The 57,671-nt window shown below is 62.8% G+C and carries 46 protein-coding genes (1 of these 46 running past the window's edge); 25 read left to right on the top strand and 21 right to left on the bottom strand.

Annotated elements, in window-relative coordinates; translation table 11 throughout:
* Positions 1-77 precede the first annotated feature (77 nt).
* From AB7G19_RS34125 to AB7G19_RS34115, 3 genes are all read left to right on the top strand, one after another.
* Positions 78-1,502 (top strand): undecaprenyl-phosphate glucose phosphotransferase, encoded by a 1,425-nt coding sequence (locus AB7G19_RS34125; RefSeq protein ID WP_085402144.1) that lies wholly within the window; start codon positions 78-80, stop codon positions 1,500-1,502.
* A gap of 144 nt (positions 1,503-1,646) precedes the next feature.
* Positions 1,647-2,741 carry a hypothetical protein gene (locus AB7G19_RS34120; RefSeq protein ID WP_085402143.1) on the top strand — a complete coding sequence of 365 codons (1,095 nt, stop codon included), beginning with the start codon at positions 1,647-1,649 and terminating at the stop codon, positions 2,739-2,741.
* Between the two features lie 33 nt (positions 2,742-2,774).
* Complete coding sequence (locus AB7G19_RS34115; protein ID WP_085402142.1) at positions 2,775-3,935, top strand: acyltransferase family protein; 1,161 nt, start codon at positions 2,775-2,777, stop codon at positions 3,933-3,935.
* 1 nt (position 3,936) lies between these two features.
* On the opposite strand, the gene AB7G19_RS34110 is transcribed toward AB7G19_RS34115, so the two are convergent.
* The 6 genes from AB7G19_RS34110 to AB7G19_RS34085 all read right to left on the bottom strand — a co-directional run bounded on the left by AB7G19_RS34110 (position 3,937) and on the right by AB7G19_RS34085 (position 10,757).
* Positions 3,937-4,737 (bottom strand): hypothetical protein, encoded by an 801-nt coding sequence (locus tag AB7G19_RS34110; RefSeq protein WP_085402141.1) that lies wholly within the window; start codon positions 4,735-4,737, stop codon positions 3,937-3,939.
* Positions 4,721-6,931 (bottom strand): GNVR domain-containing protein, encoded by a 2,211-nt coding sequence (locus AB7G19_RS34105; RefSeq protein WP_085402140.1) that lies wholly within the window; start codon positions 6,929-6,931, stop codon positions 4,721-4,723. The genes AB7G19_RS34110 and AB7G19_RS34105 overlap by 17 nt, the downstream gene beginning before the upstream one ends.
* A gap of 20 nt (positions 6,932-6,951) precedes the next feature.
* On the bottom strand, positions 6,952-7,479 hold the full coding sequence (locus AB7G19_RS34100; protein ID WP_245328480.1) for a hypothetical protein: 528 nt from the start codon (positions 7,477-7,479) through the stop codon (positions 6,952-6,954).
* Between the two features lie 401 nt (positions 7,480-7,880).
* A complete protein-coding gene (locus AB7G19_RS34095; protein WP_085402139.1) occupies positions 7,881-8,522 on the bottom strand; it encodes a transglutaminase-like cysteine peptidase in 642 nt (213 codons plus the stop codon).
* Between the two features lie 144 nt (positions 8,523-8,666).
* Entirely contained in the window at positions 8,667-9,317 is a 651-nt protein-coding gene (locus AB7G19_RS34090; protein WP_071916260.1) for a hypothetical protein, read from the bottom strand.
* Positions 9,318-9,356: 39 nt separating this feature from the next.
* Positions 9,357-10,757, bottom strand: coding sequence for an O-antigen ligase family protein (locus AB7G19_RS34085; protein WP_245344126.1), 1,401 nt, complete (start codon positions 10,755-10,757; stop codon positions 9,357-9,359).
* A gap of 347 nt (positions 10,758-11,104) precedes the next feature.
* On the opposite strand from AB7G19_RS34085, the gene AB7G19_RS34080 reads away from it, so the two are divergent.
* The 6 genes from AB7G19_RS34080 (at position 11,105) to AB7G19_RS34055 (ending at position 17,747) form a co-directional block, all read left to right on the top strand.
* Positions 11,105-12,295 carry an acyltransferase family protein gene (locus AB7G19_RS34080; protein ID WP_085402137.1) on the top strand — a complete coding sequence of 397 codons (1,191 nt, stop codon included), beginning with the start codon at positions 11,105-11,107 and terminating at the stop codon, positions 12,293-12,295.
* A 5-nt stretch (positions 12,296-12,300) separates the two neighbouring features.
* Positions 12,301-13,653, top strand: coding sequence for a hypothetical protein (locus AB7G19_RS34075; protein ID WP_085402196.1), 1,353 nt, complete (start codon positions 12,301-12,303; stop codon positions 13,651-13,653).
* Positions 13,654-13,741: 88 nt separating this feature from the next.
* A complete protein-coding gene (locus AB7G19_RS34070) occupies positions 13,742-14,794 on the top strand; it encodes an acyltransferase family protein (RefSeq protein WP_085402136.1) in 1,053 nt (350 codons plus the stop codon).
* Between the two features lie 48 nt (positions 14,795-14,842).
* On the top strand, positions 14,843-16,297 hold the full coding sequence (locus AB7G19_RS34065; protein WP_166084206.1) for a lipopolysaccharide biosynthesis protein: 1,455 nt from the start codon (positions 14,843-14,845) through the stop codon (positions 16,295-16,297).
* 76 nt (positions 16,298-16,373) lie between these two features.
* Positions 16,374-16,880 (top strand): serine O-acetyltransferase, encoded by a 507-nt coding sequence (locus tag AB7G19_RS34060; RefSeq protein ID WP_245344125.1) that lies wholly within the window; start codon positions 16,374-16,376, stop codon positions 16,878-16,880.
* Positions 16,881-17,009: 129 nt separating this feature from the next.
* On the top strand, positions 17,010-17,747 hold the full coding sequence (locus tag AB7G19_RS34055; RefSeq protein WP_071916254.1) for a class I SAM-dependent methyltransferase: 738 nt from the start codon (positions 17,010-17,012) through the stop codon (positions 17,745-17,747).
* 59 nt (positions 17,748-17,806) lie between these two features.
* Here AB7G19_RS34055 and AB7G19_RS34050 read toward each other — a convergent pair whose 3' ends face one another.
* Entirely contained in the window at positions 17,807-22,168 is a 4,362-nt protein-coding gene (locus AB7G19_RS34050) for a hypothetical protein (RefSeq protein ID WP_085402195.1), read from the bottom strand.
* Positions 22,169-23,133: 965 nt separating this feature from the next.
* Between AB7G19_RS34050 and AB7G19_RS34045 the strand changes: the two genes are divergently transcribed.
* Positions 23,134-24,357, top strand: coding sequence for a glycosyltransferase family 4 protein (locus tag AB7G19_RS34045; RefSeq protein WP_085402133.1), 1,224 nt, complete (start codon positions 23,134-23,136; stop codon positions 24,355-24,357).
* A 2-nt stretch (positions 24,358-24,359) separates the two neighbouring features.
* On the opposite strand, the gene AB7G19_RS34040 is transcribed toward AB7G19_RS34045, so the two are convergent.
* The 5 genes from AB7G19_RS34040 to AB7G19_RS34020 form a co-directional block, all read right to left on the bottom strand.
* Positions 24,360-25,751: a hypothetical protein gene (locus tag AB7G19_RS34040; protein WP_085402132.1), complete on the bottom strand. Its 1,392-nt coding sequence runs from the start codon at positions 25,749-25,751 to the stop codon at positions 24,360-24,362.
* A 71-nt stretch (positions 25,752-25,822) separates the two neighbouring features.
* Positions 25,823-27,034 carry a glycosyltransferase family 4 protein gene (locus AB7G19_RS34035; RefSeq protein WP_085402131.1) on the bottom strand — a complete coding sequence of 404 codons (1,212 nt, stop codon included), beginning with the start codon at positions 27,032-27,034 and terminating at the stop codon, positions 25,823-25,825.
* 57 nt (positions 27,035-27,091) lie between these two features.
* Positions 27,092-28,438 carry a glycosyltransferase family 4 protein gene (locus tag AB7G19_RS34030; RefSeq protein ID WP_245344128.1) on the bottom strand — a complete coding sequence of 449 codons (1,347 nt, stop codon included), beginning with the start codon at positions 28,436-28,438 and terminating at the stop codon, positions 27,092-27,094.
* Positions 28,321-29,613, bottom strand: a complete 1,293-nt coding sequence (locus tag AB7G19_RS34025; RefSeq protein ID WP_085402194.1) for a hypothetical protein — start codon at positions 29,611-29,613, stop codon at positions 28,321-28,323. Before AB7G19_RS34025 ends, AB7G19_RS34030 begins: the two co-directional genes overlap by 118 nt.
* A gap of 160 nt (positions 29,614-29,773) precedes the next feature.
* Positions 29,774-30,997, bottom strand: coding sequence for a polysaccharide biosynthesis/export family protein (locus AB7G19_RS34020; RefSeq protein ID WP_245344124.1), 1,224 nt, complete (start codon positions 30,995-30,997; stop codon positions 29,774-29,776).
* Positions 30,998-31,540: 543 nt separating this feature from the next.
* Between AB7G19_RS34020 and AB7G19_RS34015 the strand changes: the two genes are divergently transcribed.
* Positions 31,541-31,684, top strand: a complete 144-nt coding sequence (locus tag AB7G19_RS34015) for a hypothetical protein (RefSeq protein ID WP_166084269.1) — start codon at positions 31,541-31,543, stop codon at positions 31,682-31,684.
* Positions 31,685-31,695: 11 nt separating this feature from the next.
* Here AB7G19_RS34015 and AB7G19_RS34010 read toward each other — a convergent pair whose 3' ends face one another.
* Together AB7G19_RS34010 and AB7G19_RS34005 are read right to left on the bottom strand one after the other, a co-directional pair.
* Positions 31,696-32,856 (bottom strand): glycosyltransferase, encoded by a 1,161-nt coding sequence (locus AB7G19_RS34010; protein ID WP_081369340.1) that lies wholly within the window; start codon positions 32,854-32,856, stop codon positions 31,696-31,698.
* Positions 32,857-32,954: 98 nt separating this feature from the next.
* A complete protein-coding gene (locus tag AB7G19_RS34005; protein ID WP_085402129.1) occupies positions 32,955-34,070 on the bottom strand; it encodes a glycosyltransferase family 4 protein in 1,116 nt (371 codons plus the stop codon).
* 269 nt (positions 34,071-34,339) lie between these two features.
* Here AB7G19_RS34005 and AB7G19_RS34000 point away from each other — a divergent pair, with 269 nt between their 5' ends.
* The 5 genes from AB7G19_RS34000 to AB7G19_RS33980 all read left to right on the top strand — a co-directional run bounded on the left by AB7G19_RS34000 (position 34,340) and on the right by AB7G19_RS33980 (position 40,015).
* Positions 34,340-35,359: an NAD-dependent epimerase gene (locus AB7G19_RS34000; protein ID WP_038960118.1), complete on the top strand. Its 1,020-nt coding sequence runs from the start codon at positions 34,340-34,342 to the stop codon at positions 35,357-35,359.
* Positions 35,360-35,523: 164 nt separating this feature from the next.
* Complete coding sequence (gmd, locus tag AB7G19_RS33995) at positions 35,524-36,594, top strand: GDP-mannose 4,6-dehydratase (protein ID WP_354113356.1); 1,071 nt, start codon at positions 35,524-35,526, stop codon at positions 36,592-36,594.
* Positions 36,575-37,516, top strand: coding sequence for a GDP-L-fucose synthase (gene fcl, locus AB7G19_RS33990; protein ID WP_439034216.1), 942 nt, complete (start codon positions 36,575-36,577; stop codon positions 37,514-37,516). Before gmd ends, fcl begins: the two co-directional genes overlap by 20 nt.
* 176 nt (positions 37,517-37,692) lie before the next feature.
* Positions 37,693-39,006, top strand: a complete 1,314-nt coding sequence (locus tag AB7G19_RS33985; RefSeq protein WP_166084326.1) for a UDP-glucose dehydrogenase family protein — start codon at positions 37,693-37,695, stop codon at positions 39,004-39,006.
* Positions 39,007-39,130: 124 nt separating this feature from the next.
* A complete protein-coding gene (locus AB7G19_RS33980) occupies positions 39,131-40,015 on the top strand; it encodes an aldose 1-epimerase family protein (protein ID WP_085399131.1) in 885 nt (294 codons plus the stop codon).
* A 25-nt stretch (positions 40,016-40,040) separates the two neighbouring features.
* Here the strand turns inward: AB7G19_RS33980 and AB7G19_RS33975 are convergent, their stop codons facing one another.
* Together AB7G19_RS33975 and AB7G19_RS33970 are read right to left on the bottom strand one after the other, a co-directional pair.
* The gene (locus AB7G19_RS33975) at positions 40,041-40,889 is read right to left on the bottom strand and encodes an MBL fold metallo-hydrolase (protein ID WP_085399125.1); all 849 of its coding nucleotides are present in this window, start codon (positions 40,887-40,889) and stop codon (positions 40,041-40,043) included.
* 111 nt (positions 40,890-41,000) lie between these two features.
* The gene (locus AB7G19_RS33970; protein ID WP_085399124.1) at positions 41,001-42,158 is read right to left on the bottom strand and encodes an acyltransferase family protein; all 1,158 of its coding nucleotides are present in this window, start codon (positions 42,156-42,158) and stop codon (positions 41,001-41,003) included.
* A 297-nt stretch (positions 42,159-42,455) separates the two neighbouring features.
* Between AB7G19_RS33970 and AB7G19_RS33965 the strand changes: the two genes are divergently transcribed.
* Positions 42,456-43,271, top strand: a complete 816-nt coding sequence (locus tag AB7G19_RS33965) for a response regulator transcription factor (RefSeq protein WP_063979731.1) — start codon at positions 42,456-42,458, stop codon at positions 43,269-43,271.
* A gap of 34 nt (positions 43,272-43,305) precedes the next feature.
* Here the strand turns inward: AB7G19_RS33965 and AB7G19_RS33960 are convergent, their stop codons facing one another.
* The gene (locus AB7G19_RS33960) at positions 43,306-44,448 is read right to left on the bottom strand and encodes an alpha/beta hydrolase family protein (RefSeq protein ID WP_085399123.1); all 1,143 of its coding nucleotides are present in this window, start codon (positions 44,446-44,448) and stop codon (positions 43,306-43,308) included.
* 146 nt (positions 44,449-44,594) lie between these two features.
* Here AB7G19_RS33960 and pgm point away from each other — a divergent pair, with 146 nt between their 5' ends.
* From pgm to AB7G19_RS33935, 5 genes are all read left to right on the top strand, one after another.
* Positions 44,595-46,241 carry a phosphoglucomutase (alpha-D-glucose-1,6-bisphosphate-dependent) gene (pgm, locus tag AB7G19_RS33955; protein WP_354078978.1) on the top strand — a complete coding sequence of 549 codons (1,647 nt, stop codon included), beginning with the start codon at positions 44,595-44,597 and terminating at the stop codon, positions 46,239-46,241.
* Between the two features lie 289 nt (positions 46,242-46,530).
* Entirely contained in the window at positions 46,531-47,580 is a 1,050-nt protein-coding gene (locus AB7G19_RS33950) for an aromatic ring-hydroxylating dioxygenase subunit alpha (protein WP_187387662.1), read from the top strand.
* A gap of 5 nt (positions 47,581-47,585) precedes the next feature.
* A complete protein-coding gene (locus tag AB7G19_RS33945) occupies positions 47,586-48,347 on the top strand; it encodes a GntR family transcriptional regulator (protein WP_028148569.1) in 762 nt (253 codons plus the stop codon).
* A 10-nt stretch (positions 48,348-48,357) separates the two neighbouring features.
* A complete protein-coding gene (locus AB7G19_RS33940) occupies positions 48,358-49,338 on the top strand; it encodes a PDR/VanB family oxidoreductase (protein ID WP_085399121.1) in 981 nt (326 codons plus the stop codon).
* A gap of 241 nt (positions 49,339-49,579) precedes the next feature.
* A complete protein-coding gene (locus AB7G19_RS33935) occupies positions 49,580-50,023 on the top strand; it encodes a DoxX family protein (protein ID WP_071917677.1) in 444 nt (147 codons plus the stop codon).
* A gap of 6 nt (positions 50,024-50,029) precedes the next feature.
* On the opposite strand, the gene AB7G19_RS33930 is transcribed toward AB7G19_RS33935, so the two are convergent.
* From AB7G19_RS33930 to AB7G19_RS33920, 3 genes are all read right to left on the bottom strand, one after another.
* On the bottom strand, positions 50,030-50,179 hold the full coding sequence (locus tag AB7G19_RS33930) for a hypothetical protein (protein ID WP_166084486.1): 150 nt from the start codon (positions 50,177-50,179) through the stop codon (positions 50,030-50,032).
* A gap of 293 nt (positions 50,180-50,472) precedes the next feature.
* On the bottom strand, positions 50,473-52,434 hold the full coding sequence (locus tag AB7G19_RS33925) for a putative bifunctional diguanylate cyclase/phosphodiesterase (protein WP_085399130.1): 1,962 nt from the start codon (positions 52,432-52,434) through the stop codon (positions 50,473-50,475).
* Positions 52,435-52,804: 370 nt separating this feature from the next.
* Entirely contained in the window at positions 52,805-53,170 is a 366-nt protein-coding gene (locus AB7G19_RS33920) for a nuclear transport factor 2 family protein (protein WP_085399120.1), read from the bottom strand.
* Between the two features lie 100 nt (positions 53,171-53,270).
* Between AB7G19_RS33920 and AB7G19_RS33915 the strand changes: the two genes are divergently transcribed.
* The 3 genes from AB7G19_RS33915 to hemC are packed head-to-tail and all read left to right on the top strand — an operon-like array spanning position 53,271 to position 56,546.
* Entirely contained in the window at positions 53,271-53,861 is a 591-nt protein-coding gene (locus AB7G19_RS33915) for a TetR/AcrR family transcriptional regulator (protein WP_085399119.1), read from the top strand.
* A 53-nt stretch (positions 53,862-53,914) separates the two neighbouring features.
* Positions 53,915-55,540, top strand: a complete 1,626-nt coding sequence (locus tag AB7G19_RS33910; RefSeq protein WP_085399118.1) for a GMC family oxidoreductase — start codon at positions 53,915-53,917, stop codon at positions 55,538-55,540.
* Between the two features lie 25 nt (positions 55,541-55,565).
* Positions 55,566-56,546 (top strand): hydroxymethylbilane synthase, encoded by a 981-nt coding sequence (gene hemC, locus AB7G19_RS33905; RefSeq protein ID WP_085399117.1) that lies wholly within the window; start codon positions 55,566-55,568, stop codon positions 56,544-56,546.
* A gap of 118 nt (positions 56,547-56,664) precedes the next feature.
* On the opposite strand, the gene hemE is transcribed toward hemC, so the two are convergent.
* On the bottom strand, positions 56,665-57,671 hold the 3' portion of the coding sequence (gene hemE, locus AB7G19_RS33900; protein ID WP_085399116.1) for a uroporphyrinogen decarboxylase. 28 nt of this gene lie beyond the right edge of the window; the window shows 1,007 of its 1,035 coding nt (coding positions 29-1,035); its start codon lies off the right edge, out of view; its stop codon occupies positions 56,665-56,667.

Genomic DNA, 57,671 nt, shown 5'->3' with positions numbered 1-57,671 from the left:
TTCGGCGCACATCGAAAAAATTAGATCGATTTGCTCGCAATTCTGATTGCGAGTGGTGACGAGGCAGCGAGGTTCGGATGGCTGTAGCAACTTACGGTTCGGAAAACTATTATTCGGTTATCTCGAACCGACGCGGTGCCCTCCAAAGACCCCTGCAAGTGGCTTTGATCGCCGGAGACTTCGTCGCCGTACTGCTCAGCTATTTCGTGGCGAGCGGCCTGTATCGCGTGCTCGTGATCGAGCAGGACTCATCCGTCGGAGCAGGCCTGGTCGTCGGCGCGGTGTTCGTGACCATCGCTTACTTCCAGGGCGTCTACGATCACCATCGTCTGCTGAACACGGTCTGGCAGCTGCGCAAGGCCCTGGCGGTCTGGCTGATCTCGCTCACTATTCTCGCCGTCGAGGCGTTCCTGCTCAAATCGTCCGCGGACCTGTCGCGCGGAACCACGCTGCTGTTCGCCGCGACCGGCGGCGTCGCCTTGGGCGGTCTGCGCGTGCTGTGGCGCCTGGCGCTGACCTCGAGCTACGCCAAGGGCCGTCTGGTGGACCGCAAGGTCGTGCTGCTCAGCCTCAAGCCTCTCGATTTCACCTCGACCCGGTTCAAGGATCTGCGCAAGCACGGCTTCAACGTCGTGCGACATTTCGTGCTCGATCCGTCTGAAGAGGGCGCGGGCTGGGATCACGAGATTCGCGACATCACCCGTCAAGCGCGCACGGCGGATGTGGAAGAATATCTCCTGGTCATCGACTGGGACGAGATGCCGCTTCTCCAGAAGCTGAGCCAGCATCTGCGCGTTGTCCCCCAGCCGATCCGTCTTCTGCCGGATTTCCCGATCGCCGATCTGGTCTCGCGTCCGTTCCAGCCCGTCAGCGGCACGGTCGCGATCGAGATCCAGCGCGCGCCGCTCAGCGTGTTCGAGCAGGCGCAGAAGCGCTGCCTCGACATCGGCCTTGCCTCGTTCGCGCTTCTGCTGCTGGCGCCGCTGCTGATCACGGCTGCGATCATGATCAAGCTCGATTCCAAGGGCAAAGTGATCTTCAAGCAGGCCCGGCGCGGCTTCAACGGCAAGCAATTCGATATCTGGAAGTTCCGCTCGATGACGGTGGCGGAGAACGGTCATGTGGTCACGCAGGCGACGAAGAGCGACGCGCGGGTGACCCGTGTCGGCCGTGCGCTGCGGCGGACCAGCATCGACGAACTGCCGCAGCTCTGGAACGTTCTGCGCGGCGAGATGTCGCTGGTCGGGCCGCGCCCGCATGCGCTCGCGCACGACAATTACTACGATCCGATCATCAGCAACTACGTGTACCGGCATCACATGAAGCCGGGCCTGACCGGTTGGGCCCAGGTCAACGGCTTCCGCGGCGAGACGCCGACCATCGATCTGATGGAAAAGCGGGTCGAATACGACATCTGGTACGTCAGCAATTGGAGCATCTGGCTCGACTTCAGGATCATCCTGAAGACCGCGCTGGCGCTGATTCATCAGGAAGCCTACTGAGCCAGGCCGACGTCGGGCGCGCGTTGCCGCGCCCGACCCGCACGCCGCCCGTGCAGAGGGGAAACGGCCTGCATTTTGCAGCATGTGATTCGTTGCTGCCCCTTTGACGATTTGCCCCCCCCAAAAAACGCCGAGCCTTGCAGATTGAGCCATCGCCTCGCCAAGTTCGTCGCCTTGCCGTTGCTCGTCACCTGGGCGATCGCTGCCGCCTGTTCTCATGCGAACGCGTTGGAGTGGGGGGTCGGCGGACCGCCGCAAAAGCGCAGGGATCTCGCGCCGATCTTTCAGCTCATGAGGGAGCGCGGGCTCACGCAATACAGGACCGGTCTCAATCTGACGCAAGATGCCGAGCCGGGCGAAGCCGCGATGTTCCGGCAAACCATTGCGCTTGCCAGAAAATACTCGATCACGCTTCACCCTTTGGTCAACTTCCCTTTCCGCTACGGTGACCGCACCGACAAGGGGCGGTACCCCAAAGGAGACCGGGACGCGCTCTACAGGCAGGGCTACGACCGCACCTACGCGTTCGTCCGGCAATTCAAGGACGATGTGTCCGACTGGGAGCTTGAGAACGAGATCAACCTGTTCGCGGTCGATTCCGACGGGAAGAAGCTGTTCGGGCGCGGCATGACCGCGGCAGACTTCGAAATGCCGGTGATGGAAGACTGGGCCCAGGTGTTGCACGGCGCGTCCGATGCCATCGACCAGATCAACCGCGAGACCGGAAGTCGTCTGCGCAAGGTGCTGAACACGACGTCGACGATGCTGGGCTTCCTCGACTTCATGGAGTCCCGGGGCGTGAAATACGACGTGATCTCCTACCACTATTACGAGGTGGCGGGGCAGAATCCGCATCGGCACTGGAATGGACGCAATCCGCCCTTCGACCTCTTCAAGAAGCTGGCGTCCTATCACCGCCCGGTGACGTTCAACGAGGTCAATTGCGCCGAGATCTACAAGCCGGCCTATGGAAATCGGCCTGGCGATCCCCTGACGGAGCAATGCCTCCGGTCACTGCGGGACACCTTCCAATATCTGAAGAACCAGAAAGACGTCGAGATCGAGAGCGTGATGGTCTACGAGCTGTTCGACGAGCCGCAGAAGAAGCCGCCGGAGAACAGGTTTGGGTTGATGTACGAGATCGACAGGCCCAAGGTTGCGCTCTTCCTTCTTTCGGAATTTGCCGGCGGCCGCCTGTCGGCTGAAGAATCGACTGAGTTGAGAACCAGGGGACTGTAGCTTTCGGTCTCCGTGCGAAGAAAAGAACCTGCAATGCCTTTACCTGGATCTGAGCGCGTCAACACCGAGAAGTCGGGCAGCATCTTGGGATTCAACGGGCTGCGCGGTCTCTCGGTCGTCCTGGTCTATCTCAATCACAAGTGCGGACTGCAGTTCTACTCGGGCAGCGTCGGCGTCTGGATATTCTTCATCCTGAGCGGCTTCCTGATCATCGGCGAGCTCAACAGGCAGCGAGGCAAGGTCGGGACGGCCGCATCCCGGCCCGCGGCGGAAATCGTCACCTTCTGGGTCAAGCGGGCGACGCGCATCTTTCCCGCATATTATGCGCTTCTCGCCATCCTGTTCCTGACCCGGTCCTATTTTCAGCACGCGGGGCCCGATCTCGGCTTCCGCTATCACGTCGTGTACCTGTCCAACTACTGGATCGGCAGCGTCATCGGCGGGACCGCTGGTCCCTTCGGCGTGCTCTGGACGCTCTCGGTCGAGCAGCAGTTCTACGTGATCGCGCCCTTCCTGTTCATCCTGCTTCCTCTGGAGCGCCATTTCGTCACCTGCATGAGCGTCGTCGTTCTCGGTGTGATCAGCCATTTCCTGATGTATTCGTCGGGCTTCAATCACACGGCCATCCATACCCTGTCGCCGTGGAATTTCAGCCTCATCGCGTTTGGCGGCGCGCTGACGATCTTGCATCTCCAGAGACGGGAATGGGCTCCGAACGGCAACGGCACGTTCGTCTGCCTTCTCATCGTCGGGTTCATGCTGTGCTCGAACGGCGTGATTTACGACGCCCCTTCGTATCTTTCCCCCGCGATCGACATTGCGATCGGGCTGTGCCTGGTCGCGCTGATCTGGTGGGTTCGCGCCAACCAGGACAGTATCTTTGTTCAAGCGCTGGAGTGGAAGCCGCTCGAGCATCTCGGGAAGATCAGCTACGGCTTCTATCTCGTTCACAACTTCATCCCGAACCCGCTCGGCAAGGCGCTCACGCTCTATGGCGGGATGTCGGTGCCCGACAGCGTGAAGATTACCGCGGGCGCAGCCATCGGCTTCGTCATCTCGTACGCTGTCGCGCATGTGTCCTGGAAGTACTTCGAATCGCCGATCCTGCGCAGCCGTCGCGGCCTGACCAAATTCTTCCTGCAATACCTGCCCGAAAATCCCTCGCAGGGCGTGCCGCGAACCGAGCTGAAATAGCCTAGCGGCTCATCCGAAAGCCATCGCCATCGACTGGATAACAGCGATGGCGAATTCGCAGGCCCTTCTCCGCGACGAAATGCGAGAACAATTCCCGATCGGCTTCGGGCGCGGTGCAGGTACGTTCGAGCAGAGCGACGCGCGCCTCGGCGCCGGCCGCCTGATAGAACGTAGCTGCGCTTGGGAACAGGCGGGCCTGGAAGATATCGGCGAAGTCCTGGGTGGCGTAATCCCTGAGCTCGGGCGAGGCCGCATTGAAGGCGCGAAGCGCCAGTGGCGCGCGGATGAGTTGGAGCCAGGCCTCGTGTGGCGCGAAGCGATAGGAAAGACTCAGCAGTTCCGCTGTTCGCGGCCCAAAGCCGGCCTGGCGAATTTCGGCCCAGTAGCTGCCGAACCAGCCCAGTGCTTCAGTCGGCGCGCATGCCAGCAAGGCACGGCTCGTCGACGCGACGGCGTCTGCATCGAGATCGATCTGCTTCAGGTCGCCTGCGCGTGTCGATTCGTCGGCGATTGCGAGCTGGAGCAGCAGGAGCTCGCGCAGCGTCTTGGCGCTGCATAGGCGACGGGCGGATGGCAAATTGTCCGATACGATCCGTCTCAGGCGATCGACTTCATATCGCTCGCCGCGCGCGACGCGTCCTGCAATCTGCGGAACCGCGGGATTGGTCACATCCGGGGCGATAGCCGCGATCCACGCCAGCGCGGCTGCGGCAAGCGCGATGGTCGAGCCGCGCAGAAGCCAGCGATAGGCGATCCCCGTTGCCTGTGCCGCCGGCTCGGTGGCGCTAGGCTCCCTCGACATAGTAGCTGTTGTAGTGCGAGCCCTTATACGCCTCGATCCTCTTGAGCATCTTCGGATTGGCGCGATTGAGCACGGCGCCCAGAAGCTTCTTCTGAATGCCTTCGGAGCTCGCCATCGACTCCTGGAGCGCGTTGCGGGTCGTACGGCCCCACTCGATGACGTAAACCATCGCATCGACGAGATGGCTGACAGCCTTGGCGTCGGTGACCGGCATCACCGGCGCCAGATCGATGACGATGTATTCGTATTCCTCTCGCACCACTGCAAGCAGGTCAGCCATCGCCTTGGAGGCGATGACATCTGCCGAGTTCACCATGCGCGATGCGACGACGGAGGGCAGGAAGTCGAGCCCGCTCTCCTTGCTGCGCTGGATATGATAGCCGAACGAGCGCGGATCCTTGAGGGCTTCGACCAGGCCGGTCTTGGAATGGGGGGCCAGCGCCCTGGTCAGCGAGCGGGTATGGAGGTCGCCGTCGATCAGTAGCGTGCGATGTCCGGTCAACGCGGTCAGATGACCGAAATTGGCGGCAACCGTCGTTTTTCCCTCTTTCGGCAAGGACGACAGGATTCCAATGATCTTGACCTCGCGCGACAGGCGCGCGACGTCGATTGACACCTTGATGTTCCGCAGCGTCTCCGCGAACCGCGAGAACGGGTGCTCGACGACGTAGCTGGATATGTTTCCTTCCGGATGATCTGCCGAAGCCCTCGCCGCGCGGATGTCGGGAAGAACGCCGAGGCATTTCACCCCGAGCTGATCCTCGACGTCGCTCGGAGATCGCAGCACGTCGCTCATCAGTTCCTTCGTGAAGGCCGCCCCGAAGCCGAAACAGAGACCGCCGAGCAGGCCGCCGACCAGCGCCAGCAGCGTCTTGGGCGAGCTCTTCTTGTCGGGTTTGACCGCCGTGCCGATGATGCGCGCTTCGCTGATCGGGAAGCTCTGGTTCTGCGTTGCGTTCTGCAGCTTCTCGAGGAAGTTGTTGTAGAGGTTACGATAAGTATCCGCCGCGCTTTCGAGGTCGCGCAGCTTGACCTGCGCCTGACTCGTGCTGCCGGCCTGGGATACGAGATTCTTGAGATTCTCCTCAAGCGCCGTCTCGCGGCTCTTGGCGATCTCGTACTCGCTGCGATATGCGTCCGCGATACGACGGACCTCGTCCGCGATCGCCTTGCGCAGCTCTTCCATTCGGTTGGCGAGGTTGACGGCCGCCTGGTGGGTCTTGCCGTAACGGCTCGACCAGTCGGCATATTGCGCCGCCAGGTCGAGATATTGGGCGCGCAGGCGCGTGATCACCGTGTTGTTGAGTGCGTCCGTCACGGTCGGCTGCACGAGATCCTTGTCGAGCAGCGCCTCGATCCGGTCGAGGCGGGCCTTGGCCTCGGCGGTCGCGGCATGAGCGGCAATAAGCTGAGAGTTGACGTCCGCAAGCTGTTGCTCGCTCATCAGACCCCGGCTGGTGCCCACGATGTTGTTTTGCGCCTTGAACGTCTGCACGGCGCGGTCGCTCGCCGTCGCCTGTTCACGCAGCTCGGCGCTGCGTTGCTGGAGCCACTCGCCGGCGCGCTTGGTCGACTGATATTTCGCCTCCAGCGCGCCTACGATGTAGGCGTCCGCAATCGCGTTGGCGATCTGCGCAGCCTTGTTCGGATCGATCGAACGGTAGTTCATCGAGAGGACATAGGTCGTCAGCACGCGCTCGACCTTAAGGTTCTTCTGGAGAAGCTCGACCGCGCCGCGCTCGACCCGCTCTTTGCTCGGAGGACCGTCCGACCCGAACATCGAGATGACCTTGCCGATGACCAGCGGAATCAACCCGGGATCCGAGCCGTTGAACTCCGGATCCTCGGTGAGCTTCAGGCGACGGACGATCGACAGGAGGAGGTCGTCAGACTGGAGAATCTCGACCTGGCTGTCGACGAAGCCCGGGTCGATCAGCGCGTTGGCGGTTCCGCTGTCCTTGTCCAGTACCTGGGTTTGGCGTGTGTCCATCAGGATGCGCGCATTTGCCGTGTACATCGGCGTTGCCACGATCAGGTAGACGAGAACGATCGCGAGCGTACCGGCCACGATGGCGACGATCAGCGGCCATTGGCGGCGTACGATGTCCAGAGCGCGCTCGGCGCTGAGCGTCGTGCCACCGACCTCGATGGCATATCTCGGGCGTTGCGGAAACTGATCTCGTGGCTGAAACATCTCTGGGAATCTTGAGGTTGTCACTCGGGAAGGGGAACGGGTTTGAACGGGTCGGCGAGTTCGGTCTTCCACTCACCCGACATCAGACCGGCGCTTGCACCCGGACCCGCCGGTGCATTGCTGGCCGTGGCGGGAGCCGGGCTTCCCGGAACGGGCGCAGCCGCTGCGTCCTGATCCGTGAGATATCCTTTGAGGACGGACCCGTCGTGCAGCTTGGCAACGAATTCGCTGATCCGGCGCGCGACGTCGGGCTTGGTCGCGATGCAGCGCTCTTCGGCACGGTGAAGCCCGGCGCCGATTGCGACACGGTCGGCCTGGCTCGCCTGGCGCAGCATGTCCCGAACCGGATCGAGCGCGGCTATGTCGGTCACCAGCAATCCGGTGAGCCGGCCCGAAAGCTTGTCCCTGTCGTTCTTCGACTGTCGCAACAAAACCGAGGGGTCCGAGACGAATGCGCTGACCGCGGACGACGGCGCTCGTTCGGCGCGATCGACGCATTGAGCCTGTGCCGGCGCCGACAGCGTCGCAGACACGGCAACGGCGATCACTGCCGCGATCCGTAAAACCGGCAGGGAGCCACGCAACAAGCTATCGAGTTTGATTAGGATCGCGCTCATATCTCGTTGCAAACTAGCGATGACGTATGGATTTAGGCCCTAGGTCCTTGATGACCCAAAACTATGTCAAATTCTTGTGCGGCGCAAAATATAAACCAGTACGGACCAAATTGCCATCCTTGCCCGCTCTGCATCCCCGTTTCGCATGAACGAAATTCTTGCTGCGATCAGGCGCGGATTCGGCGAATGGTTGCGCGCGCTCGTATGCGATAAGCATGAATTTTAGGCAAGCACCATGCCAAGGCAAAGGCGCGAGGGACGGTCTGGCAGACCATCGCCTCGCGCCTGTCGCAACCTGCGATTGAGGGCGGTAGAGCGAAACTTCGCGCGGTCTATTCGGAGGTCCGCAACATCGCGAGACGCGTGGCGCGCAGGCGCTCGCCATTCTCGTTGATCGCGACCCAGAAGCGCGGATTTCCGCCGGACTGCATCGAGATCCACTCGTAATCCGCGGCGTTCCAGGGGCGCACCGAAGCGGAAAGATTGTCCAGGACGAAGTCGCCGTCGGCAAGTCGCGCCACCAGCACGAGATGGCCCTGGCCGCCATTTGTCAGGACCACTGCGAGGCGCAGTGCCGACTTGGGCCAGCCCATCTCGATCAGTTGATGACGCTTGGTGACCGCGTAGTCGTTGCAATCGCCGGCGGACGGCGAAAGGCTCCAGCGCGCCACCATCGGATTGGTCGATTTCTGCATCGGTGTGATCGACGCGTTGACCGAGCTGTTCACCTCGCGCAGCATGCTCATCGCCCGGTCGCCCGAAGGCAGTGTCCGGTCGGCGGCGTCGCTCGCGCATTCGCCGTCGTTGTTCATGCAGAACTTGACGAATTGCAGCGGCGCGAGCGCATTGTCGTACTCGCGGATGAACGCGCTCTTCGCCTGATTGAGCGAACTGTCGTTCAACATCTCGGCCTTGGCGGCGGTGCCGGTCGACGCGATCCCGATCGCGACCAGCGATTTGATAATCCAGCTCATGACATCCCCGTCTCGCGTTTTCTTTTTTGACGCTACGGGTTTCTCACAAACGATTTGAGCTTTGGTTCCGCGGAAATTTACAATTGTAGCTAAATAGGCCGGTCACGGGACCGGCCTGGGAGGGGTGGTTAACGGTTCCAGCCGTCAGCGCGACGGGCTTACCGAGGTCAGAACGGCGGTCGACGTCGCCGCAAACAGCGTCTGCGTCTGTGACGCCGCACCGGGCCCGCTCTGGTTCACGACCGTGGGTGCGGTCGAGCTTGCTCCGCCACCGCGTGCCTCCGCCGCGGTCGAACCAGGTCCGCCGCCGGCTGTGGTCTCGCCCGTCGGATCGGCGCCGTTGGTCGCTTCGGTCGGGATATCGCCGGTGATGCTGGTGAACGATTGGATCAGGTCGGGATTCTCGGTCTTGAGAACCGCCTCCTGGATCAGCTGGGCAACGCCGGGCTGCGACAGGACGCAAACCGAAGCGGCGGTGCCGAGACCAGCGCCGATGGCGCGGCTTTGATCGGTGCTGCTGGCCTTCGCCAGCGAGACAATGCCATCGACTGTCTCGGGACGCGCGGTCAGGAGGTCGCGCACAGCCGAGGCGAGGCCGCCTTGTCCGTCCTTGAACTGGTCGAGCAGCCCGCCGGGATTGGCCAGAAAGTCGGTGGCGCGCTCGGCTGAAACAACGCCCGTGTTGGCAACGCAGCCCGAGCTGACGCCCGTTGCGCCGAATGCTGCCGGCATTCCGGCGAAAATTGCCAGCGCTCCGACGATCACGGTGAAGCGCCTACCAGAATTCCAGCTCATTGCCCTGCCCACTTCAATCAATTTGGCTTTAAACTTCAATTAATTTGACTTTAGCTCGACTTGCACGGATTTGCCACGTTCTTTTCGCACCTGTGATGGTAGCGATTGCGCGAGGCCGCACCCGACGATGGCTGCGAAAAACACGCCGTAACCGGGTATCTGCAACGAGAAATCGATGCAGCTATGTGCAACTCCCAATACAGCGACGCTGGCGCCGATCACGGGTATGTAGCGGTCGCGTTTTCGGCGCAAGCTTCCGGTAAACAGATGGTAAAGATACCAGAGGCAGGCCAGCGCGATGACGGCGAAGGCGGGGATGCCTAATTCGACGGCAATTTCCAGCGGCGTGCTGTGAGCGCGGTCCCAGATGCCGAGACTGCCGAGCGTTGCGGGTCTGATGGCGGGAAAAACAGCTTCGAAATTGCCCAGCCCGACACCGAGCAGCCGATGATCAGCGATGATCCCCAATGATGCCTGGTACGCAGCAAGCCGCTGCGGATCGATCAGCCCGTGTTCGACGATTCGCCCCGCCACGAGGCCGCCTACGAGCTGCAAGAGCACGAGCCCTGCTGCCGCTGAGCCGCCGAGGACCAGCCACTTCCGCGATCTGCCGAGCTCGAGCGGCACGAGATAAAGGATGATGGCCAGCACGAACGTGCCAACCGACAGCAGCAGACCCGCCCGCGATCCGGTCATGGCAAGCGCGATCGTGCAGATCGCGAATCCCGCACCGAGCGCCACCGGCGCGGAGAGGATTTGCTCGAGCTGCGATCGCCAATCCGGTTGTTCCGGCGGCCCGCCTTCCTGGCGGTGCATGGTGCGCAGAAGCGGCACCAGAAACAGCAGGGCGCAGCTGCCCCAGAACGTCGCCGCCGTGTTTCGATTGACGAAGGTCCCTGTGGCAAAGCCCAGGTAGGCTTCTTTCTGCCTGAACAGCACCATGTCCGGTGCGATCAGCTCCGCCAGAATTCCGTACAATGCATACAGGCATCCCGCCCATGCCAGTATGCGTAGCAGCGAGCGTGCGGCTCCCGCATCGCTTGCAAGAATCACGGCGCGCGTGAAGGCGAGCGACAGCAGCAAGACCGATCCGAACGCCAGCCACGTTCCGCGTGCGGTGACCGAGAGACGGTCAGGCAGTACGAGGCCGAAAAAACGCCGCGGCAGTTCCCAGACCGCTGCTGATTCACTGGACGGATCGCTCCACGTTTGCAACGCCACGATGACAACCACCGCCGCGATCGCCACTGCCAATGGAATGAGCAACATGGCATTGCGACGGCTCACGGCCGAAAGATCGGCGGTCAGCAGGCTGCAGACGAGCAGAAAATTCCAGAAGCAAATCCACGCGAGGTCGAGGGATCCGAGCGGAAGTGGCGCCAGCACAAACACGGCTGTGGCGAAAAATCGCGATATCGCGCCCAAAGGCCCCTCTGTCATTCAACTCAGCCGCGATGGAGCTATCAGAACTTCGCGCGAGATCAAGTTAATGCGAGGCTAGGTCGTTGATGGCCATTCGCAACATTGCAAACAAGGCCGCAGCTCGCGCGTGCAGCCCTGATCTGTTCCAAACGCAATGCCCGTTGCCTCACGAAAGCTGAATTGAAGTCTATGAGCATGTCGTCGGAGCAAAGATGCCGACCGGCGTCTTGCTGCCGCATCTGTCGTGCACTGTCCTGGTCGAGATCGGCGCTTCGCGGCTCTTTTCAGTTGAATAAACCACCCGGTGGAGGCATTATATTGCACCGCAGCATTTCGCTTTGGTCGAATCGTAGAGCCTCTATCAAGTGCTAGCTCATCAAACAAAGGCGCACTACGTTCCGCTGGACAGCGTTCGTGGCCTCGCCGCCCTCTGCGTGGTCGTCCATCACTTCGTCGGATCGGATCCGCTCGCCGCTGCGCTGCCTCATCGCGCCTGGATCGACGTCGCGTTTTTTCACAATTCCTGGCTCTTCGTCGATTTGTTCTTCGTGTTGAGCGGCATCGTGATCTCGATGAGCTATGTTCAGTCCGAATTCAGCGGGTTCGACTTCCGAACGTTCACCTTGCGTCGTATCGCACGCATCTATCCGCTGCACATCGTCATGCTGTTCGCCTTTCTGGCGTTTCGGCTGATGCGGCTCACGCTCACCGAACTGGACCTGCTGCACTTCTCGACCAACGAGACGGCGGATCTCCAGGTTAACAATGTGTACTCGTTTGTCGCGAATGTGTTCTTGCTCCATGCTATGGGCGTGCTCGATTATCTGAGCTGGAACGGCCCGAGTTGGAGCATCAGCGCGGAGTTCTACACCTATCTCGTGTTTGGCGCCGTCGTCGTCCTGTCGCAGCGCCTTGGCTACATCAGGCTCGTCTATGTTTTCAGCGCCGTGCTGGCGGTGATGGGCGCGGCTCTCATTATCTTCGTGCTCAAGAATGAAACGCTCGATTTCCAGACCAACGCCTTCACCCGATGCTTCCTGGGCTTCTTCGTCGGCGTGCTCACGCTTCGTTTCGTCTCGGGAAAAGGTCGTTCAGTGAGCCCCTTCGTTCAGTCGGCCTGCCAGATCGGTGCGGCCGTCGTCGCCATCGTGCTGGTTTCCGTCGTCGGCTTCGACGAACGGCTCAGCTTCGTGGCGCCGATCGTTTTCGGCGCCCTGCTGGGCTCGCTGATGGCGTTTCCGGAGCGGCTCCTGCCGAAGCTGCTGTCCGTCCGTCCGCTGGTCTGGCTGGGCAAGCGCTCCTATTCGATCTACATGACGCATGCGCTGATACTTGTCCTCATCCAGTACTTCGCGCGTGGCGTGGGCACCGGGCGCCTGCAAATCGTGGACAACATTCTTCCCGGACTAGCAGCCTCACTGCTGCTCGCCGTCTTCGTGGCCGCCGTGCTCGTGCTCTCCAACCTCACCTACCTCTGGGTCGAGATGCCGGGGTCGCGGTTCGTGCTTCGGCTTTTCAATCGCCGCGCCGTTCCCGCTGTGGTCGCGGCGGAGTGACGGGCATGTCCAGCAGCTCTTCGGCTCTACCGAGGTCGGACTGGCGCATGGTCGATCCGGCGGCCTTGCCCCGGCATCACCAGCAGGAGGGCAGTGCATTCTTCAGTCTCGAGGCTATCGCGCTCTTGCTTTATTTCTACCGCGATGCGCTCGCAGGCGCGCTGCGCTATTATCTGGCCGTTCTCAAGATCAGCCCGCTGTGGTTCCTGCCTGACATTTTCGCGCTGGTCTGCATTTTTGCCTTCGTGCAGCGCTACGTCCTGATGGGGCGTAACCTCGTCGCGATCCTCACGCTGTTCTACATCTGCTTTGCGCTTTACCTCGGATACGTGTTCCTGGGCTATTTCAGCGGCATGATGTCGTCGTTCAAGATGATCGCGCCGGTGTTCGTCGGCTTCTGCTTCTGCGGGCGCAATTTCGGCGACTACGATCGACTGCTGCGGTGGCTTCACCCGATCTTCTACCTGACGATCGTCGGGATCATATTGTCGTCCCGCATGCAGTTGCCCTGGGTGGGATATGCCTACGAGACTTTCGGCACGACGCGGCAGGCGACGCGGCTGTGGTGGTCGGCGTCCGAGACGCGCCTCGCCGGACTTGCCGCCGACAGCACGATGGCCGCATTCTTCGTGTTCATTTCGTTCACGATCAGCTCGGTGCGCCGGAGCCTGCTGTGGTGCCTGTTCTGGGCCCCGATCGGTCTCTACGCCATCAAATTGACCACGAACAAGACCTCGCTCGGCGTGATGGTGATCTACGTCGCTTGCCTGATCATCGTTCGCCTCGTTCCCGAGCGTGAGAAGTTTCCCATGCTGCGGCGCATGGCGCTGCTGTCGTTCCTGTCGATCCTCGTGCCCGCGGTGCTGATCGCCCTGTTCTCCGGCAACGGGCTTGTCAGCATGTCGCGCGGCCTGTTCAGCCTGCAGGACCGCGTCAACAACAGCTGGCAGTTGCCGTTCGTCTACATGGCTGAGCTTATGCCGGTCGGTTTCTTCACCGGCTGCGGCCTCGGTTGCTTCAACTATCCGCAGCTGCTGTTCTCGAACAAGCTCAGCTATTACGTTCCGGTGGATAATTTCTACCTCGGCACCTACCTGATGTTCGGGCCGATCTTCGTGTTGTTCATGGTCATGGTCATCCTCGCGGTCGCAAGGACCAGGGACATCTACAAGCTGTCTTTCGCGGTCGCCATGAACCTCTTCACCATCACCGTGCTGGCCTATGGTCCGGCAAGCGGCTTGATCATGCTCGGCGTCGCCTTCAGCGAAGTCTTCGCCCGAGAGAGACGTGACGAGACCGTCGCGGACGCGGTGCCACTCGCGCCTGACGTCGACGATCTGGTCTCTCGGCCGGCATGATCGCGATGTTGCCGCATGCAATGAGCTGCAGTGCGCAGCACGGGCGCTGGTCCGGAACTTTCCTTCATCTTGATATCGGATCGCGGCGGTGAGCGCAGACAGCAAGAATTTCGTGGAGGCGATCCAGGGGCTGCGCGGCGTCGCCGCGCTCACCGTGCTGATCGTCCATCTTCAGGACATGCCGCTTCTGGCAGGCTTCCTGCCTCCGATCTGGCCGTGGCTGGAAGCGACTGTCAACATGGGCGGGCACGGGGTCGAGCTGTTCTTCATGATCAGCGGCTTCCTGATTCCGGCGAGCCTGATGCGTCACCGCAGCGTCGGGAAGTTCTTTCTCGATCGCGCCCTGCGAATCCTACCCGTGTTCGTGATCCTGCACCTGATCCTGTTCACGGCAGGCCCCCTGGTTGGCTACAAGTTCTTCAAGGGGATCGATCTGCCGACCTATCTCAAGCTGTTCTTCGTCAATCTGGCGTTCCTGCCGGACGCGCTGGGATTGCCGATCGGCCAGCAGAACGCGTGGACACTGAGCTACGAATGGGCGTTCTACATTCTGTTCGCGGTGATCTTCGTGATGTTGGTGCGGCGGAGGAACTGGCTGCTGGCGGCGCCGTTCATCCTGCTCGGTCTCGCGGGCATCGCCTTTCGGCCGATCGCCGCGTTCTTTCTGGTCGGGCTGTTGTTCAGCCTGATCGATTTGCGGATCCGCGTCGTCGGCTGGCCCGGATTGCTGGCGGGCATCCTTTGCGGGATCGCGATGTACGTGTCGATCGAATATGCGCATCCGCTGGTCGGGCTGTTGCCGGGCGCGCTGCTGTTTGGAATGGTCCTTGCTCCGGACTCCGGTATTGCCGTCGCTTTGAGCGGCAAATTCCTGCAGTTCCTCGGAAAGATCAGCTATAGCCTCTATTTGGTCCACCCTTTTGCGCTATTTCCGTTGCAGGTCATCGGAGTGAAGCTGGCCGCGCATGGCGTCAATCTCTGGCTCCTCTGGGCCGGGTTCGCGGGCCTCGGCCTGATTGCCGCACTGATAGCGGGAACTGTCAGTTACGAGCTGATCGAAGTGAGACTCCGCCGCTTGCTCGATCCGGCGCTGCGGGGCCTGTTGTTTGGAGTGCGCCGTGAAGCTCGCTATGTCGCCTGAGCGCGTCCTTTCGCAATCGTTTCAGCCGGATCACATACGAGAGACGTCATGATCATCAAGAACCTGCTCTCGATGTCGAGCGTGAACGTCGTGAAGTCGGCCGTTCAGTTCCTCATCACGCTGCTGATCACCTATTTCGTGACGCCCACGGAATTCGGGCTCGTGGCGTTTTCGCTGCCCTTCATCGCCTTCATCTCCATGCTGACCGACCTTGGGCTGTCGAGCGCGATGATCCAGCGGACGTCGCTCACCAGGGAGGAAGCCGGCGCGGCGACGACTCTGATGGTCGCGATCGGGATTGGTTGTGCCCTGGTGCTGGCCGCCGCCTCGAAGCCGCTGGGGGCTGCCGTCGACATGCAGGGGCTGCCGTCCGTGCTCGCCGCTCTCTCCGGTTCGGTCGTCTTGTCCATTTCCGCGATGGGGCCGCGCGCGGTCCTGGAGCGCTCCCTGCAATATCAGACCATCGCCTTGATCGAAGCCGGCGCGGCTCTGGCTTCCGCGACGGTGGGCGTGGCCGGAGCCCTGCTCGGATGGGGGATCTGGGCGCTGATCGCATACTATGTCCTGATGCAGGCGGTGCGCGCCGTCGCCTTCTATGTGAACACCAGGCGCCATATCCATCTGTCCTTCAAATGGCGCGGCGTCGCGCTGATGCTGTCGTTCGGCGGTTGGGTGCTGGCCTCGAACGTCCTCAACTTCACTGCGAGAAACGTCGGCAATCTCATGATCGGCGCCAAGCTGGGCGCAGCGGCGGTCGGTCTGTTCGGTCTCGCCTTCCAGTTCATGACGCTTCCGCTGATGATCCTGTCGTGGCCTGGCGGCGGCGTTCTGATGGCCACCCTGAGCCGGATGAACGGCGAGCGGGAACAGGAACGGCGCAGGGCGGCGATCTGCGCGGTGCTCGGCATGACCGCGATGATCACATTCCCGGCAATGATCTACCTGACGTTCGGGCTGAAATATCCCGTTGCGACGTTCCTCTCGCCGCATTGGCAGGAAGTCCTGCCGCTGATTGCCATCCTTGCGCCGGCAGGCGCGGCGCAGTCGATTGCGGCCTATGCCGGACCGATTCTGCTCGCTCACAACAAGGCCCGGCTCCAGTTCTGGGTGAGCACCGCCAACAGTGCCAGCATGATCCTCGCCTTTGTCGTGGCGTTGCCGTTCGGGCTCACGGCCGTGGCGGTCGTGTACCTGATCGTATCGATCCTCGTTTGCGTCCTGATGCTGATGATTGGAGCCCGCAACTGCGCGATCTCCTATGCCTCTTTGTTGGGCGCCCTGATGCCGGCCACCGTCGCCACCGCACTCGGCGCATTGTGTGCACTCGTCGCCACGAAGGCAGACGTCGCAAGCCTGTCACATTGGCTGTTGGCGACGGCCGTCTATGCGCTGATCGTGCTTGGCAGCTACGTGATATTCAGGCGTCGCATCTGGAACAGCATGCAATCGCTGCTCGGCGGCTCGGTTCCGTCGATCCAGGCGAATGTTTCCTCGGCAGGTTAGTAGAGATCGTTTGATGTCATCAGTTGAGGGAATGAGCGGCAAGTCCCAAGCGGGAATTCCGTGGCGCGAGGACCTGATGGCAAACACCGGCAGGTCCGGTGTGGCTGCCGCTTTCGTCGCCATGCTGACGAGCCCGGGCTTTGCCGTGATCACGACCTGGCGCATCGCCAGGATGCTGCGATTCCAGACCCGCTGGGGACATCAGATCACCTGGCTGCTCGTGCGGGCGCTGATGCGGCGCGGCTGCTACATCTCGGTTCTCGCGGAGATCGGTCCAGGGCTGATCTTGCCGCATCCGACCGGCGTCGTGATCGGCGAGGGGGCGCGGATCGGTCGCTCCGTGATGCTTTATCACAACGTCACGCTCGGCCGGCGTGCCTGGGATGAACCGGGTTGCCCGACCATCGGCGACGGTGCCGTCATCTACACCGGTGCCGTGATCGTTGGCCCGACTTCGATTGGTGCGGGAGCAAACGTTGCCGCCAACGCGGTCGTGACGCGTGACGTCCCGCCGCATTCCGTCGCCGCGGGAGCACCTGCGCGGATCGTGCGCTCGGAAGCACCAGGTCGCCTGCGCGCCTGACGGCCCGCGAACCGACGGCGAGGTTCCCGGCGATCCGCGTTTGGTCCGCCGGTTCAACCCGGTCACAATTCTGATTGCTTGCCATGTATAGTTGTGTCCGGAAACGTCTCGGACACAGGAAGCAAGCCCATGTCGTCGATCATTACCGATTTTTCGCAGGTCTATCCCTATCTCGACGGCTCGAAGTTCAAAGACACCATCGTCGTGCAATATCGGGGCGATGGCGACGTCAAATACAGATGCGACGTCCTCGTGGACATCTGTCGGGGCAAGCGCGTCCTGCATGTCGGATGCTGTGATCATCTGCCGCTCATCAAACGAAAGATCGACAACCGGGACTGGCTGCACGGCCTGATCACCGAGTGTTCCGAATACACCGTCGGCGTCGACATCGATGCGGATGCGGTGCGGGAGGCGTCGCGGATTTCCGGGCTCGACAACATGGTCGCGGGCGACGTGACGTCCGGCCAGAAGATCGATGCAATATCCGGCCGGAAGTTCGACATCGCCGTGTTTGGCGAAGTCGTCGAGCACATTCCGAATCCGGTCTCGTTCCTGTCGCGCTTCAGGGAGAATTACGGCGACGTCGTCGATCAGATCGTGATCACCGTTCCGAACGCCTTCAGGGGTGGCAACATCAAGGGCATCTTGAAGAACGTCGAGACGATCAACAGCGATCACCGGTTCTTCTTCACGCCCTATACCATCGCCAAGGTCGCAATCGACGCCGGCTATGCGCCGGTCGAGGTGAAGATGGCCACCTTCATGCGCGCCGGAAAGCTGAAGTCGATGCTGCTGCGGCGGCTTCCGCTGCTGGCCGAGGATATCATCTTCATCGGTGCGGCCACACCCGCGCGGCCGCACTGACCTTGCTTCCCCCGTCGTCCCCGTTCAGCTGGCAGGGGGACCTGCCAGCTGGTTCGGCGTCAGACGAACAGGAAGTTGCCGTGATCCAGGTTGGCCGAATTCACATTCTTCAACAGGATGGAATCGGCCGAGGTGAGCTGGATCAGCGTGTCGGAACCTGATTGCGAAATCTGCAGGTGGCTGTAGTCGGCCACCAGTGATTTCAGGATTTCGATCGTGTCGTGGTTCGCCGCGGCTCCGGCGTGGAAGCTCTTGATCTGGTCGTTGCCGCCGTCGAACATGACGGTGGTCGTGCCCGGCGCCGCGGAGAAGACGTCGTTGCCGCTGCCGCCGGCCAGTGTCAGTCCCGCAGTCACCGCCGTGACGGCGTGGGTCCCATCGGTGTTGAGGACGTCGATCGAGAGCAGCGAGCCGCTGGTATTGTAGCTGTCGTGCTCGACGGCGCCCGGCAGGCCGGCGACCTTGAACTTGAAGACGTCGGACGTTCCATCGGCGTTGTTGATGGTTTCGGTCGTCTTGACCCCGGTGCTGTCGTAGACATCGGAGACCTTGCTGCCGTCCGCCTTGACCACCTGCGTGTAATCGAGCGTACCGTCCGCGTGCGACCGGGTGATCGAGGTCATCTTGCCCGCGGCGTCGATGTGCTGCTGCTCCGTGACGTAGCTCTTGCCGGTGATGTTGTAGATCGTGTTGTCGTGCGAGCCGTCGGCGTTGTTGGCGTAGACCGCGGTCTTGACGCCCGACGTGAACACGGTGGTCGAGTTTGAGCCGTCCTTGTTCAGCACGTAGTCGCTGGTGAGACTGCCGCTGCCGTCGAACAGCTTCGTTTCCTTGGTGCCGTCGGCGTTGACGACGTAGATCGACGAGTTCAATCCGTTCGCGTAGTTCGTCGTCGTCACGTCGCCGCCCGCCGTCTTGTGAACGTCCTGGACCAGAGCTCCCGACGAGTTGTACGTGTCCGTCGTGGTCGATCCATCGGCGGCATTCAGGATCTCGCTCATCTTGTGGCCGGTGCTGTCGTAAAGGTCGGTGACCTTGCTGCCGTCGCTGTTGATCACCTGCTTGTAGGCAAGCGTATCATCGGCGTGAAGGCGGGTCAGGGCCGTAAGTGCGCCGGCGGCGGTGAGGTGTTGGATCTCGGTCGTATAGCTCTGGCCCGTGATGTTGTAGAAGGTGTTGTCATGGCTGCCGTCGGCATGGGTGACATAGAGCTTCGTCTTGACGCCGGCGGAGTAGACCGTGTTCGAGGACGAACCGTCCTTGTTCTGGATGAGGTCGCTGGCGATGATCCCGCTGGAATCGTACAGCTTGGTGTCCTTTGACCCGTCGGCGTTGACCACGTAGACCGACGCCAGCTTGGCGCCGTTGTAGTTCGTCGTCGTGGTGTCGCCGGAGCTCGTCTTGGAGACCTCCTGCTTCAATGCGCCGGTCGATGCATCGTAGATGTCGGTCGTCGTGCCCGACGACGTGACGGTGATGACCGAGATCTTGTGGCCTGTGGAATCGTACTGGGTCGTGACCTTGCTGCCGTCGCTGTTGACCACCTGGCTATAGGCCATCGAGCCGTCGGCATGGGTACGGCTGACCAGAAGCAGCTTTCCGCTCGGATCGATGTGGTCGTGCTCGTTGGTATAGGACTGGCCGGTGATGTTGTAATAGTAGTTGTCGTGGCTGCCGTCGGCATTGGTGCCATAGACCTTGGTCTTGACGCCGGCCGTGTAGAGCGTGTTCGAGGACGAGCCGTCCTTGTTCTGGATCAGGTCGCTCGCGATGATGCCGTTGGAATCGTACAGCTTCGAATCCTTCGATCCGTCGGCGTTGACCACGTAGACCGACGCCAGCAGCGAGCCGTTGTAGTTGGTCGTGGTCACGTTGCCGGAGGTCGTCTGCACGACCTGCTGCTTGAGCGCGCCCGCGATGGTATAGAAATTGGTCGTGGTGGCCGTCGACGTTATGGTGACGGCCGAGGTCTTGTGGCCGGTCGAGTCGTACTGGGTCGTGACCTTGCTGCCGTCGCTGTTGAACACCTGGCTGTAGGCCATGGTGCCGTCCGCATGGGTGCGGCTGACCGACAGCAGCTTGCCGCTCGCGTCGAGGTGATCGTGCTCGCCGGTATAGGACTGGCCGGTGATGTTGAAATAATAGTTATCGCGGCTGCCGTCCGCGTTGGTGACGTAGGCCTTGGTCTTGACGCCTGCGGTATAGAGCGTGGTCGACGACGAGCCGTCCGCGTTCTGGACCACGTCGCTCGCGATGACGCCCTTGGCGTCGTACAGCTTGGAGTCCTTCGAGCCGTCGGCGTTGACGACGTAGACGGACACCAGCAGCGAACCATTGTAGTTCGTGGTGGTCACGTTGCCGGAGGTCGTCTGCACGACGGTCTGCTTGAGAACGCCGGCTGTGGTGTAGAAATCGGTGCTGGTCGCCGTCGATGTCACGGTGACGACAGAGGTCTTGTGGCCCGTGGCGTCGTACTGGGTCGTGACCTTGCTGCCGTCGCTGTTGTAGACTTGGCTGTAGGCCATCGAGCCGTCGGCATGCATCCGGACGACTGATAGAAGCCTCCCGCCCGCGTCGAGCTGGTCGTGCTCGCTGGTATAGGACTGGCCGGTGATGTTGTAATAGTAGTTGTCGTGGGTGCGGTCGGCATTGGTGACGTAGACCTTGGTCTTGACGCCGTTCGAATAGAGCGTGTTCGAGGACGAGCCGTCCTTGTTCTGAACGAGGTCCGCGGTGAGATTGCCGCTCGTATCGTAGGTCTTGGTGTCCTTGTCGCCGATCGCCGAGACGGTGACGTCACGCACCATCTTGCCGCCGGTATAGGCGATGTTCTCCGACGAGCCGTCGGTATTGAGCGTTACCTTGCTGGTGATGACGCCGTCGGTGAAGTTGGACGTGCTGGTCGACAGAAGCTTTGCGGAGGAGTCGTAGACCCTGGTGACGCTCCAGGTGTCGGTCGAGTTGGTGACGGAGAACTGGTAGCCGCCCTGGATGGCCGCGAGCGCCTTCCCGTAATGCGAGATCATGTACGCCATGGTGGCATCGGAGGCGACCGGAAGCACGTGGGTGTCGGTGAGCGTGATGGTCTCAAGCGAATCCGAGGCGTTCAGGTCGGACATCTGCGACACGATGTCGGCGGCGGTTCCGCTGACGTCGGTCACGGCGGGCGGTGCAGAGCCGCCTCCTGCGGGAGCGTCGATCTCGATGATGAGCGGGTGGTCCGTGATCGGAACCACGATCTGGCTGACATCGGTGTAGGTCGCGATCGGCGAGCTGCCCTTTAGCGGGTCATAGACGTTGATCAGGTGGTGGACGCTGCCCAGGTTGACGGTAACCGATATCGTCGGATTCGCGATCTCGGTGTCGGTGGCGTCGTTCCAGACCTTGGGTTCCGCCCAGACCACGAGCTCATAGGCGCCGTTGCTCTTGCCGAGAACCATGCTGTTCCCGCTCGCCGGCATGTTGTCGAGCGTATAGTTCAGCGAGGCAGTCGGCGTGTGGCCGCCCTTGCCGTCGTCGGCCAGGATCGTCGTCAGATTGTGGACCGCGGTCGCCGCGAGCTTCGGGGTTCCGTCGGCGTTGAACAGGCCCCAGTGCGATTCGGGATCCGTAGGGTCGTTGCTCGCCGAGGCGTCGAGCAATTGATAGAGATAGGTGGTGCTGACGCCGTCCTTGTAGGCATCGACCAGCGTGTTCAGGATCGATTTCGCCTGTACGTTCTCGCTGGCGCCGACATACGGGGTATCGCTCTTGGTCGTATATCCGGTCTCGGTGATCACGACCGGTTTGCCGCCGGTGACCGACGTGGCGTTACCGAGCAATTGCTCGAGGGCGGTTTCGGGTGTCAGGCCGGTGCTGACATAGGCGTGAGAGTTGGCGTAGTCGGTCGACCCCGACATGTTTCCGAGATTGGCGTAGTCGGCCGAGTCATTATAGCCGATCGACAAATTGTAGACGGGGATATCCTTGAGCGCGGCGTCCGCCTTGATGGCGCTGTAATAGACAGCCTGGAACTGCGCTGCGGCCGAGACGCTCGAGCTCCCATTATAGCTGAAGCCCTGGATGTTGACCTCGTTGAGGCCTTCCAGCGCGATGACGCTGCCGGGATGGCTGGCCGCGAACTCCTTGACGGATTCCAGATAAGACTGGAGCGCAGCCGCGCCGCCGGCCGGAACGCCCGACGGAACCACGAGGTCGAATTTGTAACCGTCCTTCGCAAGTCCCTCGACGATCGGTTGCGCTTCCGGGCTCGTGGCGAGTCCGCCCCGCAGTTTCGTCACCCCGAGATAATTGAGATTGTCCTCGACGAGGGCGAGGTTGTCGTAGGCGCCCCAGGAATATCCAACGTGAACATTGACGCCGATGGAACTGACAAAGGTGCTCGCCGACAGGATCGTCTGATCTGGTGATGCGGTAGTCATCGGTATTTCGGAGCCTTTTCTGAAACGCGAGAGTTCGGTGCCGCCTGCGTCTGTCGTATCGGCCAATCTCTGTTTTTCGAGTTGGTGAGATCGGTAAAAATGGAAGCACCCGGAGATTTTCTCACCGACGCTTCCGGCGCGACGCCCACAGCGCACGAATCTGCGTGGACTGAGATTGATCGATGAAGACCACGGCAATGTGCTTGCAGCGTGACGTTCGAATGGCGATGCAACGACGATGTTCGATCGATGTTGTGCCGGTGCCTAATCGAAACGCATTTGCTTGTCGCGCGAGCAGCCTTGCTTCGAATCTATTGTGTTAAGCGCCGTTAAGCCTGTGGCGTGGGCGGATCGAGTTGCCTGCGAGTCACGACCGCAAAAAATATCGATCGAACTTCGAATGTGACAGTTGTTCGGGCGTTGAAGGCTTGCAGCGCGCTTCCGAATTTTCCCGCGTGCAGTCGGGAAGCGAGAAAGTAAATCTATGGAACTCGCCACCGGAGTTTTGTTTTCTCTCCTGGTCGCTGCGACATCGTGTCGACGTCAATGCAGAAGGATATCGAGTCTGTCTTTGGCCGATGAAGAAACCCCTCGTTGATGTGCAGGGCCAGTCGAACGAACGACGCCGACCAGATGAGAGGTCCAATCTGTGTGCACGAGGTGCGGCGATCGGTGCGTTGACGGCGGGACAATCGGTCGCGGACCCGGCGGGCAAGGGGCCGGGGGACGTTTCAACCGGGCGTTGCTTGCGGAATTTGAAGGGAACGCCGACTTCCGGCGGAAGGCGCGAACCCGAGAAGCGGACTTCGGACGTCGTCTGCAGTGCCGGGGCGGAGTGTCGCAGATCCGCAACGTCAATATGTTAGGCGCGCAACGCTGTTGCGGGCAAACCGCTGGCACGGCATGGAATTTGCCGCTAAGCACTGACCGAAATGTCGTCGATTGAACGGAGTAAGGCCATTCCCATGCAAGATCCCGCCCCGAATGTCATGTTTCTGGTTGAGGTCGTGAATTGCAATGACGGGATTGCATCCTATTGCGAGACCCTGGCCACGGGATTGCATGGCCGGGGCGTGCAGATCCACCTGGTCTCCGGTGCCGTGCGCTCGGACGAGAAGTCCGAATACAAGCGTCAGAAGCTGGCGGCGGCCGTCAAGGAATGGCACGTCATTCCGGGACTTCGGAAGTTGCCTTCGCTGTCGATCTTCATGCGGTTGTTGAAGCTGATCCGGAAGAACAACATCACCGTGATCAACGTCCACGGGCTGGGCATGCTGATGTGGGGCCGGCTGCTCGCGCTGCTCACCGGCGCGCGCTGCGTTGCGACCTATCATCCCTCGGTGCTCGGGAACATCGAGAAGGTGCAGAATGCGCCGCAATCGACCTTCAGCCCGGTCCAGGTCCTGTTCTTCAACCTCTTCTTTCCCCACACCCTCATTCTGATGTCGGAGGAATCGCTCCGGCATCTGCGCCGCTACGTGCTGTTCGGCAAGAACCGGATCGCCAAGGTCTATGGCGGCGTCGACACGGTTCATTTCCGGCCGCCCTCGGATGCCGAGCGCCGCGATGCGCGCGCGAAATTCGGCGTTGCCGACGGTGAGTTCATGTGCCTGCTGGCAGCCCGTCTCGCCTGGGTGAAGGGCCACGACCTCCTCATCAAGGCGGCGCGCAAGATCCGCGACGGCGCCAGTTCTCCGCCGATCGACATCAAATGCTACTTTGTCGGCAGCGGCGGAGCCGAGCGCGAGAAGGAAATCAAGTCGTTCGCTTATGCTGGCGAGAAGGACAAGGACACCTTCAAGTTCCTCGGGTTCATGGGCGACGTCCGCGAAATCCTCTGGGCCGCCGACGTGTTCGCGCTGCCGAGCCGGTTCGAGGGATTCCCGCTCGGCGTTGCCGAAGCCATGGCGACGGGCCTCATTCCGGTCCGGACTCCGGCGGGCGGCGCGACTGATCAGATCATCCAGGGCCAGACCGGCTTCATCGTCCCGTTCGAGGACGTCGACGCGCTCGTCGGTGCGCTCGAGAAGGTGGCCGACCCCGCGATGCGCGCCGCGCTGTCGCGCAATGCTCTTGCGCGCGCCCAACAATATTTCGGTGTCGGGCCGATGGTCGACGAGACTCTCAGGATCTACGGTTTGACCGGCGATACCAGCGGCAACGCGCTGGCTCACGCGGTGAAGGCCTGATCCTAACTGCGTGCCGAGGCCAGCAGATCGCCTCGCCACGTCACCAGAACGACGGCGAGGCCGGCAAAGACGATCTTTCCCGCGAGCCAGGTCAGGGAGTCCGACGGAGCCGCCGCTAGCATCGCGATCGCGGCGGCCGCAACGGTCGCTTCCAGGATCAGCAGCGCCCTTGGCGCCGCCCTGAACCGGATCAGCGGACCGCTGGCGAAGAGGATGATGAGCGCGGTGGCCAAGGCCGCGCTCGCGATCTGTCCCGCCACCGATATGTGCAGTAACGCGCCGATCGAGGATGCCGCCGACACCAGCAGCAGCTGGCACGCCGCGACGACGACCAGTCTCGTCGCCGATTTGGTTAGATGCGGCACGATCGCGAGCGTGGCCTGAAGGTGGGTGTGGAGGAAGTAGAAGATCGCCGCGACCGGCGCCGCGTTGAGGAAATCGACCAGCAGATCGGCGGGCACGAACAGATGCGCCGCGTCGGGCAGGAGGCCGATCAGCCCGCCCAGCATCACGATCGTCGCGCAGAGGATGAATTCGAGCATGCGGGCGCTGGCCCTGCGCGCTTCGCCGTCGACGCCGCGCTCGAACTGGACCACGACATTGGGATAGCAGACGGTGTGAATGGCGGCCACCAGGACCGAGAACGGGCGTTGCAGGAGGTCGATCGCCATCGAGAAGCCGGCCGCTCCGGTCGACGCGCGGCCGAGCGTGGCGATCACGATCAGGCGCAAGGTGACGGGTACGGAGAGATGAATGACGGAGGCGGCCGCAGCCATGATGCCATAGCGGCAGAAATTGCCCCAGTCGGTCAGCATGGCGCGTCGCGACGCGCGCCGTAGCGAGGTGCGATGCACGACCAGGCTCAGGAGAAGCACCGCGCCGTAGCTCGCGGCCATGCCGCACAGCGTCGCTGCAGCCGTGCCGTGGAGCAGCGCGCCCGCGATGGCGCCGGCCAGAAGCACGCTGGCACGCAGGATCAGGAGGACGGACGCGGTCCCCAGCCGGTCGGACACGCGGACGATCATGAAATAGAGGTCGGTGGCGCCTTGCAGCACGGCCATCGCCAGCGCGAGGGCGACGACGCTCGTCTCGAGCGTGCCCAGCAGTCCCGCCACGCCGCCGACGAGCAGCAGCACCAGCGCGCTGAGCAGCCCGGCGCTGAACAGCGAGAACCGCAGGCGCGCGGCTTCTTCTCCGGAAGCTGCGGCGAGGAAACGAACGCCGGCCAGTTGCAGCCATTCGAACACGAAGACGCAGAACAACTGGCTCGTCGCCAGCGCCAGCGAGAACGAGGTGTACTGGGCCGGCGAGAGGATATGGCTGACGGCGAAGATCAGAATGATCGCGGACGCACTCTGGTAGATATAGCTGCCGAATGCGAGCAGGCTGATCATGTCTGGCAATGCGTGAGAAAGAACATGGCGGGATGGTTGAGGGCCATTGGCGGCATCTGCGTCAGCTTCGGCTATGTGCGAGGCGTGCCGCGGCCGCGCGTGAGCTCGTCGTAGACGTTGCGATAGCCGGCGACGACGTCGTCAAAAACCCATTTGTCGATGCCGGACTTCAATCGCTCGCTCATCTCCACGATCTGCTGCGGCGCTTCGATGATCGCCGAAATGCTCTTGGCGATCGAGGCGGGATCGGGCGACGTCAGCCAGCCGGTCACGCCAGGCTTGATCGCCTCCTGAATGCCGCCGAACGGCGTGCCGAGCAGGGGTTTGCAGGCGGCCTGCGCGTCGGCGACGACGAGCGGGCAGGGATCTTCCCAGACCGAGGGGACGACCACCACGTTCACCTGTTCGTAAAACTGCTTCGGCTGTACGAAGCCGAGAAATTCGATCCGTGCATTCGGAGCGAGCGCCTTGAGCTGCTTCTGCTGGCTCTCGGTTGTGTGGCCTGCGATGACGAGCCGAAACCGGTCAGGCGGAATCGTCGCGATGGCGCGCACGAGATTGTAGATGCCCTTCTCTTCGGTCAGGCGTCCGATGAAGCCGAACGTGACGGTGCCGTCGACCATCGCGGTGTCTGCGTTGCCGACGTTGGCGGTCGAGGCGTTTCGAATGACGATCTTCAGCGGTGTCTGCGTGAACAGGCCGAGCTGGGTATGGATGTCGAGAATGCGCTGGCTGACGCCGACGACGGCATCCAGATGTCGCGTCGCCCCGCGACGGCGAAGGGTCAGGATCTGACAGCTCATGCAGCTCGATTCGCAGGCATGTCCGTCCGAGAAGCGCGAGCAGCGCGGGCAGGTGAGATAATAGTCGTGAAGCGTGTGCAGGACCGGAATGCCGAGCTCGGCGGCGGTCCGCCACACCGCGGTCGTCAGGCCGGAGAGATTATTCGAGTGCAGGATGTCAGGCTTGAAGGCCTTGATGCGCGCCGCAACGAGCTCCGACATTGTCTGCCAGTCCTCGATCGCGTGCCAGATGCCGCGCACCGGCGAACTGTGCTGCTTGGCGAAAGGGAAATAGATGTTATGTACGGGCGCCGAATACACGTCGATGCCGTTGCAGGTCTCCATCTGCTGGTTCGATGCGGACGCGGCACGTATCACTTCCACGCCGTCGTTCTGCCCGACCAGGGTCTCGGCGAGGCGGCGGACGAACGTTTCCGCGCCCCCGACCACCTTCGGTGCCAATGGCGTTGGATAGAGGGATGACGTGATAAGGATCTTCATCGAAAAGGTCTGTCCAGCTATCCTGCCAAATGGCTTTGCTGAAATCTCCGTTTCGGCTTATTGCCGGTTGGTTCGATTGTTGTTCAAATAGACGTCCAAATATTGTCCTGTCACTGAATCCGCCGAAAACCTCTCGGCAAATCCTGGCTGCGGAGGCCGGGAGACTTTCCAGTGTGACCTTTCGTTGACGGCCTTCAGCATCAATTCTCCCAGTCGCTTATGATCGCTGGGCTCGTAGGACCCAACCATATTGGAAAACCCCGCGATCTCGGGAATCCCGCCGGCCGTCGAGCAAATCGTCGCCCGGCCGGCGTTGATGCTTTCGATCAACGTGCGCGGCAGCGGCTCCGGCCAGACCGAACTCACCAGGCAGACGTCGATGCTGGCATAGAATTGAGCTGCCTTGGCAAAGCCAAGCCATTCGACCTTCTTTCCGCTGCGGCTTTTTAGCCCCCGCACGTAATCCTCAAGCCCTTTTCCGGCAATTTTCAGTTGCCAGCCCTCGTCGGGAAGCTGCTCGGCCGCCTTGAGGACTACCTCAATACCTTTTTCAGCCTCGAGCCGCCCGATGAACCCGAATATCAGATCATCCGAGCTCGAAGCTGGTGACGGCACCACGGAGCTCGGATCGGCGATGTTGAAGATGACGCGGCCATCGGTGCCGGGGAAATATTTCAGCCTGGTGTGCTGGTCGAGCACGAATTGGCTGTTCGAGACCACCGCATCGACCATACGCGAGGCCAGCAGATAAGGCGACGTCATGGCGGCGCAGACGGTGCAGCGCTGCGCGCATGTCGCATCGCCCCGAAACAGCGTCGAGCGTTTGCAGAGCAGGGAATAGTCGCGCAGGGTGTGCACGATCCTGATGTTGCGCCGCCTGGCTTCCGACCACAGCGAGACCGAGAAGCCCGTGAGGTTGTTGGTGTGGACGACGTCGGGCTTCTCGATGTCGAGAATTTCGGCGAACCGCACCGCGGATTTGCGATTCCATGTGTCCTTGAGATGCCACTTCAGGCGCTGGACCGAGGAGGGCTTCCTGTCGTTGCCGAACGGCCAGTAATCGTTGTCCATCGGCACGCGGTATACGCGCACGCCCTTGAGTTCGTCGATCGTGCGCTCCTGCTTGTTCTGAAGGCAGACCACGGACACCTGATGGCCGCGCTGGACGAACGCCTCCGCGAGCAGCGACACAGACACTTCGGCGCCCCCGATGATCTCGGGCGGATAGAGCGTGTTAACGATCAGTATTTTCAAGGATAGCCTCGGATTAGCAGCCCGCCGCAGCGTCAGTTCGATGGCCGGATCTCGAAATCCGGCACGGCCGTGCCCTTGACGCTGACAAGCAACGGCGTTGTCGATAACGCCGTCCAGGCGCCGGCGGCAGGGCCCGGCGCTTGCTGACATACATATCTGATCTCGGCATTCGGTTCCGCATTTTTTAATCGAACTTCGAAGCGCTTCGACGCAGTCTCCGACCAAAGCGCGAGTTTCGTTTCCGATCCACTGTCACTGCGAATCTGCACGACGCCGGGCGCCGGCGTGGTTCGCGTTGCCTTCAGGCTGGTGCGGATGAAGGCCCAGCTTTCGCGAATGGAACACACGGCAGGCTTCGGCGAATTGTCGAAATGATAAATGCCGAAATTGTCCTCCAGTTCACCAGGCTTCGTCCCACTGTCCTTCAGCTCGTAGAGCCATATCCCCTTGAGCCAGGGACCGGCGGTCGAGGCCCAGAGGATGATCTGCGCCATGTTGTCGGCGGCAAGCTGCTCGGTCACGCCGCATTTCGCGCTTGGTGTCGGCCAGCCCGTTTCGGTCAGATAGATCGGATAGTCGGGATTGCCGGTCGCCTGTGCGACGCGTTGATGAAGATTTTGCAGCCGTTCGATCGCCTCGGCTGCGGTCCGCCCGGCCGGTGACAGGCAATGGTTGTAGATGTGAATGGACATCCCGTCCGCGATACGAAGCAGGTCGGTCTTCAGCAGGGCGTCGGTCCATTTCCAGCCGGGATCGTCGCCCAGCGCTCCGACCACGAAAGGCGCGGACGGCGCCGCTTGCTTGACCGCGGGCTGCACCGATCGGGCGAGCGTCGCATAGTTTTCGACGGTGAACAGCGGCTCCGCGCGCGCTCTGAGATTGTACTCGTTCCACAACTCGAAGATCGGCTGCCGTGATGCGACCGCTTGCGCGGCTGCCGTGGCATAGGTGACGAATCTTTGGCGCGCTTCGTCGGTCGTCGGCGGATCGGAATTCGGGACGAGATGATGGCCGGTCCCGAGAATGAGCAGCGGGATTCCGACGCCGGACCTGATCTGGTTCTCGAGGCGGCCGTTCAGGGCATTGAAGCCGAGCCGCTTGCCGGGCAGCTCGAAATCCGACCAGGGGAAGTCGTCGCGGAACGAGGTGACCCCCAGCTCCTTCATCTGCTTGATGGCGGTCGCGGGCACATAGCCGCGGGCGCTGGTGACGCCGCCGAGGCCCTGGTGCGTGCCGACGCCCAGCAGGAAGCGCTGATCGAGCGGCTGCGCATTCTGTGCGTCTGCAGGATATGAGAGGCCGGCCGCGACGCAGAGCCCGCACATCAACATCCGGAAACGACGCAGGGCGCGTTTCCTGTTTTGCTCGGTCACGCTCGTGTCCACTCCTGCTCGCGTCAACCCGACAAGGCTAATACTCTTCTGTGGCCCCAATGGGGTGGGGCCGCCTTGTCTGCACGCTCGTCATTGAGCGCGCTGAGTTGGGCTATTTGGAGTTCACGACCACCGAGCTGATGTTGTCCGCGTTGGCGGTTGCCGCGTTCAGCGGGGCCATGAGCTTGATGAATTCGATCGACGGCGATTCCGCCACCGAGATCACGTCGTGATCGCGCATCCTGAACGTATCCGCCTGGAACCAGCCGTCCGGCTTGCTCATGTCGAACTTGTAGACGGCAGGGACCGACTTGGTCGGGAACTGGGATACGGCGATGCCGATCTTCTCCAGCAGCGGCTTGGGCTCGAAACGGTAGACGTAGATGGACTTGGAGTCCGCACGGGCGCCGTCGAGACCGCCTGCCTTCGCGATGGCTTCAGCCAGCGACATGTTGTCGTTCTCGAATGTGAAACGACGGTTGTTGGTGCCGCCGATCGATCCCGGAGACGGCGTCGAACCGAACACCATGTAGACGCGCGGAATGCGGGTCAGGAAGACGACGTCGCCTGGAGCGAGCAGCGCGTCCTCGTTGGGGTTGTGCACGACCGAGGACATCGTCTCGCTGTAGGTGCGGCCCTCGCGCTTGATCGTGATCGTGCTCTCGTAGGACGGATATTTCGGGCCTCCGGCGCGCGCGATCGCGCCCATCAGGCGAATCCCGCCCGGATCGACCGGGAAGCGGAGGGGCGAGTTGACTTCGCCGAGCACGCTGATCTGGTTGCCGCGCTGTTCGGCCACGCTCACGACGGCCTGCGGATCGATGGCGCGGTCCTTGAGACGCTCGCGGATGATGTTCGAAACGGCGCGCGGCGTCAGCCCTGCGACCTTGATCGATCCGGCGTAGGGGATGTTGATGTTGCCGGACTGGTCGACCTGCTGGCGCGGAATGTCCACGAAGTTGCCCGGCCGCACGCCTGCTTCGCGCGGAATGAACAGGCCGCCTGCCTGCGCTTCATATACGGTCACGGTGACGATGTCGCCGATGCCGATGGTGACGTCGCGGTAGTTGCCGCCGGGGAGGCGGGAGAACACCATTCCGGCGGAGTCCGTGAACGCGTTGGTCGCCTGCAGGATCGCCGGATTGACCGGCATCAGGGCATAGGCGAGCGGCGCGGTCGGCTCGGTGATCAGCGCTGCATTTGTTTGCGTCGCGACGGCATCAGGAGCGTCTAACGGAATGAAGCTACCGCAACCCGTCAAGGAGAAGCTGATCGCAGCAGCGGCCAGGATTCGGCTAATACCGAAATCAAAATCAAAACGTTCGGTCTTAGCCACCACTATTCCCTCGCACTCATCTAAAATCGGAATCACCGTACAAATCCCGTGCTGCGGAGTCACTGCTACGTCTTCGACTTTATGGTAAAGCACTTGTGGCTGTGACCTTATTGCCACTTGTGAACGCGGATACACGCCGAAATCTCTGTCCAAAATTTGTGCGGAACATCCTCTTAAATAAGCAGTTCGCAAACCATACATACACGTGTCAGGTCGATGTCACGATTGAGACTGCGATCGAACCAATGAGCAGCGCGCGGCGACGGACATGCAGATGCGACGGCATTGTCGCGAGATGACATCGCCATGAACTTCAAGTGTTGGATCCCGTCCTGAGTGATCCTGCGTTGTGTTTTCGTCGTCCTGCGGCGGGCATGGCGCCAGAGCGGACGTTCTCGCCGGGTCATCGGACCAATGTTTCTGCGACGGGATTCCACCTCCGTTAACGCTTAGATTTGGAAGCTGGCGTCACGCTGGCGTCCGTAAGGTCTTCCTAATCCTGATCCGGCTAGTGGTCGGCCAAACAAAAGGAAGGCGAAGACGATGTTGCACACCGGATCACTGCTGTTCGCGGCCGGCTTTCTCACCTGCGCGATGATCGTCGCGTCGGCCATTGCGTGGTCGTTCTCCGATAAACGCGTGAATGACGGCGAGTTCGCGCAGGGCGATGCCCGCCGGCTGGCCTGATCAGCCGGTCGCTACGATCGCAGATTGTTCGGGAAATCGGACTGCAACTTCGCTTGCTGCCCGGATTCGCTCATCCGCACATGCACGACGTCGGCATAAACCTGACTAAGCGTGCGGTGGGTCTGCTCGATGTCGTAGAGGCGGGTGAAACGCTCATATCCGGCACGGCCGACCGCAGCCAGGTCGAGCCTGGTTGCGCGTTGAAAACCTTCAACCAGCTTTTCGGCCGAGACTTCGTCGCACAGCACGCCCGTCGCATTGTCTTCGACGATTTCCGGCAGGGCTCCGATGCGGAAGGCAATGATCGGCTTGGCCGCCCGCATCGCCTCGATGGCGACCAGGCCAAACGCCTCCCAGCGTGAGGGAATCGCGACCATGTCGGCCTGGTCGAGCTCGGCCTCGATCTGGTTGCGGTTCATCCAGCCCAGAAAAGAGACGTTGGCGGGCAGATCGCTTCTGCGGAATTTGCTGACGACCGAGGCGCCGATCAGGCGCACGTCGAGCTTGTCTCCGAGTGCGCGCGCCGCCTCGATCAGGAGATCGTAGCCCTTCTGACGGTCGAGACGCCCGATGAAGAGGACCTTGATCTTCTCCGACCGCCATTGCGCTGCGCCCTTGTCGAGCGCAGGACGCTGCTTGGAAATCCCGTTGTGCACAAGAACCAGGCGATTCGCCGCGATTCCGACCTGCTTGGCGTCGGCCTGCTCGCTTTCCGAGATGCAGACGATGCGATGGGTGAATTTCGACAGCACGAGCTCGGTGAACTTCGTCACCTCGCGGCTGAGGCGGCCGGTTTCGCGGCCGAAGGCCCAGCCGTGCGGGCAATAGACGATGCGCGAGCGCCGATAGGTGAGCCAGAGCACCGGGCGCACCACGAGCCCGGCGAACGACGAGTGCAGGTGGATGACGTCAGGACGAAGCTGCCGGACTGCGCGCATGGTTGCAAACAGCATGCGAAACAGGCCGACCGCGTTGCGTCCGTCGCGCGGAAAAGTGGTGACCGCGTCGTCCTCGATGTTCACCAGGTCGCTGCGATGGTCGGAGGGAACGACATAGTTGACGTTGCCGGGGCCGAAGCTCGCGCTCTGGTGCGGATGCAGCTCGTTGAGGTAGGTCGCGATGCCGCCACGGACCGTTTCGGCGACATGCAGAATCTTCAGGCCGCTGGACAACGGTCATTCCTTCCTTGTCTTGAAGGCGCCAGATACTGGAGACGCCGGATCTTGCAGGCGCACGTCTAACCTCGCTAAGCAGCAATAATCGGGCCGCGTCATTGTTTCGCACGGTCGGATGTGGATCGGGATGCCGGTTTGGCGAGGAATTCGAGCATCGCTGCGGCGGACTTGGCCCAGGAATATGTCATAAGGCGCTGCCGCTGCTTCTCCTGTTCCACCGGCGAGATCCTGCCGAGTTCAATTCTTTCGCGCATCCGTGCCGACAGCTGGTCCGCGTTGAGCGGATCGAAATAGACGGCGGCATCGTTGCAGGTCTCGCGCACGGCATCGGCGGAACTCGCGATCACCGGACAGGCGAAGAACATCGCCTCCAGGGGAGGCACGCCGAATCCCTCATAAAGGCTCGGAAACACGAATGCGGCGGCCCGGGAGAACAGCGCGGCAATCTCCTCGTCCTTCAGGCGCCCGGCGATGACGACGCCGGCCCTCGATTCCGCGGCCGCGCCCCCGAACACCTTGTTGTTATCGCCGCCGACCACGATCAGCGGAAAATCGGCGCGGCCAAGCTGCTCGGCGGCGCGAATGGCCGTATCGACATTCTTGTTCTTCGTCATCGAGCCGACGAAGAGGAAGAATTGATGGGGCGCAAGACGCAGCTTGTCGATGATCGAGAAGTCGGGCGCGACGGTCGCAAAATGTTCCGCGCTGTTCGCAATGACGGGGATCGAAGCCGGATCCAGCGACAGCACCTCGGCAAGTTCGTTGCGTGAAAACGCCGAAACTGTTGCGATCGTTGCCGTGCGCGCCAGCAGATGGCCGAGCGTCCGGTGCAGGGCGAGGTAGCGCCAGCTGAAGAAGTCCGGCCGCCGGAAAACCTGCGCGTCGTGAATCACGACGAGATGGTCGCGGTGGAGTACGGGGCCGGAATTGGCGAGACTGACGAGACGGGTGCCGGCCGCGGCGCGCGCCAGATCGATCTGGTCCCACGCGTGCCCCTGCAAAGATCCGATCTGCTTGATGGCAATGCGGCGAAGACCTGGAAGCGTCTGCGCATTCGGCGGCGCAAGGATTTGCCACTCTGCATCCAGCAGTTGCTGCGGAGCCTCTCCGCTCGCGAGCAAGCGGTCCATCGCCTTGACGATCTCGGCGGCGTAGCGCTGCACGCCCGTGAGCGATTGTGACAGGAACCTGCCGTTGATGGAGAGTTTCAAAGTCGATCTTTTTCTTTGCGGGTTCTTGCGCGAATAATGCCCGAAGACTGAGCATCAGGCGCCGAATATACGTCCTATGACGTCTAGCACATGTGGCGCTATCGTCCGAGCATCCTTGCAGGCGGATAGCATGCGATGGTGCATGACGCCATCATGTTTCCTACACATTTCGATGCGCTTGCATGGGCGGACTGATTTGATGATTGTCGTGACTGTCCAAACCTTGCCTCTCATGTCCTGGTCTGGCAATGCTCCGCGGAATGAACGAGATGACAACTTTGCGGCCAGTGATCGTTACCGGTGCTGCCGGCTTTATCGGAATGCATGTTTGTGAACGGCTGTTGGCACGTGGCGAGCAGGTCGTCGGCATCGATGCAATCACTCCGTATTACGATCCCGCGCTGAAGCGTGCGCGTCTCGCAACGCTCGAACACCATCCAGGGTTCAAATTCCACAAGATCGATCTCGCAGACTTCGCCGCCGTGACGCGCGTCTTCGACGAGGTCTCGCCCGATCGCGTCGTGCATCTGGCGGCGCAGCCCGGCGTGCGCGCGTCGATCGACGATCCCATCACCAGCATCCGGGCCAATTGTGACGGCTTTGTCACCGTGCTCGAAGCCGGCCGGCGCCATGGTCTGGCGCATCTCGTCTACGCCTCGTCGAGTTCGGTGTATGGCGCCAACCGCACCTTGCCGTATTCGACCGAGCATTCGGTGAACCATCCGGTCAGCCTTTACGCCGCAAGCAAGAAAGCCAACGAGCTGATGGCGCATACCTTTGCGCATGTTCACAAGCTGCCGGTGACCGGGCTTCGCTTCTTCACCGTCTACGGCCCGTGGGGCCGGCCCGACATGGCCGCCTATCTGTTCACGCGCGCGATCTTCGCGAATGAGCCGATCAGGATTTTCAATAAAGGCGACATGTGGCGCGACTTCACCTATGTCGACGACATCGTCGAAGGGGTGATCCGCACCCTCGATCGGCCCGCGGCGCCGAATCCCGCGTGGAATGCCGAGCGGCCGGAAAATTCGTCGAGCTATGCGCCGTATCGCGTCTACAACATCGGCAACAACAGGTCGGTCAACCTGATGGAGTTCGTCGAGACGCTCGAGAAGATCATCGGCAAGCCGGCGATCCGCCAGCTGTTGCCGATGCAGGCCGGCGACGTCCTGGAGACGCGCGCCGACATTTCCGCGCTCCAGCGCGACGTCGGCTTCTCGCCGTCCACGTCGATCGCGGATGGCCTCGGCCGCTTCGTCGAATGGTATCGGAAGTACCACGGCGTCTGATCCCGCGGGCGACGGCACCTGCGTGTCGCCCGGGAATGCCGGCTCTTAAGCCGGTTCTTGCGCTGGTTCTTGCGCTTTTGACCGCCGGCGGCCTTGTCAGCGGGCGCGAACGGTGGTTATCCCGTCCCTCTGAACCTCTTTGACCCCGAACCAGGCGCGGGCCCATGGCTGAGCGGATCGCTCTCATCACCGGCGTGACCGGTCAGGACGGCGCCTATCTCGCCGAATATTTGCTGTCGCTCGGCTATGTCGTGCACGGCGTCAAGCGGCGCTCGTCCTCGTTCAACACCGCGCGCGTCGATCACCTCTACCAGGACCCGCATGTCGGCAACGTGCCGTTCCTGATGCATTACGGCGACATGACGGATTCGACCAATTTGATCCGCCTGGTGCAGCAGATCCGGCCGACCGAGATCTACAATCTCGCAGCCCAAAGCCACGTCGCCGTCAGCTTCGAGAGCCCGGAATACACCGCCAACGCCGACGCCATCGGCGTGCTGCGCCTCCTGGAAGCGATCCGCATCCTCGGCATGGAGAAGGAGACGCGGTTCTACCAGGCCTCGACCTCCGAGCTCTACGGCCTGGTGCAGGAGATCCCGCAGAAGGAGACGACGCCGTTCTATCCGCGCTCGCCCTATGGCGTTGCAAAACTCTACGGCTACTGGATCACGGTGAACTACCGCGAAGCCTACGGCATGTTCGCTAGCAACGGCATCCTGTTCAACCATGAGAGCCCGATCCGCGGCGAGACCTTTGTGACCCGCAAGATCACTCGCGGCGTCGCGCGTATCGAGGTCGGGCTGGAACAGACGCTCTATCTCGGCAATCTCGAAGCCAAGCGCGACTGGGGCCATGCCAGGGACTATGTCGAGGGCATGCACAGGATCCTGCAGGCCGACAAGCCCGACGACTTCGTGCTTGCCACCGGCGAGATGCGCTCGGTGCGCGAGATGGTCGAGCTGTCCTTTGCGCATGTCGGCCGCCGCATCGCCTGGCGTGGCAAGGGCGTCGAGGAGACCGGCGTCGACGAGACGAGCGGTAAGACGGTGGTGAAGATCGATCCGACCTATTTCCGCCCGACCGAGGTCGATCTCCTCGTCGGCGACGCCAGCAAGGCGCGCGAGGTGCTCGGCTGGACGCCGAAGCGCAGCTTTGCCCAGCTCGTCGAGGAGATGATGATGAGCGACCTGGCGGAGGCAAAACGGGATGCGGCCAGTGGCAAACGCACCGTTTGAGCTGAGGGGCAAGAGCGTCTACGTCGCCGGCCATCGCGGCATGGTCGGAGCCGCGCTGGTGCGCCGGCTGGCGCGGGAGGACGTCAACCTCGTCACGGTCGACCGGCGCGAGGTCGATCTCTGCAACCAGGCCGCCGTGTTCGACTGGTTCGCCAGGACGCGGCCGCAAGTGATCTTCCTCGCCGCGGCCAAGGTCGGCGGCATCGTCGCCAACAACACGCTGCGTGCCGAGTTCATCTACGACAACATCGCGATTGCCGCGAACGTGATCCAGGCCGCGCATCTCAACGGCGCCGAGAAGCTGATGTTTCTGGGCTCGTCCTGCATCTATCCGAAGCTGGCGCCGCAGCCCTTGCGCGAGGATTCCGTGCTATCAGGCCCGCTGGAGCCGACCAATGAGCCCTATGCGATTGCCAAGATCGCCGGCATCAAGATGGCGGAGGCCTATCGCAGCCAGTATGGCAGCGACTTCATCAGCGTGATGCCGACCAATCTGTACGGCCCCGGCGACAATTATCACCCTGAATTGAGCCACGTCGTCGCCGCCCTGATCCGCCGCTTCCACGAGGCGAAGGTTTCGGAAGCAAAGAGCGTCATCGTGTGGGGCACCGGCACGCCGCGGCGCGAGTTCCTCTATGTCGACGACATGGCGGATGCCTGCGTGCACCTAATGAAGACCTATTCGAGCGCGGAGCTGGTCAACATCGGCACCGGCGAGGACATCACCATCGCCGAGTTCGCGCGCGTCGTGGCCGCCATCGTCGGCTACAGCGGCGAGATCAGTTTCGACACCTCGCGTCCCGACGGAACGCCGCGCAAGCTGCTCGACGTCAGCCGGCTCGCCAAGCTCGGCTGGCGCGCGACGACCTCGCTCGAGGACGGCGTGAGACGCGCTTACGCGGCGTATCTCTCGCATACGTAGAATGCAACCAATGCATGTCGCGTATTTCAGGAGATGACCGCAACGCCTGTCACGCGCGGCGGTTAAGGTTTATTCGGTTCGCGAAGCAACCTGCCCTAATGTTGGGCGTGCGGCCGGATACAGAAATGGTCTAGGGTGTTCAGTGGAACATCCGTCTTCAACGGAAAGAGTTTTTCATGCGAATCGCGATGATCGGAACGGGCTATGTGGGACTGGTGTCCGGAGCCTGCTTTGCGGATTTCGGTCACGACGTCACCTGCGTCGACAAGGACGAGAAGAAGATCGCGGCGCTTCATCGCGGCGAGATTCCGATCTACGAGCCCGGCCTCGACGAGCTGGTCGCGACCAATGTGAAGGCCAAGCGGCTCGACTTCACCACCGATTTGTCGAAGCCGGTCGCGGACGCCGATGCCGTCTTCATCGCGGTCGGCACGCCCTCGCGCCGCGGCGACGGTCACGCCGATCTGTCCTATGTCTACGCCGCCGCGCGCGAGATCGCGCAGTCGCTGTCGGGCTTCACCGTCGTCGTGACCAAGTCCACCGTCCCGGTCGGCACCGGCGATGAGGTCGAGCGCATCATCCGCGAGACCAACCCTGCGGCCGACGTCGTCGTCGCCTCCAACCCCGAATTCCTGCGCGAGGGCGCTGCGATCCGCGACTTCAAGTATCCCGATCGCGTCGTCGTCGGCACCTCCGACGAGCGCGGCCGCAAGGTGATGGGCGACGTCTATCGCCCGCTGTCGCTGAACCAGGCTCCGCTGATGTTCACGGCGCGCCGCACCGCCGAGATGATCAAATACGCCGCGAACGCCTTCCTCGCGACCAAGATCACCTTCATCAACGAGATCGCGGACCTGTCGGAAAAGGTCGGCGCCAACGTGCAGGAGGTCGCGCGCGGCATCGGCCTCGACAACCGCATCGGCACCAAGTTCCTGCATGCGGGGCCCGGCTTCGGCGGCTCCTGCTTCCCGAAGGACACCAAGGCGCTGATCAAGATCGCGCAGGACTATGACGTGAGCCTGCGCATCGTCGAATCCGTGCTGGCCGTCAACGAGAACCGCAAGCGCGCGATGGCGCGCAAGGTCAGCCAGGCGCTCGGCGGTAGCTTGCGCGGCAAGACCATCGCCGTGCTCGGCCTCACCTTCAAGCCCGACACCGACGACATGCGCGATGCGCCGTCGATCCCGCTCGTCACCGGCCTGATCGACATGGGCGCGACGGTCAAGGCTTTCGATCCCGTCGGCATGGAGCAGGCCAAGGGCGAGCTGCCGAACATCACCTATTGCGAGGACGCCTATTCCTGCGCGCAAGGCGCCGATGCGCTCGTCATCGTCACCGAATGGGTGCAGTTCCGCGCGCTCGATCTCGGCCGGCTGAAGGCGGCCATGACCCAGCCCGTCGTGGTCGATCTCCGCAACATCTACCCGCCCGAAGAGATGCAAGCCGCCGGCTTCACCTACGAGAGCATCGGGCGATCGTCCCAGGCCTAAGCCAGTCGTTTGAAGTTCGGGTTCGCCCGCCTCATCCTGGGGCGGGCGAAATCGTTTCTGATGCGTTATGATCCGGTCGCATCAGGTCGCCGCGTTTGGCCTCGTTGCCGCGATGGAGATTGTCATGACCGACGACACGCACACGATCCGCAGTGGCGGGCTCACCGCGACCATCAAGGCACACGGCGCCGAGCTGTGCTCGTTGAAGAACGGCAGCGGTGTCGAATTTGTCTGGCAGGCAGGGCCGGCCTGGCCACGCCACGCGCCGCTGCTGTTTCCGATCGTCGGGCGTCTCGCCAATGACGAAATGCGGCACCGGGGCAAGACCTACCGGATGACTCAGCACGGTTTTGCGCGCGACAGCCGGTTCGCGTGGGTAGAGCGCGGCGAGAACCGTTGCACCCTGGCGCTCGAAGACAGCGAGACAACGCGCGCGCTCTATCCGTTCGCATTTCGCCTGACCGCCACCTATGCGATCGACGACGCTGGTCTCGATCTCTCGCTCACGGTCGTGAACACTGGCAAGGAGACATTGCCGGTGTCGCTCGGTGGCCATCCCGCCTTCAACTGGCCGCTTCAGCCTGGAATGTCGAAGGAGAGCTACGCGCTGACGTTCACGAACGAGGAGCCGTCTCCGGTTCGCCGTGTCGAGGGCGGACTCCTGCTCGCGGCAACGGATCCGAGCCCCGTCAGAGGCACCGTGCTTCCTTTGTCGGAATCCCTGTTCACCAATGACGCCGTCATCCTCGACCCCGTCAACAGCCATGCGGTCCGCTATGCGGCCGGGCAAGGGGGCGGGCCCTGGCTCAAAATGTCATGGCGCGGCTTTCGCGAGCTCGGCGTCTGGTCGAAACCGACAGGCGCGCCGTTCCTCTGCATCGAGCCGTGGCGCGGCTATGCCAGTCCCGTCGGTTTCGAAGGCGAGTTCAGCGACAAGCCTGGTCTGATGCACATCGCGGCCGGCGCGAACGAAGAACTGTCGTACCGGATCGAGGTTGGATCGTCCTGAAACCGGACGGCGCATCGCGCAGTCCTCAGACCTCGATTCGCGTGAGATCCTCGCCGAGCACGACGGGACCCGAATAGTCCTTCCTGACGTCCGCGAGCAACGCATCCAGCATGGCATCGTCGGTGCGCGGACGGTGATGGGTCAGCGCAAGCTTCTTGACGCCGGCCTTGGCTGCGATCTTGCCGACCGTATCGCCGCAGGCGATCGTGTATTTCGCGAGCCGGCGGAGATGGTCGTTGTTGATTTCAGGTGTTGCGAGAAAGCAGCACTGCACCAGTAGGTCGGCTCCTTCAGCCAGCCGCTCGAGACCGGGGCAGGGGACCGTGTCGCCGGAGATCGCGATGACCTTGCCCTCGGCTTCGAAGCGGAAGCCGAGACACATCCAGCGCGCGAGAAACGCCGGCGACATGTCGAGACCGTCGCCATGTGAGACGAGCTCGGCGCTGATCTTCCAGCGACCGGTGTCGAGGACGGGGCCGGGAATGATGTCCGTCGCGACGACCGGCTTCCATCCGCCAAAGGTCGGCTCGCCCTGATCCCGCCAAGCGATGTCCTTGTCGTAGACCTGTGTGATCAGCGTGTTGACGAGCCGTTCGGTATCGGGCGGACCGTAGATGCGCAGATCGTCCTTGCGCCCATGCATCCACGAATTCAGCATCACATCATAGAGGTCGCCGATGTGGTCGAAGTGGTGATGGGTGAGAAAGACCGTGTCGATGGCGCCGAGCGGCACGCCGGCTTTGTGGAGCTGCACCATGACGCCGCGGCCCGCGTCGAACAGGATATTCTCCTCGCCGAGCCTGATCAGCGTGGTCGTCGCCATGCGGCGCGGGTCCGGGCGTGGGCCGCCGGTGCCGAGCAGTATGACTTCCATGGCGCCTACTCCAGCGTGAAGCCGGTCGATCTGATCACGCCGCCCCAGCGTGTCTGAAGATCGCTCGTGGCGTACTTTAGATTCGAAGGCGTCAGCTAGACAAGTCGCGCGTCAGTGCAGACCGGCCACAGTGGCCGCGATGGTTGGCCGGATCGTTGACCGGTCCGATCCCGCGGACGTCAGGCGATGCGCAAAATCCTGCGCGCGCCGCTCGACCAGATGCCAGGTGGCGCGTGCGACGAGATAGCTGAGCGCGGCGGTGACGGCATAGGCGATCAGCAGCGAGACCAGTCCGTCCGTAAGCGGCCAGATCTGGCGCAGGCCGTAGATCACCGCGAAGTGCGACAGGTACATCGAATAGGAGTTGCGGCCGAGCGCCTCGATCGGCCGGCAGCGGATCGCGAGGCGGATGCAACCTGCAACCAGCGCGCCGAGCACGAGGTTGATCATCAAATAGTTGAATTCATGCGAGCCGGTCGCGCGGTCGGCGATGAAGGACAGCGCGATGAAGGCGGCAAAGATCGCGGCATCCGACTTCGCAAAGCCGTCGCGCAGCGAGAAGAACAGCGCGCAGCCCACGAGGAAGACCGGCAACTGGTTCAGGAAGCTGATGTGCAATGCGTTCCACACGAACGCTTCGTGGCCGGGACCATAATAGGCCGAGAACAGTGCGAAGGCCCACGGCTTGAACAGGCAGACATTGACGAGATGCAGCGCGATCGCGAGCGCAAGATAGAGGTGGCGGCGAGATCCGAAGGCCGTGATCACGAAGGGGAACACGAGATAGAACGTCATTTCCGCCGCGATCGACCAGTCGCCCGGCACGACGCTGTTGACGCTGTCCGGCCAGAAGCCGTGCAGGAATGTCGCGGTCAGGATCACCTGGAGCGGTCCGATGCCGTTGGGCGCGTTGTAGCTGGGACCCGTGCCGTTGACGGCGAGGTAAACCGGGATCGCGAGCCAGAACAGCGGCGCGATGCGCAGGAAGCGCCGGATGTAGAATTTGCGCGTCGGGTCGGTTTCGGTGCGCTGCGTCCACATCAGGCACATCGTCATGGCGCTGACGAAGTAGAACACGTTGACGCCGGTCCAGCCGCACATGAAGGCGAAGTCGAGGGCGTGGATCTTTGAAGGAAAGGATTGTGAGACGTGGATCGCCATCACGCCGACGATGGCGAGGCCGCGCAGGACGTCGAGCGTGTGAGAACGGCCGAAAGGCGTTGCACCTTGCTCGGTTCGTTCGGCGGCCAACCGGGCCTGCCCCTGCATCACGCCTGCTCCGTGGTTTCGCATCTGCAAGCGGAGACCATAGAGGCGCGGCCGGCTGTTTCGAAGCCGAAGCCTTTCTTTACGTTAACCAGCGGTTGAGTCTGATGCCGAATGTACGGGATCGGCGGTGTCGAGGGGGCTGGTCGTCGCTCGCACGCGCCACGCCGGCATGATGATGCGCGCGATGAGAATTGTGGGGCAATTCATACTTAATACGCCAATACCATGACCAATATTGTTCGGGCAGCACAACACGCCTAGTATTCCAGCAGGCAATCTCGGGGGCTCGAATAAGTCGTGAATGTTCGTTCACAGGACAGTGCGCTGCGCGACGACTTGAACTTTCAAGCCGCGCCACAAGCACACAGGACATCCAACAACGTGGTTGATTCCGCACGTCAGGAATTGAGGCCTGCCGGCCGCGAACGGCTGATCGTCGTCGAAGACGATCCCGTGACGCGGACGATGCTGGTCGGCTATTTCAGCGAGAACAATTTCGACGTGGTCGGCGCCGGCTCCTGCGCGGAATGCCGCCAGGCGCTGCGCTCGCGCACCGATCTCGTCTTCCTCGACGTGCAGTTGCCTGACGGCGACGGCTTCGAGCTCGCCAAGGAGATCCAGGCGACCAGCAACGCGGGCATCATCTTCGTGACGCGCCGCGACACCGACGTCGATCGTATCCTCGGCCTCGAGATCGCCGGCGACCATTACGTCACCAAGCCGATCAATCTGCGCGACCTGCTCGCGCGCGCGCGCAGCGTGCTGCGGCGGCGCTCGATCGACCGCAAGGCCGCGCGCAACCACAATTCGATCGCCTTCGGCGACTGGATCATCGACCTGACCCGGCGCGAGCTGCTCGGCAGCGACGGCAAGCCGGTGGCGTTGACGCGCGCCGAGTTCGATCTGCTCGCGGCGCTGGTCGGCGCCGACGGCCGGCCGCTCAGCCGCGACTATCTGATCGAGGTCGTCAGCAACCGCCAGGCCGAGGTCGATATCCGGACGGTCGACGCGCTGGTGGCGCGGCTGCGCCGCAAGCTCGTCGGCAGCGGCACGCCCGTGATCGCGACCGTCACCGGCGTCGGCTACAAGCTCGCGCTCAGCGAGCGGCTCTAGCCTTATCCGTCGAAAGATCCGATCACCCTCGCGCCTATCGCGCGCGGGCGCTCTGATCCGTCGATGTCCTTTGCGTCGCCCCGGCCAGCTGGTCATCGACCGCATACAGCGTGCAGGTCGGCGACCATTTCATGCAGGCGCTAAGCGAATCGCGCCGGGCGTCGTCGGCGGTCGTGCGGCCCGAACGCCAGCCGTAACCGCCGTTCGGCGACACCGCAAAAGCCTTGTGCGGCATGGTGCTGGCGAGATAGCGGGAGAATTCGGCGCGCGCGGCCTCGTTGAGCTGGCCCGGCGGCGGCAGCGGATCGGGAAGGCTCAGGATGTCATGGCCGAGCCCGCGCTCGCGCAGGAAGGCGTCGAGATAGGGCGTCCATTGCGGGCGGCCCACCACCGAATAGAGATAGTGGCCGTCATCGCCGTAAGGCGGCGCCGCAATGAATTTCGCGTGACCGCCATTGCCGCGAAATCCGTCATAGAGGCGGCGCGCGAGATCGGGACCGAAGAACGAATCGTTGGCCGCATAGACCCACAGCATCGGCACGCGCGAGGTTTTGCCGAACGTGGCGAACGCCTGCACCAGCCCGTCCTTGTTGCAGACGTCGTCGTCATCGCGCGAGCCGCGGCCGCCGGCAAAGCTGATCGCGGCGACGAGACCACTCGGTGCCTGCGCGGTCAGCGCGACGGTGGCAAGCCCGCCGGCGGAATGGCCGGCCGCGATCATGCCCGATGTCGTGACGTCGGCCCTGCGCCCCATCGCATCGATCGCCGCGCGCAAATCCGCGATCGCAACCGCCGCCGCCGGCAGATAGGTGGCATTCGCGCAAACGCCGACGCTGTCGACGCGCCCGCCGGGCGAGGTGCCATATCCGCGCCGCATCACGATCAGCGCGGCAAAGCCGCGCCGGGCATATTCGAGCGCGATCCCGTAATATTTGTGCGCCGACATGGTCGCGCGGTCGTCGAAACTGCGCGGCGAGCCGTGGTTGAGCAGCGCGAGCGGATAGCGCTTCGTTCCGGCCGGCCGGACGAGAAAGGCCTCCAGCCCCTGCGGCCCGGCCTCCGCCATCGGAATGCGCAGGTCTTCCGTGTAGAACTCCGCGGCCGTCGCATTGGTCACGATGCCAGCGGTCGCAAGCCAGGCCATCAGCACAACCAAGAGCCTGTGAAACAGCGTCATGCCCCGACTCGAAAAAGCCCCGATTTGAAAGACCATAGCATGATCTCAGGAACGGCCAGCCAACCGCGCGTGTTGTGCCCTTGGCGGGGGCCCGGCCGATGCTATGGTAATCCACAAACTCTGCACGACAGGACGAGGATATTTCAGTGGCTGATGTTGACCCCGCGGCGGGCAAGCTGGTCTCGCCGGACGCGCTCACCAATGTTCCGCGGCTGGTGACGGCCTATTTCGCCGGCAAGCCCGATGTCGGCGATCCCACGCAGCGGGTGGCGTTCGGAACCTCCGGCCATCGCGGCACATCGTTCAAGAACAGCTTCAACGAGGGCCACATCCTCGCGACCACGCAGGCAATTTGTGACTACAGGACAGAAAAGGGCCTGACCGGTCCGCTCTTCATCGGCATCGACACCCACGCGCTGGCCGAGCCGGCGCTGGTCAGCGCCGTCGAGGTGTTCGCCGCCAACGGCGTCGACATCATGATCGACAAGGACGGCGGCTACAGCCCGACGCCTGTCATCTCGCACGCGATCCTGACCTACAACAAGGGCCGCGCTAGCGGCCTTGCCGACGGCGTCGTCGTCACGCCCTCGCACAATCCCCCCGAGGACGGCGGCTACAAATACAATCCCCCGCATGGCGGCCCGGCCGACACCGACGCGACCTCCGTGGTCGAGAAGCGCGCCAACGCCTATCTCGCCGACGGCCTGAAGGGCGTGAAGCGCATCGACTACGCCAAGGCGCGCAAATCCGCGAACGTGCACGCCTACGACTTCATCACGCCCTACGTCGCCGATCTCGGCAATGTCGTCGATCTCGATCTGGTTAAATCCGCCGGAATCAATATCGGCATCGATCCGCTCGGCGGCGCCGCCGTGCATTATTGGCATCCGATCATCGAGCGCTACGGCCTGAAGGCCACCGTTGTGAACGAGGCGATCGATCCGACCTTCCGCTTCATGACCGTCGACTGGGACGGCAAGATCCGCATGGATTGTTCCTCGCCTTACGCGATGGCGAGCCTGATCGCGATGCGCGACCGCTTCGACGTCGCCTTTGCCAACGACACCGATGCCGACCGCCACGGCATCGTGACGCGCACCGGCGGCCTGATGAATCCGAACCATTACCTTGCGACCGCGATCTCCTATCTGTTCGCGAACCGCCCGAACTGGGGCAGGGATGCCGCGATCGGCAAGACCGTGGTGTCGAGCTCGATCATCGACCGCGTCGCCAAGAAGCTCGGCCGCAGGCTGGTCGAGACGCCGGTCGGCTTCAAATGGTTCGTCGACGGCCTCCTCACGGGCGGATTCGGCTTCGGCGGGGAGGAGAGTGCAGGGGCCTCGTTCCTGCGCCGCGACGGCGGGGTGTGGACCACCGACAAGGACGGCATCATCCTCGGCCTGCTCGCAGCCGAGATCATGGCGAAGACCGGCCGCGATCCCAGCCAGCTCTTCAACGACCTCACTGCCGAGCTCGGCGTGCCGCACTATGCGCGCATCGACGTCGCCGCCACTGCGCCCCAGAAGAACATCCTCAAGTCCGTCACGCCCGAGCAGCTCGGCCTCAAGGACCTCGCCGGCGATCCCGTCCGCGCCACGCTGGGCAAGGCGCCGGGCAACGGCCAGCCGTTCGGCGGCATCAAGGTCGAAACCGATTTCGGCTGGTTCGCCGCAAGGCCGTCGGGCACCGAGGACGTCTACAAGATCTACGCGGAAAGCTTCCGCAGCACCGAGCACCTGAAGCGGATTCAGGAAGAGGCCCAGGCAGGGCTGAAGAAGGTGTTCGGGGCGTAGGGCGCCGAGCCCAGGACGACTCTTCGGTTGCTGCTCCGAGGAAGTGTTTGCCGCATTCTCCGCTGTCATCACCCGCGAAAGCGGGTGATCCAGTACGCCGCGGCCGTGCCGTGATGCGGAGGAGCTGCGGCGTACTGGATTCCCCGCCTTCGCGGGGAATGACTTCCGGTATAGTTGTATACATAACCAAGATAATAGGTATCCAAATACGCCATATTTAGCCTTGAACGATTCTACCTCTCCGCTATTGTATACATAACGTATTCATAAGCGCTTGGGAGAGCGACCCGTGACAAAACCCTTTCCGATGAACGCCTGGTACGCCGCGGCCTGGGACGCCGACGTCAAGCCGGCGCTGTTGCCGCGGACGATCTGCGGCAAGCATGTCGTGATGTACCGCAAGGCCGACGGCTCGGTGGCCGCGCTGGAGGATGCCTGCTGGCACCGCCTGGTGCCGCTGTCCAAGGGCCGGCTGGAAGGCGACACCGTCGTCTGCGGCTATCACGGCCTGAAATACAATGCGCAGGGGCGCTGTACCTTCATGCCCTCGCAGGAGACCATCAATCCGTCGGCCTGTGTCCGCGCCTATCCCGTGGTCGAGCGTCATCGCTACATCTGGCTCTGGATGGGAGACCCTGCGCTCGCCGATCCCGCGCTCGTCCCTGACATGCACTGGAATCACGATCCGGCCTGGGCCGGCGACGGCAAGACCATCCGCGTCAATTGCGACTACCGCCTCGTGCTCGACAATCTCATGGACCTCACCCACGAGACCTTTGTGCACGGCTCGTCGATCGGCAACGATGCGGTCGCCGAGGCGCCGTTCGACGTCACCCATGGCGAGAAGACGGTGACGGTGACGCGCTGGATGCGCGGCATCGAGGCGCCGCCGTTCTGGGCCAAGCAGCTCGGCAAGCCCGGCCTCGTCGACCGCTGGCAGATCATCCGCTTCGAAGCCCCGTGCACGATCGCGATCGATGTCGGCGTGGCGCCGACAGGTACCGGCGCGCCCGAAGGCGACCGCTCGCAGGGCGTCAACGGTTTCGTGCTCAACACCATCACGCCGGAGACCGAGAAGACCTGCCACTATTTCTGGGCCTTCGTGCGCAACTATCAGATCGGCGAGCAGCGCATCACCACCGAGATCCGCGAAGGCGTCTCCGGCATCTTCCACGAGGACGAACTGATCCTCGAGGCGCAGCAGCGCGCCATGGACGAGAACCCCGATCGGATCTTCTACAACCTCAACATCGATGCCGGTGCGATGTGGACGCGCAAGCTGATCGACAGGATGGTGGCGAAGGAAAGCGCGCCGCAGCAGCTCCAGGCCGCGGAGTAGGCCAGGTGAAAGCAGCGCCCGAGCGAGAGGTCGACCGCTCCGTCTCGCAGACCGTGAAGGCGCAGCTCGCGCTGCGCGACCAGATCCTGTCGGGTCGCTTACGGCCCGGCGAGCGCATCTCCGAGCTGCAGGCGGTGGAGACGACCGGCGCCTCGCGCACGCCGGTGCGCATGGCGCTGGTGCGGCTCGAGGAGGAAGGCCTGCTGGAGGCGATTCCCTCAGGCGGCTTCATGGTGAAGGCGTTTTCCGAGCGCGACATCTCCGATTCCATCGAGCTGCGCGGCACGCTCGAAGGGCTCGCCGCGCGCTTCGCAGCCGAGCGCGGCGTTTCCGCGCGCGAGCTCGAGCCGCTGAAGGAGTGCCTTGCCGCAATTGACGAATTGCTGCGCCAGGTGCCGATCTCGGTCGACGCGTTCTCATCCTATGTCACGCTGAACGCGCGCTTCCACGCACTGCTCACGGAATTGTCGCGCAGCCCGCCGCTGATCCGGCAGATCGACCGCGCTTCGGCGCTGCCGTTCGCCTCGCCAAGCGGTTTCGTGATGGCGCAATCGGCGCTGCCCGAGGCGCAGCAGATTCTGATCATCGGGCAGGAGCACCATCGCGTCGTGATCGACGCCATCGAGAACCGCGAAGGCGCCCGCGCCGAGGCCGTGATGCGCGAGCACGCGCGCCTCGCAGTGCGAAACCTGCGGCTTGCGCTGCGCAACCGCACCCATCTCGACCTCTTGCCGGCGCTCGCGCTGATCAGGACCGCAACCGACTAGGGCAATCGCCATGCGCTTCATCGAAACCTGGATTCCGGCAACGCTGGTCGCGACGCGCGATCTTGCGCCGGGCATCCGCGAATTCTTGATCCTGCCGGATCAGTTCGACGGCACGGCCTATCCGGTCGGCAGCCACATCAATATCAGCGTGACCATCGACGGCCTGCCGGAGACGCGATCCTATTCGCTGGTCGGTGAGGCGTCCTCGCGCGGATTCAGGATCGCGGTGCGCCGCGCCGAGGATTCCCGCGGCGGCTCGCGCTACATGTGGCAGCTCACCCCCGGGGCTCGGCTCGACATCACCCGGCCGGCTTCGCTGCTCGCAGTCGACTGGACGCGCGAAAACTATTGCCTGATCGCTGGCGGCATCGGTATCACGCCGATCCTTGGCGCCGCACAGGCGCTGGCGCGTCGCGGCGTTGATGTCACGCTGCATTATGCCGTGCGCTCGCGCACCGATGCCGCCTATCTCGACGATCTCGCCAAAATGCTCGGTGAGCGCCTGCTCGTTCACGCGAGCGACGAGGGCCGGCGACTCGACCTCGATGCGCTGTTCGGATCATTGCCGCAAGGTGCGCTGGCGCTGTTCTGTGGCCCGATGAGGATGCTGGATGCCGCGCGCCACGCCTGGATCGGCGCCGGCCATCCGCTTCCCGATCTCCGCTACGAGACCTTCGGCTCCAGCGGCACGCTGCCGACCGAGACGTTTCGCGTGCGCCTGAAGGGGACCGATGTCGAGCTCGAAATCCCGCGCGAGCGCTCGATGCTTGATGTGCTCAATGCCAGCGGACACGACGTGATGTACGATTGCAAGCGCGGCGAATGCGGCCTGTGCGCGATCGACGTGGTCGAGGTCGACGGCGAGATCGATCATCGCGACGTCTTCTTCAGCGATCACCAGAAGCAAAGCAACCAGAAGATCTGCGCCTGCGTCTCCCGCGCCCGCGGTACCATCACCGTGGACACGCTGCTCCGGGAAGATGCGGTCTGACCGGAGCTGGAAGGCGTACTCGGAAACCGCGATCAGCCTGAAGGCTCGCGCATCCGCCCTACTTTCGGAGCGGGCGGGTGCAGGTCGTCCTGGCGAGGCAGCTAAGGGCGGTGACGAAGCGGGCTTTGCAGCGTCAATGGGCCGGCAAGAGCGCTTCGTGCGGTCCACCAATCATGATAGGTTTGCTCTCGGCAATAGATGCGTTCAGCCGGTCTTGGACAGCAAGGGTGGAGGTTCTGCCATGAAATCCAATTCTGTCTCGCTGGCAGTCGATGCGTTCGCCACAGGGCGAGCTGACGCGCTGATTTTAATCGGCCGCATTCTCCTCGCGTGGGTATTCGTCGGAAGCGCGTATGGAGCAATATCCAACTTCAGCGGCTCTGTGGGGTATTTCAGGTCCCTGAATCTTCCAGCACCCGAGCTGTTCACGATGACGAACATCGTACTGGAAGTATTGATATCCGTTGGTTTGATATTGGGCGTCGGTACGCGCTACTGCGCAATTCTGACGTTTGTGTTCGTATTGGCGGCAACGGCTATTGCGCACCGCTACTGGGAGTATCCCGCGGGTGCGCAGCAGATCGGTCAATACAACCACTTCCTGAAGAATGTCTCGATCATGGGAGGCGCGATGTTGATCTTCGTCACCGGGGCGGGCCGGTTCAGTTTCGATCGGGCATCGTAGCCGAGATCACTTCAAGTCGGGCTTGAAAGCTTCCTCTATCGCGCGGCGGATGCTCTTTGAGAGCTGTTTCAGGGTCTTGCTCACGAGGGCGAAGAGAAGCATCAACCATGTCGCAAGCGCGGCACACCACAGCACGACTTCAAATATCTCAGGCATGATGATGCCCCTCAAAAATAATTACTTTGAAATGAGGCAAGTGTTGCTTAATGGGGCCGACACGGCAAGCCGTCTTGAGAGTGGTAGCGCGCCGAAACACTCGGAAACGCTCTCAAAACAGCGGACAGCCTTAGGTCAGGGATGCAGACCAACCCTATGACCGCGAAGACTGGCGCGGGATGCAGAACTGCCTGGCAGTGATTCATTTGCAAAGGGTGGCTTGAAGAAATTCTGCCCTGCGCGAGTCTGCTTCACCCCTGGAAGCGGACCGCCTCACATTTGCGAGTATTTCCCTACGCCGCGTAAGTCGCCCGCTGCTTTTTCGTGTTCAACAGCGCCAGAACGCCATCGGCCGACACCGGCCGGCTGATCAGATAGCCCTGCGCTTCGTCGCAACCGAACTGGCGCAGAAACTCGAGCTGGTCGGCGGTCTCGACGCCTTCCGCAACCACGCCGATGCGCAGGTCGCGCGCCAGCGAGATCACAGACTTCACGATCGCGGCGCAGTCGGGCTGCACCAGCATGTCGCGGATGAAGGACTGGTCGATCTTGATACGGCTGAACGGCAGCTTGCGCAGATAGGTGAGCGAGGAGAAGCCGGTGCCGAAATCGTCTAGCGCCACCGTGATGCCAAGCTCGAGCAGCGCGTTCAGGATTGACGCCGCGGAGCCGTATTTCGACAGCAGCATCGATTCCGTGATCTCGACCTCGAGCCGGTGCGGGGCGACCTTCGCGTCCGCGAGCGCCTGCACGATGGTCTGGAGGATGCCGGTGCTGTGAAACTGCGCGGCGGAGAAGTTCACGGCGACCCTGATGTCCTCCGGCCAGTCCGAAAGCGTCGCGCAGGCACGCCGGATCACCCATTCGCCGATCTCGTGGATCAGCCCGGTCTCCTCGGCGATCGGGATGAATTCGCTCGGCGGCACCAGTCCGCGCCGGGGATGCTGCCAGCGCAGCAGCGCCTCGAAGCCGGTGATGCGGTTCTCGCCGAGATCGAGGAACGGCTGGAACACCAGGAACAGCTCGTCTCTGGCGATGGCGCCTTCGAGGTCCGCTTGCAGCGCCTTGCGATCGCGTGACACCCTGTCATCGGCTTCCTCGAAGAAGCAGACCGTGCCGGGACCTGCTTTCTTGGCGCGATACAGCGCCGCGTCGGCATTCTTCATGATGTCGAGCTGCGTGGTGCCGTCGCGCGGCGCCAGCACGATGCCGACGCTGGTCGCGCCGGCGATCTGGCGGCCCTCGATCTGGAACGGTTCGTCGAAGGCCGCGACGAAGCGTTCGGCGATCTCGAGCGCATCCTCCGGCCGTGCCAGATTGGCCATCACCAGCGCGAACTCGTCGCCGCCAATTCGCGCGACGTGCTCGGCCGCGCGCGTGCAGCGTTGCAGCCGGCCTGCGACCTGGATCAGGAATTCGTCGCCGGCGGGGTGGCCGAACTTGTCGTTGACTTCCTTGAAGCGGTCGAGGTCGAGCAGGAGCACCGCGAATTCCTCGCCGGACAGGGCCATCCGCCGGAGCGCGGCTTCGAGCGTCTCGTTGAAGGCGAAGCGGTTGGGCAACAGCGTGAGGGGATCCTGCCGGACCGTGCGCTCGGCCTCGATCTGCCGGATCACGCGCCGCGCGAAAGCGAATGAATTGACGAACACCGCACGCAGCAGCACGCTGCCGTAAACCACCACCAGGATGGCCATCAGCACATAGGCGGGATCGCCGTCGCGGCCGAGGCAGATGGCGATGCCGACGAAGATGGGGCTCGTGAAAGCGATGGCCGCAATCGGGATCGTGGCGAAGGCTAGTGCGCCGCCGGCCAGCATCCCCGAGCAAAGGCAGGTGATGACGAGCTGGCCGCCGGTCGCGGCATTCGCGAAGAAGGCGACCGGGACGATGCCCCAGGCAACGCCGAGCACGAAGGCGTTGCGCACCAGCCGATGCATCGCCCGACGCGAAACGAATTGCGGTTTTGTGATCCGGCGCGAGGCGTGGGATTGCAGGCCGAACGCGATCGCGGCGCCGGCCACGATCGCGGCCCAGGCCAACGCAAACTTCCAGTCCGGCGAATGCCAGAGCGCGATGGCGAGTACGGCCGCGTTGCAGGCATTGGCAAGCATGATGCCGACGGAGTAGCCGAGCACCAGTGACATCTGATCGGCGCGGATATGTCCGGCGACGGCTTCGTCGGTTGCAGGACCGCCAAAGGCCGACAGATCGCCGGCGAACAGCCGCGCGAAATAGCTGGTCGTTTGAGTCCGCATTCCAGGGCCTAGCAGCATGGGCCGTTTGTCCGGCTCGATCAGGAGGATTCGCTGCAAACCTTTGACGAAATATGAATTATCCCCGCTGGCCACGATCGCCATGGCCACTTCTGCGTGTTCAAGCGAGGGTATCGATAACAAATCGATACAAATGCGGCGCCCCGCGTTACGGTTGTAACAGTGGGCCGATCGCAGAACGCGCTCGGCCTTCATGGTTCGAGACGCGCCGCAAGGCTGCGCTCCTCACCATGAGGGTCTAAGATGTTGCCGCGGAGCAGGCCTCATCCTGAGCAGCCCGCTGAAGGCGGGCGTCTCGAAGGATGGCCGCGAGGAGGCTGCCAGCCCGCTCTGTTGCCAAATGTGCCGAACGTCACCGCCCGAGCTGCTTCGGATCATAATAGAACCGTTCTTCGATCAGCTGATCGCCCTGCCAGGTCTGCCACGCGATCTCATCCAGCGTTCGGACGACGCCTTCGGCATTGGTGAAGCTGAACCGCCAGCGTGTCGCGACGTGATCGCCCTCGATCAGGCTCGGCCCGATGCGGACGGCCTTGACCTTCCTGGAGGCCGCGAGCACGCCGCGCTCCTTGGCGACGAGCTTGTCGCGGCCGACTGTCGGGGCGGCGTTGTTCTCATAGGTCGCGGCATCGGACGTGTAGTACTGCTCGATCGCTTCGACAAACTCCCCATCCTCCAACCGCTTCGCAAAAGCTTCGACGACGTCACGGCTCGGCATGGCGCACCTCACGATTAAAACAGACTGATAGTCGGTAAATACCGACCGGTAGTCGAAAAGTCAACTGGCCGGGTGCGACGAATTGGACTAGACGGGAGCGATGGCAAAGCAGGCGGAGCGGCGGGCGGCGACATCCGAGGCGATCCTGACGGAGGCGCGGCGCCTGTTCGGGACGCAGGGCTTTGCCGCGACCACCGTGGACGACATCGCGGCGGCCGCGGGCGTTGCCAAGGGCGCGGTCTATCATCACTTCAAGACCAAGGAGGTGGTGTTCGAAGCGGTGTTCGATTCTGTCTCGCGCGATCTCGTCGCCGAGATCGACCGCACCGCGCGCGCCGAGAAGGACGTGCTCGCCGCGATGGTCGCCGGCACGCAGCATTACTTTGCGGCGACCGCCAAGGGCCCGACAGGTCAGATCATCCTGCGCGACGGCCCGGCCGTGCTCGGCTGGGAGCGCTGGCGGGAGATCGACGCGCAGCATTTTGGCGGTAAGATGCCGCGCGCGCTGTCGGTGGCGATGGAGGCCGGCCTCATCGCAAAGCAACCGGTCGAGCCGCTGGCGCGGCTGCTGCTCGGCGCGGTGACGGAGGCGGCGGTCGCCTGCGCCGGGCGCACGGATATCGCAAGGGCAGGGGCGGAATATGCCCGTGCGTTCAAGTCACTGGTCGAGGCGCTGCGTCTACGCGCATGATTGTGCTAGTGACGAACCGGAAACGCCCACACCAACAAAAAGAACAGTAGCGCATGAACGCAAATTCCTCCCTCGCGCCGTCCGATCCTGAGTTCGACTACATCATCGTCGGCGCCGGCTCCGCTGGCTGCGTGCTCGCCAACAGGCTGTCTGCGAACGGCAAGCACAGCGTGCTGCTGCTCGAGGCGGGACCTAAGGATTCCAACATCTGGATCCACGTGCCGCTCGGCTACGGAAAACTGTTCAAGGAGAAGACGGTCAACTGGATGTATCAGACCGAACCGGAGCCCGAATTGAAGGGGCGCCAGGTGTTCCAGCCGCGCGGCAAGACGCTGGGCGGATCGAGCTCGATCAACGGCCTGCTTTATGTCCGCGGCCAGCACGAGGATTACGATCGCTGGCGCCAGCACGGCAATGCCGGCTGGGGCTATGACGACGTGCTGCCCTATTTCAAGAAAGCCGAGAACCAGGCGCGTGGCGCCGATCAATATCACGGCAGCGGCGGCCCGCTGCCGGTGTCCAACATGGTCGTGACCGATCCGCTGTCGAAGGCCTTCATGGATGCCGCGGTCGAGACCGGTCTGCCCTACAACCCCGATTTCAACGGCGCCACGCAGGAGGGCGTCGGCCTGTTCCAGACCACGACGCGCAACGGCCGCCGTGCCTCGACGGCGGTGGCCTATCTTGGACCCGCGAAGACGCGCAGCAATCTCAAGGTCGAGACCGAGGCGCTCGGCCAGCGCGTGCTGTTCGAGGCACGCCGCGCGGTCGGCGTCGAATACCGGCAAGGCACAACCGTGCGCCGGGCCCGCGCGCGCAAAGAGGTCGTGCTGTCGAGCGGCGCCTACAACTCGCCGCAGCTCCTTCAGCTCTCCGGCGTCGGCCCTGCCGATCTCTTGCGCAAGCACGGCATCGATGTCGTGCTGGACGCGCCGGGCGTCGGCCACGATCTCCAGGACCACATGCAGGTCCGCATCGTGATGCGCTGCTCGCAGAAGATCACGCTCAACGACACCGTCAATAATCCGTTTCGCCGCACGTTGGCCGGCGCGCGCTATGCGCTGTTCCGGAAGGGCTGGCTGACCATCGCGGCCGGCACCGCGGGCGCGTTCTTCAAGACCAATCCTCGCCTCGCTTCGCCCGACATCCAGGTGCACTTTCTGCCGTTCTCGACCGACAAGATGGGGGAGAAGCTGCATGATTTTTCCGGGTTCACGGCGTCGGTGTGCCAGCTCCGGCCCGAAAGCCGCGGGACCTTGCGCATCAAAAGCGCGGACCCGACCGCGCCGCCGGAGATCCGCATCAACTACATGTCGACCGAGACCGATCGCACCACCAATGTCGAAGGCCTGAAGATCTTGCGCAAGATCCTGAATGCGCCGGCGCTGAAGCCGTTCGTGGTCAGCGAGTACGATCCTGGCGCAAAGGTATCCACGGATGGAGAGCTGCTCGATTATTGCCGCGAGCGCGGCAGCACCATCTACCATCCGACCTCGACCTGTCGTATGGGCAATGACGCGCTGGCGGTGGTGGACCAGCGGCTGAAGGTGAGGGGGCTCGAAGGCCTTCGCATCGTCGACGGTTCGATCATGCCGGACCTCGTGTCGGGGAATACCAACGCGCCGATCATCATGATCGCCGAAAAGGCCTCCGACATGATATTGGAGGATGCGCGATAAACATTGCGCTGAAAGGACATTCGACTTGGCTACGCGACTGAAGATCGGCACACGCAAGAGCGCGATGGCGCTGGCGCAGACGGAAGAGATCGCGCGCCGCCTGACCGCCGCCATGCCCGATCTCGATGTCGAGATCGTCAAGTTCGACACCACGGGCGATCTCGACCAGACCGGCAAGCTGCTGCCGCATGGCGGCAAGGGCGGCGCCTTCGTGGCGCAGATCCGCGCTGCCGTGCTCTCCGGCGAATTGCAGGCCGCGATGCATTCGCTGAAGGACATGCCTGGCAACGAGGACACGCCCGGCCTCGTCATCGGCGCTACGCTATCGCGCGATCCCCCGAGTGACGCACTGGTGCTGCGCGATGGGGTGACGCTGGAAGCGCTGCGCCAGTCGCGCGGCAAGGGTTTCAAGATCGGCACCAACGCCGTGCGTCGCGCCGCCTATGCGCGGCGGCTGTTTCCCGATGTCGAAGTGATCCACTTCCGCGGCGCCGCTGACACCCGCGTGCGAAAACTCGACAATGGCGAGAAGCAGAAGTTGCCGGATGGCGGCGCGGTTGGTCCCGCCGATGCGCTGATCATGGCGCGTTCCGGTCTTGACCGCGTCGGCCTCTCGCACCGTATCGCCTATGAATTCTCCGCGGCGGAGATGCTGCCCGCGGCAGGGCAGGGCATCGTCGCCGTGGAATGTGCCGCGCAGGACTGGCAGACGCGGCAGATCCTGGCATCGATCGACGATCCCTCTGCGCACGCTTCTGCCGATGCCGAGCGCGAGGTGCTGTGGGTGCTCAACGGCCATTGCAATTCGCCGGTGGCGGGTTTTTCGACCATCGCAGGCGATCAGATGTCGCTGACGGCGTCCGTGCTCGACCTCTCCGGCAACACCATCATCGAAGCCTCGCACACGGGCCCCGCCAACCGCCCGCGCGAGCTCGGCCGTGCGGTGGGACTGGAGCTGCTGACGAAGGGCGCCGCCGAGATCATCGAGCGCAGCCGGCCGCGCTAAATTTTGAGAGCGCAGTACGTACAGCATCCGTCATTGCGAGCGTAGCGAAGCAATCCAGGCTGTCACCGCCGAGAGATTCTGGATTGCTTCGCTGCGCTCGCAATGACGGCGCGGAGCCTCAGCCCCGCACGCGCTTCAGCATCTGCTCGACATGGGCGATCGGCGTCTCCGGCTGGATGCCGTGGCCGAGATTGAAGATGAAGCGCCCTTGCGCAAAGTTCGCCAGCACGTTGTCCACAGCGCGATCGAGCGCAGCGCCGCCTGTGATCAGCACCAGCGGATCGAGATTGCCCTGCACGGCGACGCGGCTCTGCACGCGCTCGCGGACGAAGGCCGGCTCGGCAGTCCAGTCGATGCTGACGGCATTCACGCCGGTCGCCTCGACGTAACCGGGCAGTTGCGCGCCGGCGCCGCGCGGAAAACCGATGATCTTCGAATCGGGCACTTTTGCGCGCACGCCTTCGACGATGCGCCGGGTCGGCTCGACCGACCAGCGCGCGAACTCGGCCGGCGGCAGCACGCCGGCCCAGGTGTCGAAGATCTGCAACGCATCGGCACCGGCCGCGAGTTGCGCCAGCAGATATTCGATCGAGTTCTCCACGAGCACGTCGATGATTTTCGCAAACGCCTCCGGATGCCGGTAGGCCATCATCCGTGCCGGCGCCTGGTCGGGCGTGCCCTGGCCTGCGACCATGTAGGTCGCCACCGTCCACGGCGCTCCGCAGAAGCCGATCAGTGCGGTCTTGGGATCGAGCGCACCGCGCACGAGCCTGAGCGCTTCGAACACCGGTTTGAGCTTGCTGAAGTCGGCGTGCGCGGCGAGTGTCGCGACTTTTGCGGGATCATCCAGCGGCTCCAGCCGCGGACCCTCGCCAACCTCGAACCGCACGGAACGGCCGAGCGCATAGGGGATCACCAGGATGTCCGAGAAGATGATCGCCGCATCGAAGCCGAACCTGCGGATCGGCTGCAGCGTCACTTCGGCGGCAAGCTCCGGGTTGAAGCAGAGATCGAGGAAGCCGCCGGCCTTGGCTCGCACCTCGCGATATTCCGGCAGATAACGCCCGGCCTGCCGCATCATCCACATGGGCGGGGTAGCCTGGCGCTGGCCGGAGAGCACGTCGA

Source organism: Bradyrhizobium sp. 215_C5_N1_1 (assembly GCF_052075935.1).
Lineage (GTDB): Bacteria > Pseudomonadota > Alphaproteobacteria > Rhizobiales > Xanthobacteraceae > Bradyrhizobium > Bradyrhizobium barranii.
Note: the sequence above shows the minus strand (reverse complement) of the source record. Positions and strands in the feature narration are given on the sequence as shown.

Bases quoted from the DNA above. Each gene is read 5' to 3' on its own strand.
- AB7G19_RS34125 (WP_085402144.1), top strand. From the start codon at position 78: ATGGCTGTAGCAACTTACGGTTCGGAAAACTATTATTCGGTTATCTCG.
- AB7G19_RS34115 (WP_085402142.1), top strand. From the start codon at position 2,775: ATGCCTTTACCTGGATCTGAGCGCGTCAACACCGAGAAGTCGGGCAGC.
- AB7G19_RS34110 (WP_085402141.1), bottom strand. From the start codon at position 4,737: ATGTCGAGGGAGCCTAGCGCCACCGAGCCGGCGGCACAGGCAACGGGG.
- AB7G19_RS34105 (WP_085402140.1), bottom strand. From the start codon at position 6,931: ATGTTTCAGCCACGAGATCAGTTTCCGCAACGCCCGAGATATGCCATC.
- AB7G19_RS34095 (WP_085402139.1), bottom strand. From the start codon at position 8,522: ATGAGCTGGATTATCAAATCGCTGGTCGCGATCGGGATCGCGTCGACC.
- AB7G19_RS34090 (WP_071916260.1), bottom strand. From the start codon at position 9,317: ATGAGCTGGAATTCTGGTAGGCGCTTCACCGTGATCGTCGGAGCGCTG.
- AB7G19_RS34085 (WP_245344126.1), bottom strand. From the start codon at position 10,757: ATGACAGAGGGGCCTTTGGGCGCGATATCGCGATTTTTCGCCACAGCC.
- AB7G19_RS34075 (WP_085402196.1), top strand. From the start codon at position 12,301: ATGTCCAGCAGCTCTTCGGCTCTACCGAGGTCGGACTGGCGCATGGTC.
- AB7G19_RS34065 (WP_166084206.1), top strand. From the start codon at position 14,843: ATGATCATCAAGAACCTGCTCTCGATGTCGAGCGTGAACGTCGTGAAG.
- AB7G19_RS34060 (WP_245344125.1), top strand. From the start codon at position 16,374: ATGGCAAACACCGGCAGGTCCGGTGTGGCTGCCGCTTTCGTCGCCATG.
- AB7G19_RS34055 (WP_071916254.1), top strand. From the start codon at position 17,010: ATGTCGTCGATCATTACCGATTTTTCGCAGGTCTATCCCTATCTCGAC.
- AB7G19_RS34050 (WP_085402195.1), bottom strand. From the start codon at position 22,168: ATGACTACCGCATCACCAGATCAGACGATCCTGTCGGCGAGCACCTTT.
- AB7G19_RS34045 (WP_085402133.1), top strand. From the start codon at position 23,134: ATGCAAGATCCCGCCCCGAATGTCATGTTTCTGGTTGAGGTCGTGAAT.
- AB7G19_RS34040 (WP_085402132.1), bottom strand. From the start codon at position 25,751: ATGATCAGCCTGCTCGCATTCGGCAGCTATATCTACCAGAGTGCGTCC.
- AB7G19_RS34035 (WP_085402131.1), bottom strand. From the start codon at position 27,034: ATGAAGATCCTTATCACGTCATCCCTCTATCCAACGCCATTGGCACCG.
- AB7G19_RS34030 (WP_245344128.1), bottom strand. From the start codon at position 28,438: ATGTCAGCAAGCGCCGGGCCCTGCCGCCGGCGCCTGGACGGCGTTATC.
- AB7G19_RS34025 (WP_085402194.1), bottom strand. From the start codon at position 29,613: ATGTGCGGGCTCTGCGTCGCGGCCGGCCTCTCATATCCTGCAGACGCA.
- AB7G19_RS34015 (WP_166084269.1), top strand. From the start codon at position 31,541: ATGTTGCACACCGGATCACTGCTGTTCGCGGCCGGCTTTCTCACCTGC.
- AB7G19_RS34000 (WP_038960118.1), top strand. From the start codon at position 34,340: ATGACAACTTTGCGGCCAGTGATCGTTACCGGTGCTGCCGGCTTTATC.
- gmd (WP_354113356.1), top strand. From the start codon at position 35,524: ATGGCTGAGCGGATCGCTCTCATCACCGGCGTGACCGGTCAGGACGGC.
- AB7G19_RS33985 (WP_166084326.1), top strand. From the start codon at position 37,693: ATGCGAATCGCGATGATCGGAACGGGCTATGTGGGACTGGTGTCCGGA.
- AB7G19_RS33980 (WP_085399131.1), top strand. From the start codon at position 39,131: ATGACCGACGACACGCACACGATCCGCAGTGGCGGGCTCACCGCGACC.
- AB7G19_RS33975 (WP_085399125.1), bottom strand. From the start codon at position 40,889: ATGGAAGTCATACTGCTCGGCACCGGCGGCCCACGCCCGGACCCGCGC.
- AB7G19_RS33970 (WP_085399124.1), bottom strand. From the start codon at position 42,158: ATGCAGGGGCAGGCCCGGTTGGCCGCCGAACGAACCGAGCAAGGTGCA.
- AB7G19_RS33960 (WP_085399123.1), bottom strand. From the start codon at position 44,448: ATGACGCTGTTTCACAGGCTCTTGGTTGTGCTGATGGCCTGGCTTGCG.
- AB7G19_RS33940 (WP_085399121.1), top strand. From the start codon at position 48,358: ATGCGCTTCATCGAAACCTGGATTCCGGCAACGCTGGTCGCGACGCGC.
- AB7G19_RS33935 (WP_071917677.1), top strand. From the start codon at position 49,580: ATGAAATCCAATTCTGTCTCGCTGGCAGTCGATGCGTTCGCCACAGGG.
- AB7G19_RS33930 (WP_166084486.1), bottom strand. From the start codon at position 50,179: ATGCCTGAGATATTTGAAGTCGTGCTGTGGTGTGCCGCGCTTGCGACA.
- AB7G19_RS33925 (WP_085399130.1), bottom strand. From the start codon at position 52,434: ATGCGGACTCAAACGACCAGCTATTTCGCGCGGCTGTTCGCCGGCGAT.
- AB7G19_RS33920 (WP_085399120.1), bottom strand. From the start codon at position 53,170: ATGCCGAGCCGTGACGTCGTCGAAGCTTTTGCGAAGCGGTTGGAGGAT.
- AB7G19_RS33915 (WP_085399119.1), top strand. From the start codon at position 53,271: ATGGCAAAGCAGGCGGAGCGGCGGGCGGCGACATCCGAGGCGATCCTG.
- AB7G19_RS33910 (WP_085399118.1), top strand. From the start codon at position 53,915: ATGAACGCAAATTCCTCCCTCGCGCCGTCCGATCCTGAGTTCGACTAC.